The following is a 57,671-nucleotide window of genomic DNA, read 5'->3' on the forward strand; positions in this document are numbered from 1 at the left end:
GACCTCGATGCCGGCACTCGATGCCGCAACACACTTCTGTCCGCGATGCGCGCTCCGGCGGAACGTGCGAATGCCCTGCTGAAGACCCGCTGGAAAGCTTTACAACGAATCAGTCTGTGTCCGTGGAGGATCGGCGCGATAACCGCTGCCGCCCTCGTGCTTCTTCACCTACAAGCCCCCGCCTGGTGAGAAAACCTCACTCTCCGTGGATGAGGGCATGGCGGAAGGCGCCGGTCAGGGGGCGGAGCGACGAGCGAACCCTACGGTCGGCCCGGCCGCCGCAGCCACACCTCACGCTGGTCGCGGATGTCGATTCCTCCAGAGGTTCCCGGCGAGGGTTCGGCCGGAATCGTCCCCTGCCGGGCTCCGCTGCGGGCATACTGTGCGGTTCCCGCCACCACGGTCAGGACCCGGCAACGCACCCGCCCCTTGAAAACGATCGTTAACGCGGATACATTTGTCATACGGTCGGACCAAACCCGACGACTCCGTCCCGCGACCCCGTTCTCGCGGCGACGGCGAGCAACCAGTGCAGGAAGGGACCACCAGGTCGATGACTGATTTCACCGCATTCACGGACGTGACGTACGAGGTCGACAACGGACTCGCCTGGATCACGATCAACCGGCCGGACCGATACAACGCCTTCCGCGCCCGCACGGTCGACGAGCTCGTCAAGGCCTTCAAGGCAGCGTGGGGCAGCCCGGAGGTCGGCGCCGTCGCCCTCACCGGTGCCGGCGAGAAGGCCTTCTGCTCGGGCGGCGACCAGAAGCAGCGCATGGAGACCGGTGACTACGGACCCTCCGACAGCGGCCTGTTCGAGGTCGAGGCCCTCCACCGTGTCATCCGGGACACCCCCAAGCCCGTCATCGCCGCCGTCAACGGTGTCGCCGTGGGTGGCGGACACGTGCTGCACCTGCTGTGCGACATGTCCATTGCCGCCGAGCACGCCATCTTCGGACAGAACGGCCCCCGCGTCGGATCCTTCGACGCCGGCCTGGGCACCGGCTACCTCGCCCGCGCCATCGGTGAGAAGCGGGCACGGGAAATCTGGTTCATGTGCCGCCGCTACAGCGCCCAGCAGGCCCTGGAGTGGGGTCTCGTGAACAAGGTCGTACCCGCCGACCAGCTCCGCGCCGAGGTCCGGGCATGGGCCGACGAGATCCTGCAGCTCTCCCCCACCTCGCTCAAGGTGCTCAAGCAGTCGCTCAACGCCGACACCGAGCACTTCATCGCCCAGGGCAACATGGCCTACTCCACGCTCAAGCTGTTCGGTGAGTCCGCCGAGGCACTCGAGGGCATCAGCGCGTTCAACGAGAAGCGCCAGCCCGACTTCTCCAAGTTCCGCGGCGCCTGACCGCCCCAGCTCCCCGGGCGGCGGGACCCCACCGTCCCGCCGCCCGGTGACCTGCCCACCAGTTCACGCCGCCCTCCCCGTCGTCCACAGAGAGCAGTTGTCGACATGCGCTTCAGCCGAGAACAACACGAGTTCGCACTCGCGGTCCGCGAGTTCTGCGACGCCGAGTGCAAGACCCTGCAACAACGCGACGTGCTCACCGCTGGCGGCACCGTAGCCAACAGCCAGGTCATCCTCGACAAGTTCGCAGCACTCGGCTGGCTCGCGGTCTCGTTGCCCGAGCAATACGGCGGTGGCGGCGCCGGGATGGTCGAGGAGTGCATCTTCCTCGAGGAGACCTCGCGCGGCCTCGCCCCCATCACCGGCTACTCGACCGGCCTGACCGCCGCCCAGACGTATCTGCGCTACGGCACCGACGAACAGAAGCGCACGATCGTGTCGAACATGGCCGCAGGCAAGCTCGAGGCGATCGCCCTGAGCGAGCCCGGAGCAGGATCCGACCTCGGCAGCGTCCGCATCAAGGCCGAGCTCGTCGACGACCACTACGTGATCAACGGCCAGAAGACATGGATCTCCGCGGCCCACGTCGCCGAGCACGTCCTGTTGCTCGCCCGCACCGATTCCTCCGGTTCCAAGCACGAGGGTCTGACCCTGTTCATGGTGCCCACCGACACCCCCGGCCTCGAGATCCACGGCATCGCCACCATGGAGGCCCGAACCTGCAACGACCTCTACTTCACCGACGTGGCCGTCCCGGTCACGGCCGTGGTCGGCACTCCGAACCAGGCGTGGCGCCACCTCATGCGCGGCCTGAGCGTCGAGCGTCTCATCATCGCCACCATGTCGCTCGGTGCGGCCGAACGCGCACTCGACGACGTCATCGCGTTCGTCACCGAACGCGAGCAGTTCGGACGCAAGATCGGCAGCTTCCAAGCGATCCGCCACCGCATCGCCGACCTCGCCACCGAGATCGCCTTCGCGAAGTCCTTCGTCTACGAGGTCGCCGAACGCATCGACGCCGGCGAGGAGGACAATCTCAACCGCGAGGGCTCGATGGCCAAGCTCAAGTGCACCGAGATCGCAAAGAAGACAACCCTCGAGGCCATGCAGATGATGGGCGGCTACGGATACACCCGCGAATACGGCATGGAAGAACAGGTCCGCCGCGCCCTGGCCCCGACCATCTACGGCGGCACCAACGAGATCCAACGCGAAATCATCAGCAAGAGCCTGGGACTGTGATCCCCATTCTCCGACCGATAGGACCCCCGACATGACCACCTCCCCGTTCACGTCCGAGGCCCTCGCCGGCAAGCGAATCCTCATCACCGGCGGCGGAACCGGCCTCGGTCGCGGCGTCGCCCGCCACCTGGTCGACCACGGCGCCGACGTCCACCTCTGGGGCCGCCGACCCGCTGTCCTCGAAGAAGCCGCCACAGAGGCATCCGTCTCACGCCCCGGCTCGGTCCACTGGCAGACCGTCGACGTCCGCAACGCCGAGATGGTGTCCGCCGCGATGGACGAGATCTGGACCCTGCACGGACCTCTCACGGGCGTGATCAACAACGCCGCCGCCAACTTCATCGCCCCCACCGAATCGCTCAGCCCCCGGGCCTTCGAGGCCGTCACCTCCACCGTGATGAACGGGTCGTTCAACACCACCCATGCCGCCGGCCGCCGCTGGATCGAAGGCGGCACCAAGGGCGTGGTGCTGTCCACGCTGACCACGTGGGTGTGGAGCGGTTCGGCGTTCGTCGTCCCCTCCGCGATGGCCAAGGCCGCCGTGCACTCGATGACCATGTCCCTCGCCGTCGAATGGGCCCGCTACGGAATCCGCCTCAACGCCCTGGCCCCGGGACCGATCCCCACCGACTATGCCTGGGAGATGCTCAATCCCACCGACAAGAGCGCGGTCGGCGCCACCCAGGCCGACCAGGTCCCGATGGGGCGGATGGGCACCATCGAGGAGCTCGCCAACCTGACGATCTTCCTGCTGTCGGACGCATGCGACTACCTCACCGGGCAGACCATCGCCATGGATGGCGGCCAGATGCTCGCCGGGCCCGGCACTTTCGCCGGCCTGACCTCCATGACCGACGCGGACTGGGCCGCCGCCCGGGAGAAGAGCAAGGCCGCCAGCGAAGCCGCGAAGGCCCAGCGCGGCGTCTGAGCCCCATCCCGACAGCCCTGGCGCGCGTTCGCGCACCGGGCTTCACCGCACGTCCGTCAGGAGAGCCATGACCAGCGACACCCCGACCGCGCTTCGATTCTTCTCCACCGGCGCCGAAAAGCTGTTCCGAGTCTCCGATGTGACCGGCAACGACTCTCACGGGTTTTCCGAAATGGTCACGGGGCCATGGCTTGCCGACGATCACGGACGACCGTGCCGAGGAACTCTCGGTGTCGTGATGGACGACGTGATGGGACATCTCGTCAGTGGGATGACGCCCGAGGGATTCTGGGCGGTGAGCACGGAAATCCACCTCGACTTCGTAGCGGATCCACCGGTCGACGGATCGGTTCTGCGCGCCGAGAGTTGGATGTTGGGTCGAGGCGCGCGGACCGGGCTGGCTGGTGGTCGGATCGTCGATGCGCAGGGCCGTCTCATCGCCTGCGGGTCCACCCGCCTCCAGACCGTGCCGCTCACCGACCCGCCGGGCGCACCCGCGGTTTCCTCCGAGGATCTGAACTCACGACTCCGAGCAGACTCGATCATCGAACTGCTGGGAGCCGAGCACACGCGCGGGGCCGGTGGCCTCGAATTCGGTCCGTCCCCGGTGCTGGCCAATCCGATGGGTAACATTCACGGTGGTGTACTTCTGTGCGCCTCGGAGATCACCGGTTCTGCGGCGCTCTCCGCCGATGCGGGCTTCCGCGCCACCTCGATCCACATCTCGTATCTGCGACCGTGCCCGTCGGACCAACCCGTCACGTTCGCGCCGAAGATCGTGCACCGGGGTCGCAGCCTCGGAATCGTCGAGGTCACCTGTCGCAACACCGCAGGAAAGACATGCACCACCGCCACCGTCACCTGCAGCGCCGTCCACTGACCCTGGGTTCCGACACAAGATCGTGGTCGATCGCTTTCTTCGGCCGTTCGCACATACCCCACATCCAGGCGAAGATCATGACGCTTCCTGCAACAAGACAACACACCATCGCGTTGTCGGCCGCCGACACCGACTGGCAGAGACACAGCCGCTGCCGCGATGCGGACCCCTCGCTGTTCTTCGGACCCGAGAACGAAGCCGGTCACGAACGCGCGCTGCGTGAAACCGAGGCGAAGCGCGTCTGTGAGGAATGCCCCGTGCTTCTCCGATGCCGCAAGCATGCACTGGCGCACTTCGAGCAGCACGGCATCTGGGGCGGCCTGACCGAGAACGAGCGCACACGACACCGGCGACCGCTGTGGAGAGTCCTATAGCCCTCGGACAGGGCCGGCCGGATCGAGCCGATCCCGGTGGAATCCACCGGTTCGCCCTCGAATCGGCACCGGTGACGGTAGCGGACCCGATCGTCACCGCACCGCGGGATGTGCAGTATCGTGCGAATGGTACGACCGAAAGGATCATTGTGGATGCCGTCGTGATGCAGGAGTTCGGAGGACCCGATGTCTTGAGGTGGCAATCGGTCCCCGATCCGAAAGCCGACCCCGGTTGGGTCACCGTCGAATTGAGGGCAGCGGCACTCAATTGGCACGACGTCCTGGTACGACAGGGCAAGTATTCGTCACCACTGCCCCACATTCTCGGAGCGGACGGCGCAGGAATCCGCACCGACACCGGCGAGGAGGTTCTCGTGCTCCCGTCGCTGTGGTGGGGTGATCGCGAAGCCGCCCCGGGCGCGCGGTGGGAGATCCTCGGCGATCACCAGCGTGGTACCTACGCCGAACTGGTCCGAGTCCCGAAGGACTGCGTCGCACCCAAGCCCCGCGGCCTCACCTGGGAGCAGGCCGCGGCACTTCCCCTCGTCGGACTCACCACCTACCGCGCCCTGTTCACGCGCGGCCGCCTCCGCGCCGGCGAAAACCTCCTGGTCCTCGGCGCAGGCGGCGGCGTCGCGACCATGTCCGTGATGCTTGCGGCCGCCGTCGGCGCCCGGGTCACGGTAACCTCGTCGTCGACGTCCAAGATCGAGCAGGCTCGAGAGCTCGGCGCGGCGAACGGCGTGTTGTACACCGATCCTCATTGGCCGGACGCCGCTCGCCGACTCTCACCCCACGGCCAGGGCTTCGATCTCGTCCTGGATTCCGTCGGGACATGGGAACAGTCCGTCACGGCATTGCGGCCGGGCGGTCGACTGGTCGTGCTGGGAGCGTCACGCAGCGAACGCACCACCCTCGATGTCCGCCCGTTCTACTTCGGACAGTACGAACTGATCGGGACCACGATGGGCAGCCCCCACGACTTCGCGGGTCTTCTACGGCTGTTGGACGCCGAAACCGTTCCCCCCCTGCCGATCAGTGCTGTGTTTCCTCTCGCCGAAGCGGCCGCCGCACACAAGTACCTCGAACAGGGAAGCGGGTTCGGGAAGATCGTGCTCTCACACAGCTGAGAGCCGTTCGTCCGCCGGCCGTCGACACGCGTCCGGCTATCATCGATCCGGCAGGTCGGCTATCGATGCGAGAGACGCGGTTCGGCGGCGACGAGAGGATGCACAGTGGCGAGTGAGCACTCGACGCCCGCCGACGACAGTCGCGACGTGATCGACTGGATGCGCGCCGAGTGGACGGAACGACGGGATTCGGCCGATCTGGAATTCGCCACCACCATGGCCCTGTTTCGCACGCATCAGTGGATCGTCCGCGCCATGGACGGGGAGCTACGCTCACTTCGATTGTCGCGCAATGCCTATCTCATCCTGACGTCGCTGCAGCTGTCCGAGGAGCGAACCCGCACACTGGGAAAGCTGAGCAAGTACCTGATGGTCCATCCGACCACGGTGTCGATGGCGGTCGACCAGCTCGTGAAGGCCGGTTTCGTCGAACGCCATGCCCATCCGACGGATCGCCGGACCGTCCTCGCCACTCTCACCCCGGCGGGCCTGGACGTGGTCGAGGAAGCGAACGATCGTCTCGCCGGAGCCCGGTTCGGTCTCGCGTCGGTCGACACACAGACTCTCGAAACCTTGATCGCACATCTGCAACTCGTCCGCCGCGCCGTCGGCGACATCGAGACCGGCCACTGACCGGCTGAGCTTTTCGCGGTCGCAGCAGTCGAATACCGCACTCCCGCGCATCCCACACCTCTTGCCAGAAATGCTTTGTCGACCTACTATTCAAATCTAGAATTCTTTCCGGCGGGGCACGGGTCGACCCCGGGTTCCATTGCGCGTCAGCGCTTCCCTCGCCGCGATCACCCCAGTCGAGTCCCCGCACAGGAGCACACTCCCATGGTTTCCTTCGCATTCACCGACGAGCACGAAGAGTTCCGAAAAACGTTGACAGCGTTCAGCGACCGCGTTCTCCTGCCCGGCTACCGCGACCGCGCAGCGTCGACGGAGTTCCCCTTCGACATCCTGCAGAAACTCGGCGACATCGGCCTGCTGGGCATCGGACTACCCGAGCAATACGGCGGAACCGGCACCGAAGATCCCATTCTGCTCGGAATCGCCACCGAGACTCTCGCGTACGGCGACGTGAACATGGCGTCGGCTCCCGTACAGATCGGTCTGGTCGCCTCCCAACTGGCGCTGTGCCGGGACGAGGTCCAGGACCACTACCTTCCGCCGCTGATTCGCGGTGAACAAACCATCGCCATCGCCTTGACCGAGCCGGGCTCGGGATCCGACGCGAGCGCCCTTCGCACCACCGCCACCGCCGTGGAGGGTGGATGGCGCCTGAACGGGGAGAAGACCGCGATCTCATGGGCGATGAACGCCACCGCCGCACTCGTCTACGCCCGCGAACCCGGATCGGAGCGGGCACGAGGCGTCAGCTGCTTCGTCGTCCCGCTCGACGCGGACGGAGTCACCGTCAGCCACATGCCCGGCATGGGTTGCCTCCCGCTGGGCTGGGGAAGCATCCACCTCTCCGATGTCTTCGTTCCCGAATCACATCTCGTCGGGGAACTCGGCAAAGGCTTCCACTCGGTGATGGAACACTTCGACTTCAGCCGTGCCGCCCTGGGGCTGATGTGCCTCGGAGCCGCGAAGCAGAGCCTCGAGGAGGCCGCCGAATACGCCCAGCAGCGGGAAACCTTCGGACAACCACTGTCCGAGCACCAAGGCCTCGCATTCCAATTCGCCGAGCACGCCACTTATCTCGAGGGTGCCCGCTGGATCTGCTATCGGGCGCTGTGGCTCAGGGAAACCGCTCAACCACACACCGCCCTCGCGTCGATGAGCAAGTGGTGGCCACCTGTCGTGGCCAAGAACGCGATCGAGTTCGCGATGCGGGTACACGGAAATCTCGGCTACTCGACCGAATCACCTCTGCAGCAGAGATACCGCGACGTCACCGCCTATCTCGTCGCCGATGGCACCGCCGAGATCCAGAAGCGCATCATCGCCAAGGACATCTTCGCCCGCGGCACGGTATCCCTCTGACCCGACCCTCGAACGGAATACACGAATGAACACACATGGCACTGCAGCACCGAAGGAACTGAAGGACAGCAGCGCACTGGTGGTGGGAGGAACGGCCGGAATCGGCCTGGCGACCGCGGTAGGCCTCGCTCAGGCCGGCGTACCGCGCATCATGATCGTCGGCCGCGGATCGGAACGCGGATCTGCTGCCCGAGAGCGCATTTCGTCTGCCAACTCGTCGTGCGAGGTCACATTCCTGTCCGCCGACGCGACCACCGTCGAGGGCGCCACACACATCGCGGCCGAAGCCGAACGGATCCTCGACGGTGTCGACATCCTGGTCTCGACGACGGCCGCAGACACCCGGCCGGAACTCTTCGCGAACATCCCCACCGACGACATCGCACGCATCTTCAACCAACTCGCACTGCCGTGCATGTACCTCGCGAGCGAGATCGTCCCGCACATGACAGCACGGAAGACCGGGGTGATCATCAACGTCGCCTCGGATGCCGCGAAGACCGCCACCCCCGGCGAAGCGGTCATCGGAGCGGCCAAGGCGGCGATCGTCATGTTCAGCCGGACCCTGGCCATCGAAGCCAAGCGCAACGGGATCCGAGTCAATGTTCTGACCCCGTCGCTCGTCGCCGGCACCGGTTCGACCGAGCGAATCACATCCGACGGATTCAGCGCCAAACTGTTTGCCAAGGCCGCCCAGCAAGCCCACCTCGGCGTCCCCGAATCCGAAGACCTGGCCGCACTCGCAGTCTTCCTCGCCTCCCCCGCCGCACGACGGCTCACCGGACAGGCGATCAGCGTCAACGGAGGAATTTCCGCAGCCTGAGAACTACCCCCGGGGGACACACCCATCCAGACGCCTCATCCCATCGAGGCAATTCCTTCACCCTCGAGGCTGAAATCGCTTCCGAACAGTTCATTTCCCCCATTCCGCTCGAGAACATGGTTCGACCAACAACTTCCGTCCACTTCCGCCCACGAACAGGGCACCCTAAAGCAAGGATCCGCACATGGACGTCGTGGAGCACACACGGGCAATCCTTCCCGAGGACCGCTACAGCGCGAACACGCTGCACGCGTTCCGATCGAACGGTTACTGGCGTGACGAGAGCCTGACCGAACACGTCGACCGATGGACGGAGACAGACCCGGATTTCGTCGCCGTCACCGACGGCTACAGCACGCTCACCCGCGGCGAACTTCGCGCACAGGCATATCGGCTGGCGGCGTCACTGAGGAAACTCGGCGTCGCCCCCGGCGACCGGGTTCAGGTGCAGCTGCCGAACTGGAACGAATTCGTCGTCATCTATGTGGCCGCAGCCCGGATCGGCGCTGTTGTGGTGCCCACGATGCCGGTCTACCGGCACGACGAGGTGCGCTACGTCCTCCAGCACTCCGGAGCCAAGGTCTCCTTCGTCACGGAAGAGTTTCGCAAGTTCCGCTATGCCGACATGCTGGCGGAGATCCGTGGCGAGCTGCCCGGGCTCGAGCACGTCGTCGTCGTACGTGGATCTGCACGTGCCGATGAGCTCGCATTCGAATCACTGATCGCCGGAAACCATGTGCCCGGCCCCGACGAACTCGGATCGCCGCCGCCGGCGGATGCCGCTCACGCGATCATCTACACCTCGGGCACGGAATCACGCCCGAAGGGCTGCCAGCACACGTTCAACACCCTGTCCTTCACCGTCTACGGTCTCGGTCGCGAGGTGATGGGCCTGGGCCCCGACGATATCGTCTTCATGCCCTCCCCGGTCACGCATGCAACCGGACTCGCCGTGGGCGTGGCGACACCGTTGATCCTCGGGAGCGGAATTCACCTACTCGACGTGTGGGAACCCCACGAGGGACTTCGACGCATCGCCGAGTACAGGACAACGGTCAGCATGGCCGCGACACCGTTCCTCCAGATGGCACTCGGGGCGATCGAAGCAGGCGCGGCTCACGACCTGAGCTCGATGCGACTCTGGGTGAGCGCAGGCGCCCCGATCCCGGAAACCCTACTGCGGGATTGGAAGACAGCGCTCCCCAACTGCACCCTCCTTCCGGTATACGGCAGTAGCGAGGGACTGTTGGTGACCGCCGTGCGTGTCGACGACCCCGTCGAGAAAGTGCTCTCCTCCGACGGGCGGGCCTTCGAGGGTGTCGATCTCGAAATCCGCGACGACGCGGGTACCGTGCTGCCGGCCGGCGAGGAAGGCCAGATCTTCTACGGTGGACCGGGTATCTTCCTCGGATACTGGCGCGATCCCGAACGCACCGCCGCGTCGATCGACCACCGAGGGTTCCTCGCGTCCGGTGATCTCGGCCGCGTCGACGCGGAGGGCTTTCTGCGGGTCACGGGGCGCATCAAGGACCTCATCATCCGGGGAGGCATGAACATTTCCGCGCGGGAGGTGGAGGAGCACCTCTTGGCACATCCGCGGATCGTCGCAGCAGCGGCGGTGGCGATGCCGGACGCCCGACTCGGCGAGAAGGTGTGCGCCTTCGTTGTCGTCGACGGCGATGCACCGACCCTGGAGGAGGTGGCCGACTTCCTCCGAAACGAACGTAAGGCCATGATGCAGAAGATCCCGGAGAAGCTGGTAGTCGTGGATCAACTCCCCACCACCGCGACCGGAAAGATCCAGAAATTCCTCCTCCGCAAGCAGGCAGCCGAATTGGCTGCCGACGCCTGATCGGCTGCCGCCGCCCGCGGAGGCACATGCCGACAGAGACCGGTCGGCTGCCTACCGCGGGTACCGGTAGATGGCTTCGGACCGATTCGCCGCGCCCAGTTTTCGAAGAATCTTCTTGACGTGTGTCTTCACCGTGAAGATGCTGATCACCAGTTCCTCGGCGATTTCGGCGTTGGACGCACCCCGAACAACCAATGCGAAGACCTCGCGTTCACGAGCAGTCAGGCAGTCGATCGCCGGCGCATCCGGGACCTCGTGGGTGTTTCCGGTCGGCAGGGCGGCCCACCGGGTGGAGTTCTCGTCGACGAAATGCACATCGACATACCCGAGACGCTCGACGTCCCTCGCCTCCTGCTGCAATCGTTGGATTATCAGAGCCTTCTGTTCGCTGAGACGATCAGCGAGCATCACCCGTTCGAACAGCGTTCCGGAAGTCCGCGCGAATGCGTCGATCACCTCTCTGTCCACTGCGTCCAATGGCTCACCGGCGAGACGACTTCCGTGCACGAGCCCGATCACCCCGGCCGACACGGTGATCGGAGCCACCACATACGCGCTCGATGCGAGCATCTGCACAGCCTCGCCGGTCGGCCCGATGTCGGTGTCCGATCCGACGAGCACCGCTGCCCCTGTCTCGCATGCCCGGTCCTCGGCGGAGCCGGAAGTGAGGGGCAGGGCGTGCGGCGAGAAAACTGTCTGCTCTGCCCTTTCCTCGCTGTACAGGTCCAGCACCGTCCACGTTCCGTTGTGCACTTCGGACAACAGTATTCGGTCGAGGTGGGCAATGTGTGCCAGCTCCCGGCAGATGAGCTTGCGGAGACCGGCGACCGACTCGGCTCCGCGCAGACGGCGTATCGCTCCGGCAAACTCGTCGGGCGAGAATTCATGTGCCGGTTCGGCATACTGCGTGCGGATTCGCCGCCGCAATTCCTGGAGATCAGCAATGAGACGACCGAGTGACCGCCGCCGCTCGGGGCCGAGTTCTGTAAGCGCAGCAAACGCAGATTCGGTGGCTGCATCGAGCAACGCTACACAGGTGCCGGGAAAATCCGGCCGAGCCTTGTAGGGCCGCAGATCGATACCGTAGTCGTTCCCCAGCCGGTCGAGGAGGTCGATCACAGCCTGTGGCAATCCGCGTTCGGCCACCGCCCGGGAGGTTGTCTGCCCCTGCGATTTCTGTCTCATCGCTGTCGTCGAGCCTGGCTCGAGTAGAGGGCAGCCGCGGCAGCGCGCGTCGGTACGTGCAATTTCTTGAGTACTGCCTTCACGTGCGACTTCACGGTTCCCTCGGAAATGACCAGCGCTTGGGCGATCTGGCTGTTCGTAGCTCCTGTCGCGAGATACGAGAGGATCTCGCGTTCCCGAAAGGTCAGCACCGAGTTCGGTTCGACCATCTGGCGGTCGCCGGACTTGCCAACGGCGCCGTCCGCCGTTACCTCGGCACGACGGGAGAGAATCGCGTCGGCCTTCGAGATCCGATCGAGCATGTCCTGAGTTTCGTCGAACGACTTCTCGATCCGTGCACGTTGCAGTTGGAGCCGTTGCTTCAGAACGGCCTGCTCGTAGATGATCGCCAGAACGGTTGCGAAGGTGTCCAATCGATCTCGATCACTCGGGTCGAGCGCATCGCTCGACCCGGGACGATCGGCATGGAGCAGCCCGATGACTTTTCCCCCGGACATCACCGGTGCAGCGACGTATGCCGACGTCCGGGATGCACTGACCAACTCCCTGTGGGTGCGCCGATCGTCGGCAGGGGCGGCAACCAGCGCCGGAACCCGGCGGCGTACCAGCTCGGTTTCCAGGGGCGCCTCCGCCAGCGACAGTTCGGTGGAGGCGATGTAATCGGAGAAGTCGAGTGGGGAGCCGTCGAGTTCAGGCCGTAGATAGAGGCGACGCGGCTGCCAGCGGGAGCCCGACACGGCGGAGATCAACGAGCGCGTGAACGCCAACTTGGTGCAGACGATGCTCGGTGCCGACTCGATGATCTCGCGCGGCGGAAGCTCCCGGAGTTGGACGGCGACGTCGTGGACCGCGCCCAGCTCGGCAACCCGACGGACGGCCTCTTCCTTGGCGAACTGCTCTTCCAGGTGTTCGATGTCGACGAGGATTCGACATGCGTCCTCGATGTCCGCTCCGGCTATCCGTCCCTCGGTCAGCGCATCGGCGAGCCTGCGCCGCGCCGTGGCCAACGACACCGCCAGGGCAGAAGGGCGCGGGTCGCAGGGTTGGTCGCCCAGCAGTTTACCTGCCGTGCCGAGGCAGTCGGTGGCTCGCTGGAGGAGATGCGTCGAAGTCGTCCGGCTCACCGTCACCCTGCACCCTCGACCTTTCTCGTCCATGCCGCCGACTCCTTCTTGTGACTGAAGTCACTCAGAAGTATAGCCAGCTCGGAGCGCACCGTCCAATGGTATGACCGATACAAGGGTGGGCGCCGCGGCAGTGTCCCACGAGTGGAGGAATCGACAGCCCGGAGACCGGGTGCTCTGGCCCCGCCCGCACGGTGTTCTCTACCGTCCGGGCGGCAAGCAGACATGCCTCACAGAGATGATGCGAACCGTCGCCGGAGTCCGATGCCGCGCCGGTCGGCGACCCCGGGTCGAAGACCCTTTCCGCGCCGACAGCCGGACCTCGCCACCTCGCTCACGCCACACGAACCCCTATTCCAATCGGACAGAGCATTTTGGACTGTCCTTTACATTGGCCAGTCCATATGGTGACATGTGTGACGGGGACCACTTCCCGCGGGGCCCGCTGGTGGCATCGCCGCCAACCATCGAAAGCAATCGACAGGAGCTTCCATGAGCACAGTCGGCACGACTGGGTTGCAGGCGCCCACACGGCACCTGAACCGCTGGTGGTATGTCGCCACCGGCTTTCTCACACTGCTGTTCGGCACCAGCACGGTCAACGTCCTGTTCAACATCCTCGGCAAGCCCATGACCGAGGAGTTCGGCTGGGACCGCAGCATCATCGCCAACGGTCTCTCCGTCGAGACGGTGATGGTCGGTGTCAGCATCGTCATCCTGGGCTTCCTCATCGACCGCTACGGCCCCAAAGTGCCTTCGGTGCCGATGGCCCTGACTTTCGGAATCGGCCTCATGTTGATGGCCGCGCTGCCGAACAACGAAATGCTCTTCTTCGCGCTCTGCATCGTGATCGGCGCCGGCGCCGGCGCGGTAAACCCGGTAGCGCACTCCACCGTGGTGAGCGCTTGGTTCCAGGACCGTCGCGGCATGGCGCTGGGCATCCTCATGGCCGGTCTCGGTGCCTGCGGGGTATTGATGCCGTACCTCGCCAACTGGGTGCTGGGCATGGGCGGCTGGCGGGTGGCCTTCCTCGTCATCGGCGCGGTGTGCACGATCATTCCGGCTTCGGTCTATGCATTCGTCACCCGGATGCCGGCCGAACACGACGCCGAACGCGAGGCTGCACGTCTGCAAGGCCGGGTTGCCGGAGAATCTCTCCTCACCGTGGCCCGGAAATACCGACAGTTCTGGTTGCTCTCCGTCGCCATCTTCCTGGTGTCCTCGGCCACCTTCGGCCTGATGTCGCAGGTGGTACCGATGACCACCGACAAGGGCATCAGCCAGACCACCGCCGTGTCCGTCCTGTCCGTTCTCAGCCTGTCCTCGATGTTCGCTCGCCTGCTCGTCGGCTACCTGCTCGACCGGTTCTACGCGCCCCTGCTCGGCTCGATCATCTTCGCGCTGTGCGCGATCGGCGTCTTCCTCATGATCACCTCGTCGGAGGTAGGACTGCTTGTCATGGGCTCTGCACTGATCGGCCTGGGGCTGGGATCCGAGGGCGACCTCGCCGCCTACATGGTGAGCCGGTACTTCCCCAAGCATTCGTACGGTCGGGTGCTGGGATTCATCTACTTCCTCTACGCCCAAGGCGCAGCCTTCGGAATCTTCCTGCTCGGACAGATATACAGCGCCACGGGATCCTACCGCGCCGGGGCACTCCCGATCATCGTGCTGGTCGGCATCGGCATCGCCTGCCTGCTGATGATGGGCTCCTACCGCTTTACCCTGAACCACAAAGAGGTCGATGCTGCCGAAGCGGCCCGGGAGACCACAACGTCGCCGGTTTCGCACTGATGCCTCATCGACCAGAAGGAGCACCAATGACCGACGGATTCCACGACGCCCTGGTAACGCGGGCCACCTCGGACATGCCGGAGAAGTTCTTCGACCGGTTCATGTTCAACCTCCATCCGGACGACGGCGCCGCGCCCTCGGTAATCCTCGGCGCCGGGGTCTATCCGCCGCGGAACGTCGTGGACGGCTTCGTCGTGCTGACCACTGCAACCGAGCAGCGCAACCTCCGCGTCTCCACCGAACACGACGCAACCGACAAAGCTTCCGTCGGGCCTCTGCGATGGGAAACCGTCGAGGACAACACCACGTGGCGAATCCGACTCGACGAGAACAAAACCGGACTCGAACTCGACCTTCTCTGGCACGCCCGGGCGCCCTACTGGCTCGGATCCGTGGACGTGACGAACACCGACGGAAACCTCACCTCGTTCGACCATCTCTTCCAGCCCGGTCGCTACCAGGGCACGCTCACGCTGGACGGCACCACAACCGATGTCACCGGTTGGTACGGGCTGCGGGACCGTTCTCGCGGAGTACGTACCATGTCCGGAGGCCAGGGCCTGCACATCTGGTATCAGGCCCAGTTCCCTGACCGCACATTCGGATTCCTCCTCGTCGAGGACCGGCACGGCGGACGGATCCTGCTGGAAGGCGCCGTCATGCACGACGACGGGCGACTCGACGACATCACGGACGTCCGGCACAGCCTGGCATTCACGACAGGTAACGACCTTCTCCACGGCACAGTGGAGATCGTGACCGCCACCGGCGCGACCTACCGTGTCGATGCCGACGCCTCGGCAGGCGGTGGATACATGGCGGGTGGCGGTTACGGCGGACACCACGGACAGGTTCGTGGTCGCGACTCCGAAGAGTTCGATGTCTATCCCCTCGACGGGACGGTGGGTCCGACGACTCTCGACTCCGCCCTGACGGACCGATGCTGCACGTTCGAGTGGAACGGACAGACCGGATACGGCATTTTCGAGTTCGCCCTGTCGCGTTCGGCGTCCTACGCCTACCGCCCTTCCTCGGTGTGACGGACCGGGCCCTGTGCTGTCCCTGCGCCGATCGGTCGGTGCAGGGACAGCACAGGGCCGCAACGTGTTCCGGAACGACGTCACATCAGCACCGTGAGATCGGCAGGACCGGTCGCCGGCCGTATCCCTGTCGGCAGGTAAGCGAAACCCGACGAATTTCACGGTACAGCGGACACGGGATGAGCCGGTCCCCTCTGCCCCGGGGAGACCGCGTCGGCGCCGCGTCTCTCGTAGGGAACGAAGTCGGTCCCATACTTTTCTCGCATGATGATGATCTTCTGGATCTGTGCCGTACCGTCGGCGATCTCGACGGACATCACGTCACGCAGGCGTTGCTCGAACGGAAGTTCCGTCGAGTAGCCGTAGTTGCCGTGCAGGAGGAGGCATTCCTTGACCGCTGCGCTCGCCACGAGCGGGCCGTACCACTTCGCCATCGCCGCATCGCTGGTGTGCGGCAGGCCGAGGGTGCGCTTCTCGAGCGCCGCGTAGCAGATCAACCGGGCCGCCTCGACCTTGGTGAGGTGTTCGGCAATGGGAAACGACACCCCCTCGAACTTCGCCAATGGCTCACCGAACGCCGTGCGCCGGCGCACGTACTCGGCTGTCTCGTCGAGGGACGCCCGGGCCGCGCCGAGTCCGGTCAGCGCGAGCAGCGGCCGCGTGAAGTCGAACCCGTTCAGCACGCGGGAGAAGGCACGCCCTTCGAGACCGATCAGGTTCTCCGGCGGCACCTCCACACCATCCAGATGCAGCACCCCGCGACCGAGGATGCCCCATCCTGTATCCGGAACCGCCGATGTGGCAATGCCGCGTGCGTCGAGCGGCACCAGGAACGTCGACACGCCGACGTCCTTGCCGTCCCGGATCGTCCGTGCGGCAAGGATGATCGCTTCCGCCTCGGCAAGCATGGTCACCGATGTCTTCTCGCCGGAAATGATGTATCCGTTTGCGGTAGCTCGCGCGACGGTCTTGATATTGGCGGCGTCGGATCCGGTCTCGGGTTCCGTCAAGCCGAATGCGACGTAGGTTTCGCCCGCAACGAGGCGCGGCAGCCACCTCTCGACGACGACATCGGATGCGTGGTGCCGGATCAGCGTGCTCATCAGCATGACAGGAATCGTCATGTTGGCGACGTTGAAGTCCGCGTAGGCGAGTTCCTCGACGGCGACGCCGGCCGCAGCGAAGTCCTCCCGCTCGAGGGGGTTGTACTCCTCTCCTGCGAGAAGGCCGTAGATCCCCAGATCGGCGATCTCACGATGCAGATCCCACGGGAACGTGGAGGACTTCGCGCGCTGGAGATACCCGGGCGCCAGGCGTTTCGTTGCGTAGGCCCGCACCGCATCACGGATTCCGTGTGAATCGGCGTTCAGCAGCTGTGTCAACGGGTCACCCCTTTGTCGGTTACCGGTTCGGTCATCCGCTGCGATGGAGGCGTCGTCACGAGACCAGATCCGCCGAGGACTGCTCGGCCGGGGCGCTGTCGTTCATCGGTGCCGCGGTCAGCGTTCCGTCGGCGATCTGTTCTTGCACGCGGAACTTCTGGATCTTGCCGGACGGGGTCATGGGAAGGGACCGGGTGAAGTACCACAGAGCGGGTGTCTTGTGGGCGGCGAGTCGCTCGCGGAGCCAGGATTTCAGCTCCGCCGCGGTGGGGAACGAGTCCGGGTCCTTCATCCGCACCACGGCGCCGATCTGTTCGCCCCATTTCTCGTCCGGCACACCGATGACCGCGACCTCCGCGACGGCGGGGTGCCGGTAGAGGAGTTCCTCGATCTCCCGGGGATAGATGTTGAGACCGCCCCGGATGATCATCTCCTTGAGGCGACCGGTGATCTTGAGGAAGCCCCGGCTGTCCATCACACCCAGATCGCCCATGCGCAGCCATCCGTCCGCATCGACGGTCGCGGCGGTTTCGTCGGGCATGTCCGAGTATCCGAGCATCACCTGGTAGCCGCGGCAGCACACCTCGCCCTGCTCACCGACAGGAACGATTTCGCCGGAGACCGGGTCGACGATCTTGACCTCGAGTTCCGGCAGCGGCTGCCCCACCGTCGTTGCCTGGTCCACGACGGTGTCCGTGATCCGCGTCTGGCTGATCACCCCGTGCATCTCGCTCTGGCCGAACAAGATGGTGAAGTGACAGTCCAGGTCGCGGGTGACTCGGTCGACAAGCGCCTCGGGTACTGCCGCGGCGCCGGACATGACGGTGTGGATGCTCGACAGGTCGCGGGTGTGCCGGTCCGGATGGTCGAGCAGGGCGATGAGCATCGTGGGCACCATCAACGAGTGCGTGCCGCGATAGGTCTCGATCATCTCGAGCATCAAGGCCGGCTCGAAGGCCGGCAGGATCACGTAGGTTCCGTGGGCGGCGAACGTGCCGAGTTCTGTGACGCCACCACCTCCGATGTGGTACATCGGCATGGCGTTGACGCAGATCAGCGGGTCTGTCCGGCCGGCCCGTTCGAACACGAACGCGGCTTCGTTGGCAAGGCCTTTGTGGTGCAGCAGTGCGCCTTTCGGGAATCCGGTGGTGCCCGAGGTGTACTGCAGTTGCACCGCGTCCGTGGGCAAGACAGCCGGGAACTGCGTGGTCGGATCGCCGGTGCGCACGAATTCGGCCCATTCGCTGCCCGATACCACTGTGTGCAGTCCGGGCAGGGTCGGCCGGACCTCGTCCAGAATCGCGGACAGGTCCGCGCCGCGGTAGGACTCGCGGTAGAAGAGACCGGCAGCCTTGGATTGCCGCAGGATGTACTCGAGCTCGTGGGCCCGGTATGCCGGGTTGATGCCGACCAGCACCATGCCCGCCATCGCGATCGCCTGGTGCAGGATCACCCAGTCGGCACTGTTGGGCGCCCACACCGCGATCCGATCGCCGGGGCGGAAGTGTGTGAGCAATGCGCGGGCGGTCGCTTCGGTGTCGGCGAGCAACTGGCGGTAGGTCCATTCCCGCCGGTCCGCCGGGTCGGCAACGCCGTCGACGAGCGCGACGCGGTCGGGGACGGTCGCGACCCCTTCCCGAAGAAGTTCACTGAACGTGATGTCTCGAATGCCCGTGCTTGTGGAGGCCGGCCAATAGGACATCTCTAGCGACATGATGTGCTCCTGCTTTCGGCTGGGGGGATGGAAGAAGGGAAGACTGCAGGGACCGCCCGGGGTCCTCGACCGGACACCTTGGAGTGTAATCGCGGTCACACCAAATATAGTACCAATCAGGGGACTTCCGCTACAATTGTGTCAAACATTTTGATCGGCGAAATCTCCGTTTTCATCCCGAAACACTTGAAGCCGGCCGAGGTTCACACCTCGACCGGCTTCTCGCTGCAACCACTATCCCGCGGAAATCCCCCCGTTCGGACTGACCACCTGCCCCGTGATCCGCCGCGCCTGCGCACTACAGAGAAACAGCACGAGGTCGGCAACATCACCCGGCTCCGCCACCCCCAACGACGCGAGTCGGCTCGCCTTCTCGAACAGTTTCGCGCTGAACGGCTCGGACATGACGCGATCGAAACCGCCGGTGTCGCGAATGAGAGACGGTGTCACGGCATTGACCCGGATTCCGTCCCGTTTGGCTTCCATCGCAAGTGTTTTGGTGAACATGACGATTGCTGCCATGGCCGCACCGATCACGCTCTCACCGGGCGTCGGGTGCTTTGCCGCGTCGGAGGCGATGTTCACGATCACCCCGCCGCGCTGCTGTCGCATCGCCGGCAGGACAGCCCGGCACATGTTGAGGGGGCCGAGAGCCTGGTTGACCAGGACTCCCGGGATATCCTCGGGATCCATTTCGTGGAACAGCCGCGGGTTGAACGAACCCGTCGTGCTGTTGACGACGATGTCGGCAGCACCGAGTGAATCCGTGAGTTCCGCCGCCACCCGCACCGCCTCCCCGGGAACGTTCACGTCGGCCGCGGCGAACAGACACCACACACCGGGCGCGAGCGTTCGAATGTGCTGTGCTGCTTTCTCTCCGCGTTCGACATTGCGTCCGATCAGACCGATCCGCTGAGCGCCCGCGCGCACGAATCGGCGGGCCACCTCGAGCCCGACGCCACTTGTTCCCCCGACGATGTAGATCGTCGACTCGGCCGGAACCGGTACCCGGAAATCACTCGGTTCGTTCATTGTCAATCGTTCCTATGCAGATCGAGCATCACCGGTCCCCCGGCGTGCACATGATTACCGTCCAGGACACCGTCGCAACTCGCACAGTGCCGCCGACCGCCTCGACTGCTCGATGCCATCTTCGTCTCCGTCGCGGCATCGCGCGCGGTCGGAGCTGCATCGCGCGCGGTCGGAGCCGTTCGAGTGCCGCGGTATTCGTCGCGTGCGAGCAGCCCCGCGCCGTAGGCACCGGCGATCTGCGGCTGGTCGAGCACCTCGATCGGGTGTCTCAATGCCTCCGATACAGAACGGACCGCAGCCGGGTTCTTGGCGACACCGCCGGTCATCACCGCCGGTGTCGCCCTACCGACCTGAGCGACCAGCCCGAGGGTGCGCGCTGCGACCGCACGGTGCACGGAAGCGGCGATGTCGGCCTTGTCCTGCCCTTGTGCGAGCAGAGAAATCACTTCGGTTTCGGCGAACGTGGCACACATACTGCTGACCTCGAGGCCGTCGGCACCGGTGAGCGCAAGCTCGCCCACCGCGTCGATGTCGACCTCGAGCGCGCGGGCCAGCACATCGAAGAATCGGCCCGTTCCGCTCGCACAGCGGTCGTTCATGGCGAATCGTTCCACCAGTCCGTCGTCGTCGACGATGATCGCCTTGCTGTCCTGGCCGCCGATGTCGATGACGAGCCGAACCCCCGGACGCAGTGCCGCTGCGCCGCGTGCATGACAGGTGATCTCGGTGAAGGTGCGGTCGGCGCCCGGCACCAATCGGCGGCCGTACCCGGTGCTCACCGTCCGCCGGATGGCCTCGCGTGGCACTCCCGCCGCGATCGAGGCACCCTCGATCGCACGGGCGACAGCTTCGCGGCTCACAGCGCCCATCTGCACGACATCCGTCCCGCACAACGCCCCGTCCTGATCGACGACGGCAGCCTTCGCGGTCGTCGATCCCAGATCGACGCCCATGACGAACCATTTGTCGGTAGTCATCACACTCGTCTCTTCCCGGTACGGCGTCGCGCTAGACCGCGGATCTCATCCGCTGCGCATCGATCGCTTCGAGCATCGCTTCGAGGCGACTGTCGAACAACTCGTCGTTGTAGAACGAGGCGTCGGCAACGTCGCCCTCGAAGAAGAACGACTTGACTCCGCGCTCGGTCTCGGCAGCCCGGGCGAGCATGGATTGGGGGTTGGTCATCGCCCGGCAGGTTCGGGTGGAGTGGAAGGCGATGCCGTCGATCGCGTATTCGTCGAGACGACGCAGCAACAGTTCCCGCAGGTTCTTCAGCCCGTGGTTCAGCGGGCAGAGCAGGTAGTGCTGTGCCATACCGAGCAGCGGGTTGTCGACATCGATGAGCTGCGGTTCCTGCCAGAAGGATTCGTGGGTGTATCGGCCGGCCACCACGGCTACGTCGTACTCGGCGAACTTCCTGGTCAGGAATCCGAGCTTGTTCCAGTTCATGATCCCGTCGAAGTAGACCCGGTAACGCTCGTTCTCCACGGCGCTGACACCATCGGTGATCCGCTGTTCGATCTCGGCCTTCACCCCGGCGAAGTAGTCCACGAGATCCTGATTGCCGGGCAGGAAGTTGATCGGCGCGATGCTCGCCACCCAGTCCCAGTAGGTCGCCGGGGTGGGTGCCTTTCGGCACAGTTCCATGCCTTCGAGGCGCAACTCCGAAGCTCGCTTGATGTACGACATGCTTTCGCTGAGCGCATCCCAGTCGAACGGCCGGCCGGTCTGGTACTCCAGGAAGTCGATCAGTTCCCGGAGCTGGCCCTCGACGTACTTGCCGACCTCGATCCACTCCTCGCCCCGCATGTATCCCGCGTCGGGCTTGTTGCCCCACAACATCGGAATCGAGACGTTGAACAGGGGCAGTGCGCGATCGAACACTCGATACGTCATGGCGTCCCACTGTTGTCCGGTGCTGCAGCCGGCATACCCGTTGACGAAGAAGTCCGGGGCCGGCAACTTGCCGGCGAGCTCCTGCTGGTCGGTCAGGCCCACGACGCCGGTCTCGCTCCGATTGTTGTTCTGGTGCGTCAGGACGGCGCACCCGAGGTGGGTGCGGGCGTACGAGCACAGCTCGTTGATGTAGCCGTACTCGGCCCCGGCGGCCTGGGCCGGACCCTCGAGGTGCTGGGCGGCCAGTCGTGCGGCAAACGCCTCACCATGGCACCATTCGAGGCCGGCCGCCTGGAAGAGCGGGTTCAACGCGGCGCCGTTGTACCAGACGACGTGCTTTCCGCGCTCCTTCGCGGTGAAAATGTTCTCCCAGTAGTCCGCGACCAGCTTGCCGCCGGCGCGGGTACTGGACAGGCGATTCGCCTTGTCCTTGCGCGGTTGTGCAACAGTCATCGTGATCTCCCTCAGTGGTCGAGCGGGTTTCAGGACAGCGCCGGCACGTGCTGCCGACGGATTCGCTCGACAAAGGTCTCGACCCTGGTCCGGAGCGTTTCCACAGGATTGCCCTCATGCTCGGTCTCGATGAGGAGCACGGGGATTCTGTTGGTCTCCAGTGCTTTCCGCAGTTCCGGGTAGTAGAGCATGTGCGGTTCGCAGAACTTCGCCATCATCACGATCACGCCGTTCGCCTTGCTGCGGGCGAGTTCGTCGATCAGATATCGGTCCCAGTCGACCTGAGTGGTCACTCGGGTTGGGCACGGGGCGTTGAGGTTTCGCTGCAGATACCAGTTCGACAGCGCCTCGAACGGATCACCGTTCTCGGGCACATCGGTGGAGATGTAGCGATATCCGGTGTACAGGTCGTCGTCGACCACGATCACCCCGGTCTCCTCGATCACGTCCAGGAGTTCGGGCCGCGGGGCGTGGCAGAAGTGGCCGGACAGGTAGAGCCTGACCGCGTCGGGCTGCCCGTCGTCGGCCGGGTCGATCCCGTCGAGAAGGCGTTCGAGGACGGCGGTGTGTTCGGCGATGTCCATCACCATGCTCGACTTCACCAGCACCTGCATTTCGCTCGCGGTGATGCGGAGCCGACCGGAGCGACGCAGTTCGTAGAACTCGCGCAGCAGCCGCCGATTGGCGTTGAACGCCCGGATGCTGGCGCTCAAGGCGTCGGCCGTGATCGAAACTCCAAGGGCAGCTTCGATCTCGGCCGCTAGTTCGCCGATTCGCCCCGCCACCCGAGGTCTGGTCCATGCATCGTCCATGGCGCTGGTGAGCTGGGCGAAGTGCACCGGTTTCTCGGGTCGCGCCCATCGGATCACGTCGACCGCGCCGAGCAGCTGCACGCAGTGGTCCGCCGCCACGATGGCGTCGAAGACGTCGAGCCGACCGAGCGCCGCCTGATCGGCGACACTGCGGGTGTATCCGCAGTAGAACTCGGCGAGCAGGTTGCGTCCCTCGGTGATCGGGGTGCGGCTTTCCTGGATGAGCACCGGAAGGGCGCCGGCGGCGTGCACGAGTTCGGATGGAAAGTTCATCGGGAAGGAGCCGATCACGCCGCCTTCGTGGGTCGCCTTCCATGTCTGCGCGTAGTCGACGGGATCGTCGGCCGCGGCACGCAGAGTCGCCATCGGTTCTGGACTGAGTCTGTTCACGTTTCGCCCTCGGATTCGTCGATGGATGCCGGAAGCGACAAGTCGGTGTACTGCTGCGGCATCGAGCTAGATAATACTTAATTTGATAGTTAGTATCCAGAGTTGTCAAACATTGGGTCGTTCGGAGGTAGAAGATGACGCGTGTACTCGACGGACTGCGGGTGGTCGAACTGGCCGGGATCGGCCCGTCGCCCCATACCGCAATGTTGCTGGCCGATCTCGGGGCAGACGTCGTTCGGATCGAACGCCCCGGCGGGGTCAACCAACTCGTACCCGTGGAACAGGACGCCGGCTTGCGCAACCGCCGATCGGTGCACGCCGATCTGAAAGATCCCGACGATCTGCAGCGCGTGCTCAGGCTCGTCGACAACGCCGATATACTCATCGAGGGCTATCGCCCCGGCGCGGCGGAGCGCCTCGGCATCGGCCCCGAAGCGTGCCGAGCACGCAATCCCCGACTCGTCTACGCCCGGATCACCGGATGGGGACAGAACGGCCCCCTGGCCGCCTACGCCGGGCACGACATCAACTACCTCGCCCTCACCGGGGCGTTGAACGCGATCGGACGCAAAGGCGAACGCCCACTGGCACCACTCAACCTGGTCGCAGACCTGGGAGGCGGATCGATGCTCGCGATCACCGGCATCCTCGGCGCCCTCTATGCCCGGGAGCGGTCCGGGCAGGGTGACGTCGTCGATGTCGCGATGGTCGACGGCGTCAGCACACTGATGACGATGTACTGGACGCTGACCGAGAACGGACTGTGGTCCGCCGACCGAGGCACCAACGTCGTCGACAGCGGCGCCCCGTTCTACGACACCTACGAATGCGCCGACGGGCGGTACGTCGCAGTCGGCGCGGTCGAACCGGCCTTCTACGCACAACTACTCACGGGCCTCGGACTCGATCAGGCCGACCTTCCGGACCAATACGATCGCAGCGCCTGGCCCATGCTGCGCGCCCGGTTCGCCGAGATCTTCCGGGCACACGATCGCGACCGATGGGTGGACCATTTCGCCCCCCTCGACGCATGCCTCACGCCGGTGCTCGCCCTGGAGGAGGTCGCCACGCACCCGCACATCGCCGCGCGCGGAACAATCGTCGAATCGTTCGGACAACGTCAGCCCGCGGCATCGCCGCGCTTCTCGAACGCGGCGCCGGCAACGTACGCGGCACCCCGCGCACCCGGCGCCGACACCGCCGCGGTACTACGCGACTGGGGCGTCGTCGAGGGCGCGCACTGATGCGCGGCAGCCCGCTGGCCCTGCACCGTCGGCAGTGCGGGGCGTGTGGCGTGGCTCCGACCGCCTGCGCGACGATGTACCTATGACTGATCCCGACATCGGGTCCGTATCCGACAAGGACTCACCCCCCGCCCGCAGCGCCCGATCCGTGCTTGTGACGGTGCTCGGCGAGTTGGTCGAACCGTGCGGTCGGCCGGTCCGTACCGCGGCGCTGCTCTACGTCCTGAGGGGTCTCGGATTCGGTGAGCCCGCGGCACGGCAGGCGCTGGCCCGCACAGGCTCGTCCGGGTTGATTGCCGCGCAGCGGGTCGGTCGGGAAACCTTGTGGCACCTGACCGAGAAAGCGCACCGCCTGTTCGCCGAAGGCGACATGCGCGTGTTCCCCCCCGAAGTCGACGTCACCCAATGGGACGGACGCTGGCTGGTCATCAACGTCCCGGTTCCCGAATCACACCGCTCGAGCCGGAAGAAACTGTATGCGGCATTGCGGTGGGCCGGCTTCGGAAACCCGACCCCCGGCGTCTGGGTGACCCCCCACATCGATCGTGCCGCCGAGGCCGCCAGGACGATCGAGTCTCTCGGATTGACCGACAACACGGTCACGTTCGTCGGCCCCATCGGCCAGCCGGGTATCACCGAAGCCGAACTCGTCCGGCGGTCCTGGGATCTCGGCGAGGCCGAGAAGGTCTACGACGAGTTGCTCACCCGCTTCGACGTGCGCGAATTCAGCTCCGCCGACGAGTTGCTGATCACCCACCTGCAGCTGGCCGATTCCCTCCGCCGGATGCCCTACCTCGATCCCCGGCTGCCCGAGGTGCTGCTGCCGGACTGGGCCGGATTGCAAGCGGCGAAGCGACTACGCGATCTGCGTACCGAGTGGACCCCGGCAGCACACGCTCGTTGGCGCGAAATCGCGGGCATCGAGTAGCGACCACCGGGCCGGTGCCCGTCCCGACCCGATCAGACGCCGGCCGCGGTCAGGCCCGCCGCCCGGTGAGCGGCGTCGAGGAAGGCCCGCACCAGGGCGCCGTCGCGGTAGTACTGATCCCCCACGCCGGCGACGGCCCGGCGCCGCCCGTACTCGTACAGCACCGCCAGCTTCCACAGAGCCAAGGCGGTATACCAGTCGAGGTTCGACAGATCGGCGCCGGTGGCAGCCGCATACCGCTGGGCGAGTTCGTCGCGGGTCGGGTAGCCCTCTTCGAGGACGGCGACACCGAGGTCCTCGGTCGGCGTGCGGTCCTGTCCTTCGACGGGATACGACGCGAGGAAGTACCCGAGATCGAACAGCGGGTCACCGATCGTCGCGAGCTCCCAATCCAGCACCGCCGCAATACGTCCCGGCGGCGCGGCAGCGAGGATTACGTTGCCGATGCGGTAGTCGTTGTGAATGATCGCCGCACCGGACTCGGCCGGAACGTGGGCGGCGAGCCACGCGTCGATCTCCGCGAACTCCGGCGGCGGCGTCCCGTCCTCGGCCGCCACCAGTCGGCCCATGCGACGCAGGTGACGCTCGTTGAATCCGTCGGGCCGGCCGAGGTCACCGAGACCGGCAGCCTGCCAGTCGACCGCGTGCAGAGCGGCGAGGGTGTCGATCAGCGCCTCACCGATCCGGCGACGATCGGCCGGTGCGCTCAGTGCTGCCGGGGTCTCTGTGGTGACCACCGGACCGGCCACGTAGTCCATCACGTAGAACGGGACGTCGAGCACGTCGCCGGTCTGACCGACAGCCAGCACGGCCGCCACCGGTACGCCGCTGCCGGCGAGTGCACCGACGAGCCGAGCCTCCCGCAGCATGTCGTGGGCCCCCGGCGGGACGGGGGGCGGCGGCGGCCGGCGAACGATTACCCGGCGTACCCCATCGGACACCAAGTACGTCAGATTGGAATGCCCGTCACCGATACGGTCCGCTGTCAGCGGCCCGTCGGTGATACCGCGCTCACGCAGGAATCGTTCCAACGCGCCGAGGGTTTCGGGAGTCCATTCCCAGGTCATATGCTCGCCTCCATCAGATCGTGCCACCCGGCGCATGCCGACCGGTCCCGGGCACTGAATGCAGTCGGTCGTTCGCCGACGTCTATGCCCCGGTGAAGCGCGGAGCTCGCTTCTCCTTGAATGCGGCCAACGCTTCGGGCATGTCCTCACCACGGGTGAGCAGCGCCTGCCCCCGGTTCTCCAACTCGAGCGCCGCCGCGTACGAGGTCACTTCCTGGTTCCGCTGCAGCGCGCGCTTCGATATCCGAATCCCGCCGGGGGAATTCGTCGCGATCGTCTCGGCCAATGCAATGGCCTCGTCGAAGAGGTTCTCGCTCGGCACCACCCGGTTGGCAAGCCCGATCCGGACCGCCTCCTCCGCGCCGACGAAGCGTGCCGTGTACGCGATCTCCGCTGCCCGGCCCGGCCCGACGAGACGGGTCAGTTGCCAGGAGGTGCCGAGTTCCCCAACGGACAACCCGACCTTCACGAAGGCCGCGTTGAACTTCGCAGTCGGGGCGACCAGCCGGATGTCGGCAGCCAGGGCGAGCGACATACCGCCGCCGGAGGCAGCACCGTGGATCGCGGCGATCACCGGGAACGGCAGATGCCGCAGCGCGGCCAGGCCCCCGGTCGCGGTCTCCTGGAACTTCAGGAATTCCCGCACCCCCATTTCGGTGATCACACCGATCTCGTCCAGGTCGAACCCGGCGCAGAAAGCCCGATCCCCCGCACCGCGCAGGATCAGCGCCCGCGCGTCGGTGTCGCGCAATGCGTATGCAGCGGTGTTGAACTCTTCGAACATCTTCACGACCATCGAGTTCATCCGGTCGGGCCGGTTGATCGTGAGAACGGCGATCTTGCCCTCGAGGACCTCGAGGGTGAGAGTCTCGAGCCGGGGCGGCTCGTAGTTGCTCAGCACTGACGTATTCTCCCGCGTCTCCATCTGCGTCACCTCGATCACCGACCCGTGAACTTCGGGCTGCGCTTGTCCTTGAACGCGGCCAGCGCTTCGGGCATGTCCTCACCACGGGTGAGCAGCGCCTGACCCCGGTTCTCCAGTTCGAGCGCCGCGGCGTAGGACGACACCTCCATGTTCGCGTGCAGTGCGCGCTTCGACAGCTGCACGCCGGCAGGCGAATTCGCGCAGATCAAGCGTGCCATCGACAGCGCCTCGTCGAGCAGCGACTCGGCGGGCACCACCGCATTCAGCAGCCCGAGCGACTCCGCCTCCACAGCTTCGATGAAGCGGCCCGTGTACGCGAACTCCGCGGCCCGCGCCGGACCGATCAACCGAGTCAGGTGCCAGGAAGCGCCCAGGTCCCCGGCCGAAAGACCGATTCGCACGAACGCCGCGTTGAATCGCGCGGCCGGCGAACCGATCCGGATGTCGGCAGCCAGGGACAGCGACAGTCCTCCCCCGGCCGCCGCGCCGTTGACCGCCGCGATCACCGGCACACGGATGCCGCGAATCGCCGAGAGCGCTCGCGCCGCCATTTCCTGCTGATCGAGCATCCCCATCGGCGTCAACGACGACAGCCCTTCGGCGTCGTCGAGATCGAACCCGCCACAGAACGCCTTACCGGCCCCGGTAAGAATGACCACACGCAGGCCGTCTTCGCGATCGAGTTGCAGCGCAACCTTTTCGAGTTCGACGAACATCGTGTTCGTCATCGAGTTCATTCGTTCGGGACGGTTCAACGTCACAACGGCGATCCCGGGTTCGGGTCGTTCGAGCGTGAACGTTTCCCATGTCGTCGGTTCGGTCACGTGTTCGCTCCTTCTTCGGTCCGGCGGTCCAGGTGGTCGCCGTGAGTAGGTGTGATCGGGCTGTCCTCGGCGGGGGCTTGTCGTACCGCACCGGAACGCAGCCAACGGTCGGTGCGGCCGGGGTCGATTCCCCAGTCGCTCAGGATCTCGAGGGTGTGCTCCCCCGGCGTCGGCGGACGGCGGTCCACCGCCGCCGCCGAGCGGCTGAACCGGGGCGCAGGGGCCGGCTGCACGAGTCCGTCGACCTCGACGAAGGTTCCGCGTGCGACGTGGTGGGGATGCGACGGCGCCTCGTCGATGTCGAGCACAGGCGCAATGCACGGTGTGTGTCCTTCGGCCGCCTCCAGCCACTCCGCGAGAGCACGGCCCCGCACGGCGTCGGCGAACACCTTCTTCATCTGCGGCCATTGCGCGCGGTCGTTCTGATCCGGCAGGTCACCGGGCAGACCCAGCAGGGCTACGAGGTCGGCATAGAAGTGCGGTTCGAGCGCGCCGACCGAGAGCCATTTGCCGTCGGCGGTCTCGTAGGCGTCGTAGAACGGTGCGCCGCTGTCGACGAGGTTCGTCCCGCGTTCACCGTTCCACGACCCGCTCTGCGAAAAGCCGAAGAACGGCGTCGCGAGCAGGGCGGCGCCCTCCACCATCGAGGCATCGATCACCTGTCCACTGCCCGAGCGTTGCCTCTCGAAGAGAGCGGACAACACGCCCAAGGCGAGAAGCATTCCGCCGCCGCCGAAGTCGCCGATCAGGCTGAGCGGCGGAGTCGGTGGCTGGCCGTGGCGTCCGATCAGCGACAGGGCGCCGCTGAGTGCCACGTAATTGATGTCGTGACCCACGTGCTGCGCCAGTGGGCCGTCCTGTCCGAAGCCCGTCATGCGACCGTAGATCAGCCGCGGATTGCGCTCGGCGCACTCGTCCGGTCCGATCCCGAGCCGCTCGGTGACGCCGGGGCGGAAACCTTCGATCAGCACGTCGGCATCCGTCACGAGCGACAGCACCGCCTCCACCCCATCCGGGTGCTTGAGATCGACGGCAAGCGACCGGCGTCCCCGGTGCAGCAGTTCCGTGCGGAAATCCGCGTTCGGCCCGACCAGCCCCGCTCCGGTCGCACGGTCGACCCGCACCACATCGGCACCGAGATCGGCCAGCAGCATGGCGCAGAACGGACCCGGGCCGATCGAGCCGATCTCGACCACCTTCAAACCCGCCAACGGGCCTGTGAACGAGCGTTTCGTGCCGTCCTGCGCCACTGCTGCACCTTCCCCACTTTGGTCCGATGATAATACCTTCGATTGGTCCACGCGAGACTGTCCGAACCGCTCGGACACGCTCCCGATCAGTCACGGACCATCGTCGTCGCCTCCCCCGACCGGTCGGCAGCGCGCAGACCCCGAGGACGAGCCTGCGCACTCACCACCAGCACGACGGACAACAGGACCACCACGCCTCCGACGACCAGCGCAGGAGTGACCGGCTCGGACAGCACGACCGCCCCGAGAGCGACAGCCACCACCGGATTCACATAGGTGTGGGTGGCCACCAGCGGAAGCGGTGCATGAACCAGCAGCCACGCATACGCGGTGAATCCGACGATCGACCCGAAGACCACGAGATAGCCGAACGCTCCCCAGGCCCGCAGACCCACGTCACCCGAGAACCGCTCGCCGGTGACGACCGAAGCCAGCAGCATCGCCACCCCGGCCGCCACGAGCTGGTACATCGCACTGACATACACGTCCCGCGGGAGCGGGATCCTCGGCTGGACCCAGGACCCGAACGACCACGAAAGACTCGACAGCACGATGACCCCCATACCGACCAGCGGGAGGTTCGAACCCGTGCTGCCGGCCGACAGGAGCAATACGGCCAGGCCGACCAGCCCCACCCCGACTCCGGCCAGCTCGAGCGGGCGCGGGCGTTCTCCGGACAGGGCCCGGTAGATGCAGATCCACACGGGCACCATCGCGACGAGAAGCGCGGTCACGCCGGAGGGCACACCGTGCAACTGGCCGACCGACGTCAACCCGTTTCCACACGCGAGCAACAGGACTCCGAGGAACGCGGCCCCGCAGGCCTCACGCCGGGTGACGAGCAGCCGCTTCCACCCGCCACGCACGGCGAGGAACACGGCCATCAGCAGGGCCGCAAGCAGGAAACGCGCACCCATCGAGCCGAGCGGCGGCGCCTCTTCGATCACGAGACGGATCGCGAGATAGACCGATCCCCAGATCAGGTAGACCAGAGACAGGGCGAGCGCGATCGAACCGCGCCCGGCGGGCCCGGACGACACGGCGCTCAGGCGAAGCGCGGGGTGCGCTTCTCGAGGAACGCGGTGATGCCCTCCTTCGCCTCCCCGCTCTCGAAGAGTTCCTGCTCCTGAGCAACCTCGAAGCGGAAACCCTCCTCGAGTGGAGTGTCGAAGGCGGCGTCGACGGTGCGGATGACGGCACGCTGCGCGGGCAACGACATCGTGCAGAGCTCGGCCGCGAGGGCGAGCGCCGCATCCGTCGCGCCGCCGGCCTCGACGAGCCGATCGATCAATCCGATCGCATGGGCCTCGTCCGCGGGAACCTGCCGAGCGGTCAGCATGATGTCGAGTGCCCGGCCACGTCCCACGAGCCGCGGAAGACGTTGGGTGCCACCGGCTCCCGGGATGAGGCCCAGCTTGACCTCGGGAAGCCCGAACTTCGCATCCGCACCCCCGACCCGCAGGGTGCAGGCCATCGCGAGTTCGAGACCGCCCCCGAGCGCGAGACCGTCCACCGCGGCGATCGTGATCCGGTCGGCGGACGCGAGCCGGTCGAGCGCCCCGCGGAGTCGATCACCGTAGGCGGTGAACGATTCCGCGTCCACGGCCGACATGTGCTTGATGTCCGCCCCTGCGGCGAAGAAACCGGGGATATCCGACCGGACGACAATAACTTTCACCGAACCGTCGGCATCGGCGGCGTCCAGTGCCGCGTTCAGGCCATCGATGATCGGCAGGCCGAGGGCGTTCGCGGGCCTGCGCTGGAGCGTGATCGTCATGACGCCGGCGTCGACGTCACTCCATGTCACTGCGGGCGTAGCGGTTTCCGACATGCACACCATCCTGTTCGGTCCAACAATGATGCAACAATACTAATTATTGGACCGAAATGGAAGGTCATGGTCGGCGTGGGAACTTTTCGAACTCCGGCCGGCGCTTCGCCTTGTACGCCTCCCGCCCCTCCTTGGCCTCGTCCGTCGAGTAGAACAGCAGATTCGCATCGTGCGCGAGCTGCTGAATCCCGGCCATCCCGTCCTCCGCCGCATTGAAACTCGCCTTCATCAGGCGCAGCGCGAAGGGGGAAAGCTCGAGCATCTCGCGGCACCACTGGACGGTTTCGCGCTCGAGGTCGGCCAACGGCACCACCGTGTTGACCAACCCCATCTCCAGAGCCTGCCGAGCGTCGTACTGCCGGCACAGGAACCAGATCTCCTTGGCCTTCTTCACCCCGACCAACTCCGCGAGCAGACCCGCACCGTACCCGCCGTCGAACGACCCGACCTTGGGACCGACCTGACCGAAGCGGGCATTGTCCGCGGCAATCGTCAGATCGCACACCAGATGCAGGATGTGCCCGCCACCGATGGCATAGCCGGCGACCATGGCCACCACCGGCTTCGGCAGTCGGCGGATCTGGATCTGCAGGTCGGTGACATGGAACCGACCGACACTGCCCGCCTTGCCGGGCTCGGTGAGGTAGCCGGTGTCGCCGCGCACCCGCTGGTCACCTCCCGAGCAGAACGCATCGGGCCCCTCTCCGGTCAGCACGATGGCACCGATCGAGGAATCCTCACGAGCATCGACCAACGCGTCGGAGATCTCCATCAACGTCTGGGGGCGGAACGCGTTGCGCACCTCGGGACGGCAGATCGTGATCTTGGCGATCCCGTCGCCGCTGTGTTCGTACCGAATATCCTCGTACTCTCCGATCGGCGTCCACTTCACGAAATCCGTTGTATCGCAATTGTTCGTCATGTCTCGATCATAGGCTCTTCCGAGAACGATCGTTAACAGACCGCAACGCACGACAGCGCGGCCGGAGAGGTTTCCGGACCGCGCTGTCGGGGTGGGAATCGACCGATGACGATCAGGCCATCGTCAGGCCACCACTGACGGACAAGGTCTGGCCGGTGACGAATTCCGCCTCGTCGGAGGCGAAGAACGCCACGGCAGCGCCGATGTCGGTGGCCTTGCCGAGCCGCTTCATCGGCACCGCGCGGGTCATGCCGGCGATCACCTTGTCGGCTTCCTGGCCGGAATTGTCGGCGAACTTGCGCAGCGCCGGGGTATCCGTCGGGCCGGGGCACACCGTATTGGCGGTGACGCCCTTCGTGGCGACCTCACGAGCGAGGGTCTTGGTGAACGCGATGATGCCACCCTTGGCACCCGAGTACACCGCTTCGAGCGAGGATCCGACGCGTCCGGCGTCCGAACCGATATTGATGACGCGCCCCCAGCCCCGCTCGACCATGCCCGGCAGGGTCGCCTGGATGACCCGCAGCTGACCCTTGAAGTTGATCTCGAGGATCCGGTCCCAGAACGCCTCGTCCGTCTTCAGGAACGGCATGAAATCGTCCCACCCGGCATTGTTGACGACGATCTCGACCGGACCGAACTGCTCGGCGACCTGCTTGACCGCCGCCTGCACGGACTCGGTGTCCGTCACGTCGACCGGGACGGCGATCGCCTGGCCACCGGCGTCGCGAATGGCGGCCGCGGTCTCCTCGGCGGCCTCGAGGTTGAGGTCGGCGACCGCGACGCGGAAGCCGGCTGCGCCCAGCGCATCGGAGATTCCCTTGCCGATACCCTGTGCACCGCCGGTCACGAATGCCACTCGATTGCTCATGTTCTTCTCCGTCTTTGTTGTGTACGTGATGGTTTCGGATATGACCGAAGCTTCAGTTCGTGGTCGCGGCCCATTCGATGGGGCCGGCGACGATCGAATGGCTCGTGAGCTTGCGGCCCAGAACGAGTTGGGCTTCGCGAGCTGCCTCGATGATGCGTCGCAGATCGAGCCCTGTCTCGACATCCATCTCGTGGAACATACTCACCAGGTCCTCGGTGGCGATGTTGCCGGTCGAACCCACCGGAACGGGGCAACCGCCCAGTTCCCCGAAGCTCGACTCGAAACTCGCGCATCCCGCCTCGAGCGCGGCGAATGCGTTCGCGAGACCCTGGCCGCGGGTGTTGTGGAAGTGCGCGGTGACCTCGACCCCGGGCAGGCGTTCGCTGGCCGCGGCGAAGAACTCCGAAGCATAGGCCGGATTGCACATGCCGGTGGTGTCGCCGAAACCGACCTCCGTGGCACCGGCTTCGGCGAATCGCTCCGCCAGGTCCAGCACCCGCTTCAGCTCCACCTTGCCCTCGAAGGGGCATCCGAACGACGTCGCAATGACCGCGGCGCAGTGCAGCCCCTCGGCGACGATCCGGCGAGCCATGATGTCGTTGTCCGCCATGGTTTCGTCGACGGTACGGTTGACGTTCTTCTTGTTGTGGGTTTCGGACGCGCTGACGAAGATCGCGACCTCGTGGAAGGTGTCGCGCACCTTCAGCGCGTTGTCCAGTCCCTTAGTGTTCGGCACGAGGACCATCAGCTTCACATCGTCGGGCACGTCGATGCGGCGGAGCACCTCCACCCCGTCCGACAGCTGCGGGATGACGTCGGGCCGCACGAAACTGGCGACCTCGATCCGCTTCAGGCCGGCGCGACCGAGGGCGTTGATCAGCCGCACCTTGTCGTCGGTCGGGATGGTCTCCGGCTCGTTCTGGAAGCCGTCGCGCGGACCGACTTCTCGGATCTGTACCCGTTGGGGACGCGTCATGGCGTTCACTCCTCGTTTCCGCTCGCTCCACTGCGAAGCAAGTCGTGCTCGGTCAATGCGATGTCCAGTTGCTCGCGATGCTCCGGGGCTGCGACCGCGATCATTCGCCGGGCCCGTTCCGCAAGGGAACATCCCCGCAGTTCGGCCACGCCGTGCTCGGTGACGACGTAGTCCACGTCGGCACGCGCCGTGGTGACGGACCCGAACTCGAGGGCCGGCTTGATCGACGAACGGCCGCGCGCGGTGGACCGAAGTGCGATGACCGAGCGCCCCCCGGTCAGAGACGCAGCCCGGGAGAAGTCCACCTGTCCGCCGACCGCGCCGACGTAAGCGGCTCCGGCCCGCTCCGCTCCCACCTGCCCGGTGAGGTCGACCTCGATCGCGGAGTTTATCGACACGAGCGAGGTCAACTGCGAGAGCACCTGCGGCGCATGGGTATAGCTGACGGGACGGAAATCCACCGGCAGGTATGGCAGGCGTTCGTACAAGGTGGCCGTGCCGAGCGCCGCCCCGGTGATATGGCGGCCGATGTCGATCTGTTTGCGCGCCCCGGTGAGCACGCCCTTGTCGATCAACCGCAGCACCGCATCGGAGATCATGCCGGAGTGCAGGCCGAGGTCCCGATGTCCTTCCAGGGCCGCCAGCACCGCCGAAGGCAATGTGCCCACACCGATCTGGATGGTGTCGCCGTCCTCGACGAGGCCTGCGACGTGCCGGGCGATCGCCGTCTCGACGGCCTCGGGCTCACGGTCGGGCGCTTCGAGCAGCGGCCGGTCGGTTTCGACGACCGCCGCGAACCGCGACAGGGGGATCGCGGGTGCACCCTGGGTCCTGGGCATGCGCTGATTGATCTCGGCGATCAGGATGGGGGTGTGCTCGAGTGCGTCGGCGATGTAGTCGACGCCGACGCCGAGCGAGCAGTTGCCGTCGGCGTCGGGAGGGGCGACCTGCACGAACCCGACGTCGCATGGCAGGCGGTGCTCGGCGAACAGTCGGGGCAGTGCCCCGAAGTGACAGGGCACGACCTCGAGCCGGTCCCGTCGGCTGAGCCGGCGGAGTTCCCCGAGCCCGCCGTAGGAGACGACGGACAACTCGTCCGGGGTCCGATCGGCGAGTCGGCGGTCCCAGGTCAGGCCCACGAACGCCCGGACCGCGCCGATCGACGGGAGCTGGTCGAGCAGAGCGTGGACGAGCGGGGTGGGTTCCGCACTCGTTTGGCTCCACCAGATTCCGTCGCCGGCCCGGACATGGGGCGTGAGGTCGATCATCAGTCGATCCGCTGGATCAGTGTGGCGGTCCCGAGTCCGCCACCACAGCACATGGTGACCAGCCCGATTTCGGCGTCGCGGCGTTCGAGTTCGGCGACGACCGTCGCGATGAGCCGGGCGCCGGTGGCACCGACCGGGTGTCCGAGCGCGATCGCACCACCGTTGACGTTGACCCGGTCCATGTCGGGCTTGAGTTCGCGTTCCCAGGCCAGGACAACGGAACTGAACGCTTCGTTGATCTCGAACAGATCGATGTCGTCGATCGTCATCCCGTTGCGGTCGAGCAACTTCCGGGTCGCCGGTATCGGGCCGGTGAGCATGATGATCGGGTCGACTCCGACCGTGGTCTGGTCGAGGATCCGGGCGCGGGCGCGCAGACCGTGGGTCTCGACCGCGTCCCGGGAGGCGAGCAGGACACCGGCTGCGCCGTCCGAGATCGGCGAGGAACTGCCGGCGGTGATCCGGCCGTTCTCCCGAAACGCGGTCTTCAGGCCGGCCAGGGTGTCCAGGCTCGTGCCGGGCCGGACGGTCTGGTCGGTCCTGCGGACTTCGCCGTCGAGTTCGAGGGGGATCATCTCTTCGTCGAACCGCCCGGCCTCGATGGCCTCGGTAGCCAGGCGGTGGGATCGGACGGCGAATTCGTCCATCTCCTGCCGGGTGATGCTCCACCGGTCGGCAATGAGCTCGGCGCTCTCGCCCTGGTGCACGAAGTCGTACTTCTCGCGCAGCTCGGCCGGCCACGGGTCGCCGTAGAGTTCGGAGATTTTGGCTGGGGAGTTGATCGGCACGTGGCCCATGTGCTCGACACCGCCAGCGATGACCAGGTCGTGCGTGCCGGAGCCGACGAGGGCGGCACCCATCTCGACCGCGGTCTGTGCGGAGCCGCAGCGGCGGTCGAGGACGACGGCCGGTACCTCGGGTGGGTACCCGGCCTGCAGCCATGCGTTGCGCCCGATGTTGCGGGACTGTTCACCGAAGGGTGCGGTGCAACCGACGACGAGGTCCTCCACCGCTGCCGGCGCCAGGCCGCTGCGGCGGATCAGATCCGTGTAGACCGCGCCGAGCATCTCGTTCGGATGTGTATCCCGGAACCACCCGCGTTCGGGGTGGGATCGGCCCATCGGGGTGCGAGCCGCTTCGGCGATGATCACCTCGCGCGCGGAGCGCCGGAAGGGGTTGGTCGTTTCGGTCATCAGATCACCGTTCCACCGTCGACGGGCAGCACCTGGCCCGTGATGTACGAGGCGCCGTCGGAGGCGAAGAATACGAAGCTGGCCGAGATCTCGTTCGGCTCGGCCCAGCGCCTCAGAGCGACACGCTCGAGGGTCTTGGCCGCGAGCTTGTCGTTGCTGCGGATGTTCTCGGTCATCGGCGTGGCTGCAAGGGGCGCAATGGCATTGACGGTGACCTGCTTGCGGGCGAGCTCGCGGGCCAGTGACTTGGTCAGACCGATGATGCCCGCCTTGGCTGCCCCGTAGTTGGCCTGGCCGATGGTGCCTTGCAGGCCGGCGGCGGAGGTGACGTTGATGATGCGCCCGGTGCCGTCCTCCGGCAGGTAGGGCAGGACGGCCTTGCTGCACACGTAGCTGCCGACGAGGTGGATGTCGACGATGCGGCGGAAGTCGTCTTCCTCGAGATTCGGGAACATTGCGGGTGCGATGGCCCCGGCGTTGTTGACGAGGATGTGGACGGTGCCGCCACCGAGTGCGGCGGCCTGTTCTGCCGCCGCGGCGGCCTGGGCGGCGTCGCGGACGTCGAGTACGGCGGCCTTGGCGGTACCGCCGGCGGCGGTGATCTCCGCGGCCACGGCGGCGGCTGCGTCCTCGTTGACATCGGTGACGAGGACCGCAGCGCCGGCGGCGGCGTACGCGTGCGCCACGGAGGCACCGATGCCGCTGCCCGCGCCGGTCACGAGGGCGGATCTTCCGGTGAGTTCGAACATCAGTAGCTCCTGGGAAGGCCGAGCACGTGCTCGCCGAGGTAGTTGAGAACCATTTCCTGGCTCAGCGGTGCAATGCGGGTCAGGCGCGCCTCACGGAAGTAGCGCGCGACGTGGTATTCCTCCGAGTAGCCCATGCCGCCGTGGGTCTGCAGTGCGCGGTCGGCGGCCTGGAATCCGGCGTCGGCGCACAGATACTTGGCCATGTTGGCCTCGCGGGCACAGGGGCGGCCGTTGTCGTAGAGCCAGGTCGCCTTGCGCAGGACGAGTTCGGCGGCGTCTAGGTGAGCGAGGGAGTCCGCGAGGGGGAACTGGATGCCCTGGTTCATGCCGATCGGTCGGCCGAATACCTCACGGTCGGTGGCGTATTGGGTGGCGCGGCGCAGGGCCGCGCGGCCGATGCCGAGCGCCTCGGAGGCGACGAGCATCCGTTCCGGGTTGAGTCCGTCGAGGATGTACTTGAAGCCTTTGCCCTCTTCGCCGACCCGATCCTCGACAGGGATCTCGAGTCCGTCGATGAACAGCTCGTTGGAGGTGACGGCGTTGCGGCCCATCTTCTTGATGGGCCGGATCTCGACCTTCGAGCGGTCCAGGTCGGTGAGGAAGAGCGTGAGGCCGTCGGTCTTCTTCTGCACGTCCTCGAACTTGGTGGTGCGGGTGAGCAGGAGGATCTTCTCCGACTCCATTGCCTTCGAGATCCACACCTTGCGGCCGTTGACGATGTACTTGTCGCCATCACGCCGCGCGAACGTGGTGATCTTGGTGGTGTCCAGGCCCGCGCCGGGCTCGGTGACCCCGAAGCACACATGCAGGTCGCCGTTGACGATGCGCGGCAGGGTGCGCTGCTTGAGTTCTTCGGAGCCGTGCACGATCACCGGGTGCATGCCGAAGATCGACAGGTGCATCGAGCTCGCGCCGTTCATCCCGGCGCCCGAGGCGGCGACCTCCTGCAGCAGGATCGAGGCCTCGGTGATGCCCAGCCCGTGTCCGCCGTACTCCTCGGGGGTGGTGATGCCCAGCCAGCCGCCCTTGGCGAAAGCGTCGTAGAACTCGGTGGGGAATTCGTGCGCGGCATCCTTTTCCACCCAATACTGCTCGTCGAACTTGCCGGCGAGTTCTCGTACCGCATCTCGGATCGTTGCCTGATCCTCGGTCAGATCGAAGTCCACAACACAATCCCGTCGTCGTCGCTAACGTTTGGACTTAAGTTACTAAAGGACAGACCATTTAGTCAACGGTGGTCATCCAGCCGCCGGCAGAAGAGGCAACTCCCGGGCAATACGCTCGTTCCACACCTCCGGGCTGCCGAACAGCTTCTCGTCGAGCTTGGCGCGCTTGTAGAACAGCTGCAGGTCGTGCTCCCACGTGTAGCCGATGGCACCGTGCATCACGAGTGCGCTGTCGGCGGCCTGGACGGCACTGCGGGTCACCTGCGCCTTCGCGATCGCCGCATGCGTTGCACACTCCTCGAGACCCAGATCCACGGACGCCGCGGCATAGTAGGCGATGGACCGAGCCGCCTCCACCGATACGAGAATCGTTGCGGCAGCGTGCTTCACTGCCTGGAAGGAACCGATCGGCACACCGAACTGGTGGCGCGTTCGGCTGTAGTCCACGGCCAATTGCAGCATCCGCTCCGTCGCGCCGAGCGCGTCCGCGGAGGCGAGCACGGCCGCGCGCAATCCCGCATCCGCCAGCGCGGCTGGCGCGTCGATGTCGAGGCGTTGCGCGACGACGTTCTCGAGCCGCACGTCCGCCGCACCCCGGGACGGATCGAGGAAGCGCCGCGGTGTGACCGTGAGGCCCGGGTCGCCGACCCGGACGAGGTAGAGGGCCACACCCTCGCCGCCCTCGGCGGGGACGACGAGCCGGGTGGCGCGTTCGGCGCCGAGCACGGCAGGCACGCGTCCGGTCAGCGCCCCTCGCTCGTCGACGCGCACGGCGTCGCGCAGCCCGAGGGGGAGACTGGAATCGACTGCCAGAGCTGCGAATTCGCCACCGGCGAGTACCGCCTCGGCGACATCGGGCGGTAACAGAGGGGCCGCGAGCACCGACGCGGTCCACGCGCTGGCCGGTGCGGCATGCCGTCCCAGCGCCTCGGCGGTCAGCGCGAGTTCGAGCAGACCGCCGCCCTGGCCGCCCACCTCTTCCGGCAGGCCGGCCGAAAACCATCCCTCGTCCACGAACCTGCGCTCGAACTCGGCGGGGTCGCCCGATTCACCCCACTTCCGGACGTTCGCGGGTGCCGCGAACCGCTCGAGCCAGCCGCCGAGGGTTTCGGTGAACATTTCTTGCTCTTCTGACAGCTCCCAACGCATGGAACTGGTCCTCTCGATGAGTCGGGGAATAGCCTGCAAGATGAATGCAGTAAGAATCCGATGGTATATTAGGTCTGACCGTTAGACCAGAGAAGGTGGGGGAGACATGACACCAGGCGCACCGAGCACGCCCCGCAACGGGCGTTCCTCCATCCAACTGACTCCGATGGAGGTCCCCAAAGCCTCGGACGTCCTCGCCAACGAGCTGCGCGAACGCATCCTCAGCGGGGAATACGCCGAAGGCACCCCCCTCCCCCCGGAACGCGAACTCGTCGTCCAGACGAAGATGAGCCGAACCACGGTCCGCGAGGCCCTGCGCATCCTCGAGGTACAGGGCCTGGTACGAATCAAAGCGGGACGCGCCGGCGGCGCCTTCGTCCAGCGACCCGGCGAACAGTCGATGGCCGACACCGTGGCCCTGCTCATCCGAGGACGCCAGATCCGCCTGAGCGCACTGCTCGAAACACGCGAGGCGATCGAACCGTTCTGCGCACAACTGGCCGCCCGCCATCGGACCGACGAAGATCTCGCCCGACTCGACGCCGCCAACGATGCCATCGCGGCCGCCGGCGACAAACTCGACGCATTCCTCCAGGCCAACGTCGACTGGCACATCGCCGTCGCCAGCGCGAGCCACAATGAGCTGATGTCGGGACTGATGATCTCGCTCTCCCGCGCCATCTACGCGGCCACCGAGAACGAAGGCTTCATCGACCAGAAGGTCCGCGATATCACCGTCCGGGCACACCGGTCGGTCACGAAGGCCATCCGCGACAAGGACGCCGACGCAGCACACCGGCGGATGGGCCGACACGTCCACTCCTACGCCGAATCCATCCGGGAGTTCGAAGAGCGCACCGACATTCCACTGGACCAGGAGCCCTGAGCGACGCGCATATCCGGGCTCGCGGAAGCCCCTCGCCGAACAGACACGATGGCCGCCCATACCGATTCGGTACGGGCGGCCATCGCATTACCTACCCCCGTCCGGCACCCGGCTCGACACCGGTCACCACGGCACGGATCTCCTCCACCGCCTCAGGGTTCTCGGCACCGGACAGGTCACCGGGATCAGTACCCAACGCTGCCGCCCGCACCGCGCGGCGCAAAATCTTCGCCGACCGCGTCTTCGGCAGACGCGACACTCGATGAACCGCGCTGGGAGCAAACGGCTTACCCAACTCTGCGGCCACACGGGACACCAGCTCCCCCGAGATGTCCACCCCGTCCGCATCCGCGCGGGGCACCCAGAACGCCCAGACCGTTTCCCCCTTCTTCGGGTCCGGAACACCGACCGCAGCGGCCTCCGACACTGCCGGGTGCGCGGTCAGAACCGCCTCGACCTCCGCGGGGGCCAGGCGCTTGCCGGCCACGTTCATGACGTCGTCGGACCGGCCCCGGATGTACCACTGTCCGTCGCTGTCGACCAGCGCATAGTCTCCGTGCCGCCACATACCGGGGAACGTCGACCAGTACGCGTCGAGGTACCGCTCCTCGTCCTTCCACACCCCCCGGGTCATCGACGGCCACGGCTGCCGGCACACCAACTCACCCTGTTCCCCGCGCAGCGACCGTCCCGCGTCGTCGACGACGTCCACATCCATACCCAGCGACGGACCACCCAGCGAGCAACTCCGGATCGGTTGCACCGGATACGGTGCGAGGAACGATCCGCCCACCTCGGTACCGCCGGAGAAATTGATGATCGGGACACGGCCGCCGAACACCTCACGCGCGAGCCACTCGTACGAGTCCGGATCCCACGGCTCCCCGGTCGAGCCGATCGTGTGCACCGAGGACAAGTCGTACCGCGCGGCAGCATCACCGGCCTGCCCACGCAGCGTCCGGATGAGGGTCGGAGAAACTCCCAGCATCGTCACCCGATGCCGTTCGGTCAACTGCCACAACCGGTCCCGGTCCGGAACGTCCGGCGAGCCCTCGTACAGCAGCAGCGTCCCACCGTTGGCATGCGTGCCCACGATCGACAACGGACCCATGATCCAGCCCATATCGGTGATCCAGCAGAACACCCCGCCCGGTTTCAGATCGAACGAGTACGCCACCTCGCTCGCCGTCTTCACCAGGAACCCGGCGTGGGTATGGACCGCACCCTTGGGCTTGCCCGTCGTACCGGACGTGTAGGCCAGCGCGAACGGCTCGGAGGCGTCCATCCCCTCGATCGGGACTGTGCCACCGCTCGCGAGCAACCCGGCCCACGAAATCTCGTGTTCACCCGATCCCGTTCCGGTACCGAGGTTGTCGACCACGACCACCGACTGCACCGTGGGGCAGGTCTTCAGAGCCTCGTCGAGGGCCGGCTTCATCGCGATCGACTTGCCTCGGCGTACGGTGCCGTCCGCGACGACCACCACTTTCGCATCGGCGTCCTGAATGCGGGACGCGATCGCGCTGGGAGCAAACCCCGAGAAGAGCGGCACGAGAACCGCACCGAGCCGGGCGACTGCGTACACCGACACGACCGCCTCGGGAATCATCGGCAGAAACAAGGCGACAGCATCGCCCCGGCCCACCCCCAACTCTCGCAGTCCGGCGGCCGCACGCTCCACCTCCGCGTCCAACTCGCGATACGTCGACGTGCGGACAGTTCCGTCCTCCGCCTCGTGCACGACGGCGAGCCGATCGGCCGCCCCCGGATCGGCGACCCAGCGCTGCAGGCACGCATCGACGACGTTCGTCCGTCCGCCGACGAACCAGTCGGGATGCTCGATGCCGCGGGAGGTATCGAGCACCTCGCGGTACGGCACCTGGAACGGCAGCCCGAGATCACGGACCACCGCATCCCAGTACCACCGCACGTCGGCGACGGACCGGGTACGCAACTCGTCGAGACCGCCGAGACCGTGCGCGCGAGCGAGCCGCGTTACGTTGGCGTTGTCGACATAGTCGGCAGTGGGGATCCACGTGTAGTCGGACATTGTCAGCTCCTCGGCATCTCGAGCATGCGCTCGGCGACGATGTTGCGCTGGATGAAGGTGGAACCACCCGCGATGGCAGTGCCGCGCGCCTGATACGCCAGCCGGAGCCAACGTGACGTACGCTGCTGCTCGTCGTCGAGCGCGAACTGGCCGCCGGCGGGCTCGAGGGACAGCCGGAAGTCCGCCAATTCTTCGACGAGCGGGCAGAAGTACAGCTTGCCGATCGACGTCACCGGGCCCGGTGGTCCGTCGTTCGCCGCCAACGTGATCACACGCTGGCCGATGAGATAGTGCACGAGCGCACGGCCGTAGAGGTCCGCGACCTTCTGCCGGATCACCGGATCGGCACCGAGCGGGCGCCCCGACTCGTCGGTCATCCCGGCGATGTCGCCGACGATATCGTCGACGGCCCGTTTGGTGTTGACCCGACCCGTGGCGATCGCCACTCGCTCGTAGGCGAGCGTGCCCATGGCCACCTTCCACCCGCCGTCGACATCGCCGACGACGAGATCGTCGGGGATGAACACGTCGTCGAGGAAGACCTCATTGAATTCGGCCTCACCGAGCATGTGGGCGAGCGGGCGAACCGTGATTCCCTCGCTGTCCATGGGAACCAGGAAGAAGGTGATGCCTTTGTGGCGTGGTCCCCCGCCCGTGCGCGCGAGCAGGATGGCATGCGCTGCGATGTGCGCTCGGCTGGTCCAGATCTTCTGTCCGTTGATCTTCCATCCGCCGTCGACCTTCGTGGCCTTGGTGCGCAGTGACGCGAGGTCGGACCCGGCTTCCGGTTCGGAGAACAACTGGCACCAGATTTCTTCTCCGGTGAGGATCGGGCGGAGGAACCGCTCCTTCTGAGCCGGTGTGCCGAAGTCGATGATGGTGGGACCGGCGAAGTCCTCACCGATCGTGTTGAGTCGCTCCGGCGCCCCCACACGATCCATCTCCTCGGTGAAGATGGCTTTGCGGATCGGGTCGGCGGCCTGCCCTCCGTATTCCTTCGGCCAGGACATGCCTCCGTAGCCGGCGTCGAAGAGCAACCGTTGCCATTGCTGCCAGAACGGGACCTTGTCGACCAGATCGACCGGCTCGGGCCAGGGCAGCGTTGCGACAGCAGCCTCGGCCCATTCTCGGACTTCTGCGCGGAACCGGGCTTCGTCCGGGGAATCAGCGAGTTCCATGGAACCCCTCCTCACATATTTAGGCCGAATGATACTATAGGTCAGTCCAAAAAGGAGGCCCGATGACAGAACCGCTCAGCGTCGGAGAGCTGGACCGAGTCGACTACGACATCGAACGCGGCAAGATCCGCGAGTTCGTCCGCGCGACGTTCACCACCGATCCCGCCCACACGGACCGGGATGCCGCCCAGGCAGCCGGATTCGCCGATGTGCCCGCGACCCTCACCCACACGGTCGTCGCCGGCCATCAGCGCGACCAGCGCAAGTTCGTCGACACACTCGGCCTGGCACTCGAACGAGTGGTTGTGGGCTCGGTCAAGTGGACATATCTGCGACCCCTGATTGCCGGCGACCACGTCGTCGGCACGCGGCGCATCGTCGACGACGTGCAGCGCGAAGGCAAGCGCGGCGGATCGATGCGCATCGTGACGCTGGAGACCGAATACGTCGACACCGACGGCGATCCGGTGGTGCGACTGGAGGAAGTGCTGATCGAGCGAGGAGAACAACGATGAGAGCACCCGTGAAGGCCCACATCGGCACAGTCGCCGACACGCGCGTGATCGGCCCGATCACCCAGACGGACATCGTGCGATTCGCCGGTGCCGGAGGCGATTTCAATCCTCTGCACCACGATCCAGAGTTCGTTGCAACATCCGGGTTCCCGGGCGTCATCGCGATGGGTCAGATGCAGGCCGGGATCCTGGCCGGTTGGCTCTCCGACACATTCGGCGTCGAGCACGTCCGTTCCTTCGGCGTCCGCTTCGTCGCCCCGGTGTTCCTGGGCGACACCCTGACCGTCGGTGGGACGATCACGGCGATCACCGACACCGACGGGGAGACACGGGCCGATCTCGATCTCGTCGTCTCCGGAGCAAAGGGACCGGTTGTCACCGGTTCGGCAACGGTCGTCGTCACCGGGGCCTGACAGCCCGCCGATCGGGTTCCGAGGTCCCGTATTCGGGGACCGCCACTCACACTTCAGATTCCGACGACATTCTTCGCATCTGCACAACCGAGCGACCCCTCGACACATGGACGAGGGGCCGCTCATTCGTGGTCAGCGCGTGCTCTGTTCCAGGGAACCGGCAGCCAACTCTGCCGCGATACGCTTGCGGAGGATGTGTTTCTGGATCTTCCCGGTGGCGGTCATGGGCAACTCGGCGACCACCTCGACGCGTTCAGGGGTCTTCTGAATCGCAACTCCCCGATCGAGCAAGTAGTTGCGGAGATGGTCCAGCGTGGGAGGGTTCTGCTCCTCCTTGGGCACCACGTAGCAGCACACCTTCTCCCCGAGCCGCTCGTCCGGCATTCCCACCACGGCTAGAGCGAGGATGTCGGGGTGCTCGGCCAGCTTGTCCTCAACCTCGCGCACACTGATGTTCATGCCGCCGCGGATCACGATGTCCTTGGTCCGGCCGGTGACCCGGACGAACCCGTCGGCATCCATGACTCCGAGATCTCCGGATCTCGAAAATCCTTCGGGGGTAAAGAGTTCCGCTGTATCGTCGGGCCGGTTCAGGTACTCGATCATGTGCGAGGGCCCGCGATAGGCGATGTCGCCCTCGCTCCCCCGCGCCACCTCGAGGCCGTCCTCGCCGACAACCTTGACCTCTGCCCCCGGCAGCGCGGCGCCGTCGGAGGTGATCGCCCGGCTCGGGTCGTCCTCGATGGTGCAGGTCGTCGTGGTGAGATTCTCACTTCTCCCGTACAGCGACAGGACGGTGGTGGCGGGCAGGTCGGACTTCGCCTTCTCCACCACGGCCGCCGGGATCGGGGAGCCGGCGCACACCCAGACCCGGAGAGAGGAGAGATCGGCGTCCGGTTCCTGTTCGGCCGCAGCCAACAACGTCTGCAGGAACGTGGTGGCCGTGACCGCGGCCGTACATCCGAACTTCTCGATCTCGGCCAGCCCGCGTTTCGGGTCCCACTCCGCCATGATGTGGGTCGCCGCGCCGCTGAGCAGGGGGACGAGCACACTGGTGACGAGTCCGGTGGTATGGGTGATCGGGGACGGTCCGAATTGGACATCCGCTTCGGTGTGCCCGAAGGCCGTCTTCAGTGCACGTGCGCCCGAAGCGTAGGTATTGAAGGTGTGCAGGCAACCCTTGGGACGCGACGTGGTTCCGGACGTGTACACGATGACGAACGGGTCGTCGGGGTGGGCGCGGAAGTCGAGTTCGGTGTCGATGACATCCGGGTCCGCGTCCACGACCAGATTCTCGAGAATCTCGATGCCCCTCCCGGCCAACGTCTTACGGCTGTCGTCCGAAGCACGCACTGCGATGATCGTCTCGAGCGTCTGCGACGACCGCCGGATATCGTCGAACATCGACAGATAGTCGAAGCCCTTGAACTGTGCCGGCGCGATCGCCATCCGGATCGAGGCGTCGGCGACAACGTGTGACACCTCGTCCGTCCGATAGATCGGCATGATCGGCACCGTCACCACACCGATCCGAGCGAGGGCAGCTGCGACGACGACGAATTCCGCCCAGTTCGGCAGCTGAACGGCGACCCGGTCGCCGGCACGGAGCCCTTTTCGGTGCAGGCCGAGCGCCAGCCGCTGCGACCGGTCGTAGAGCTGCGCGAACGTCAGCTCCTGCGTGCCGTCGGTGACGAAGATCTTGTCGGGACTGCTCTCGGCGCGCGCCCGCAGAAGGTCGGTGAAGTTCTCGTCGGCCCATTGGCCACTGGCATAGAACTCCTCTACCTGCTGGGGGGTGTATCGGCCGAGATTCCGTTCGCGCGTCATGGAGGATTCCGTCCTTCTTGCTCTGCCACACGTTTACATAAAGATTAGAATGGTTAGACCGAAGTAGCAACCACTTTCGACGACATCTTCGAACACTCACTACACCCGCCGGACGAGCGGTAAACCAAGGGGCCCAGATGATTTCGCTGTCGGCGACACACCAACTCCCCGGATTCCGCCACCCCGGGCCAACCGGCAGAAATCTTCATCGCATCTTCCACACAGGCGACCGCTTCTCCCGAAAGGCCGTGACACCCTCGACGAGATCCTCCGTGGTGAACGCAAGAGCCAGTTGAGATTGCAGCGTCGCAAGCGCGTCCGGCAGCGACATGTCACGGGTGCTGTCGATGGCATCCTTACCCAGACGCATCAGCAGCGGTGACTTCTTTGCCAGTCGGCGTGCCCACGCCCGCACCTCCGCATCGAAGTCACCGTCCGGGAACACGCGATTCACCAGCCCCAGTTCGTGCGCTTCCGCGGCAGTGAGTTTCTCTCCGTACATCATCAACTCATTCGCCTTGAGCCGGCCGACGTTCCGGTAGATGAGCGCGGAGATCATGAACGGGAACACGCCGACATTGATCTCCGGGCACCCGAAGTGGGCCGACTCCTTGGCCAGCACGAAGTCGCAGGCAAGCGCGAGCCCGAACGCGCCCGCGAGCACGTCGCCACCGGCCGCGCAGATCACCGGCTTCCCGAGACCGCCGATGAGCCGGTACAACCGCGGGAAGCGGTCCAGGCCGGCATATTTGATGATCGTCGGGGTGTCGCTCGCAAACGCCTTCAGGTCCCCGCCCGCCGAGAAGATCTTCTCGTGCGACGAGGTCAGCACGACAACCCGAACGTCGCCGTCGTCCCGCGCGCGCTCGAGCGCGGCCAGAAGCTCGTCCAAGAGGTCGTCGGATAGGGCGTTGCGAGTTTCCGGACGGTCGAGAGTGAGGACCGCGACGTGCTCGTCGACGTCGTAACGCACAGAGGGGGCCATACCGGCGATCCTTTCAATTTTGGTCTTACCATTCGACCCTAGCGCCACAGAGGGAGGCGAGCAAGAGCCGATGAAGCGATTCCCGAAAGTGGGTGACGAAATTGGACTGACCATATACATTGGAGTCGGCCGCAAGACGACAGCAAAAGCCCAGGTGGCGCCGCTCTACACTGTGTGTGAGGCCACAAGGAAGCGGGCCGGTGCCGTCACCGTCCATGTGGCTGCCGTGGCACGAGGAGTAATGAGTGGTCAATTCGACGAGTTCGTTCGAGCTTGCCGACCAGGCGGTTGCGGAGTTGCAGGAACTACTCGGAAACGAGCCGGGCCTGATTCGCCCGGTGAGTGGCGAGCTTGATCCGGCAGCGATCCGCGCATGCGCACTCCGCAAGCTTCGGGAGGGCACCGACTCCCCAGAACAGGCAGTCCGGCTCGCCGAACTCGTGATGCGCCTCGACGCCGACCGGCAGAACGACATCTCGCGCCGCCTGCGCATGCACACCGAGCAGTTCGAGAAGCTCCAACGCGTCGTACGCAGCATCGATGCCGGATCCGACCGGATCGCGCAGACCGTGACGCAGGAACTGTGCACGAACCTCGGGTACGCCAAAGCCATGTTCTCCGTCGTCCGCGGTTCCACGTGGTCACCCATCGCGCTCGCTGTACACCCCGAGCTGACCGGGGACTTCCGCCCTCTCCTCGAGGCGATCGACGGTCGGGAGATCTCGCTGCGGGAAGCACCACGCGAAGCCGAACTGGTCCGTCGCCGCCGTCCGTATGCAGTGGATGCGGCCGACACCTACCGGCACACGTACCGTCCCCTGATCGACCTGTCGCGTCCGGCGGGGTACATCGCCGTTCCCGTCGTCGTCGACTCCCGTGCAGTGGCGATGATCCACGTCGACCGGCAAAGCGACGGGTTGTCCGACACCGATGTCCACATCGTCGGCGCGCTCGCGGCCGTGTGTGCCTCGTCGAAGGAACGCGCCGACCTGCGAAGGCAGATCTGCGCGCGCAACGAGCACATCGATACCGAGATCCGACGTCTCACCAAGGCACTGCAGCACCTCGAACAGGCACCGGTGACGATGCCCGAGCTCGATACCCGTGAACCGTCGAACCCCGAGGAACCGATCCCGGACGGTGGATCGCGGGCCACGGTCATTCCGCGCGCGCAATCGCTGACCGCCCGCGAGCACGAAGTGCTCACGCTCCTGGCGACCGGCGCGACGAACGCGGCAATCTCCCGGCGACTCTGCATTTCCGACGGCACCGTCAAGAGCCATGTCCAGCGGATTTTCAAGAAGCTCGGAGTATCCACGCGCGCCGAGGTGGCGGCCCTGTACGCCAACACCAAGACGGTGACCGATGGCTGACGTGCCGGAAGCGGATTCACAACCGGACACTGGGGACACCGAGCTCGATCGCGCCGTCTCGGGCATCCTCACCGAGTTGCGCACCGCCACCCCCGAGCGCGCGGCCGAACTCGGCCGGCGTCTCGCCGATCTCCTCGATCGCCGGAAGGCGCTCGTAGAGAGTCGAACCGACGACATCGAGGCAATCGCGTCAGGCATCGATGTCGCCGGCCACGCCTTGGGCGATGCCGCCTCGAGCACCGAACTCATGCAACGCGCGTGTGAGCGCGTCGCCGAACTCTGCTCTGCGCGAACGGTCGTGCTGTCTCGATTCGAGGAGGATCGGATCATTCCCGTGGTCTCCTTCACCACCGATCCAGATATCACGCCGTCACTGCCCCTCGGATTCGACCTCGCGCCGGGCTCTCCCGAAGAGCATGCGCTCGCGGCAAACACGGTCACGGTCGATGAACTCGTTCCCGAGTCGATGCGAAACACTCTGGGCAACAACGGTTTCTCCACAGTTCCGGTCGTGGTCGACGGGCGTGCGGCGGCCTTCGTGCACGTCGACACGATGTTGGATCCTCCACGGCGCCACGCCCTGAGCGTGTTCGCGGAAATGCTCGGCGGTCAGTTCGAGCGGGTCGGCCTCGAAGCGCGTCGCGAGCGCCAGAACCTCCTCCTCCGCGACAGCGCCCGGCGATGGAGCAGCAACACCGACTTCGACGCCCTGTCCCCACGCGGCGCGGCCAACAATGCACCGCCTCCCGCGGAGAACGACGTGGATCGGCGCCTGCTCGATCCGCTCACCGAGCGCGAAGCGGACGTCGTCCGGCTGATTCTCACCGGTGCGTCGAACGCCTCGATCGCGGCCGAGCTGGTCATCACCGTCGACACGGTCAAGTCGCATGTGAAACGCATTCTCCGAAAATTGGGCGCTACCAACCGCGCCGAGCTGATCGCGAAGTATCGGTCCACCCCGCGGTGACCCGGCGGCTCCGCCCCGTGACCCGGCCCCAGCCGGTGGGCCCGCCGAGTCGCGCCGCGTCGTCAGTCGCCCGAAGCCGGCACGGTCACCTTGACGGTGTCCACGTCGGGGGTCAGCACCAGCTGGCAAGCGAGGCGAGAGCACGGCTGGACACCATCGAGAAACTCGAGAAGGTCCTGTTCCTCTGGTGTCGGCTCACTGAACACCGCGGCGGAACCTTCGTCCACGTACACGTGGCAGGTTGCGCACGAGCAGCTGCCCCCGCATTCGGCGACGATGCCGGGAAGGTTGTTGCGTACCGATCCGTCCATCACAGTCTGGCCGGACGGGACGTCGACGGACGCCGTCGAACCATCCGGAAGCTGGTACACGACGTTGGGCATGGCAATCTCCTTCGGGTCGACCGGTGAACATCTGCGCGGTCGTCGCGGGTGCGGGGCGATGCACCCGGATGGGTACGGCCGCGTTCTCCATGACCGAAATTGTGTCGCCGGTCACTGGACGCGCACATCACCACATCGGCCGATTACCCCCCTCCCATGGGGTGAAAACTGCGCCGCCACCAGCAAGCGACAGCAGAGTGACCGGGGCCACATCCCCCGTTAGATAGACAACTTTCGTTCGCTGGTGTGATGCCCCTCACCCCCGCTGCTGACAGGCTGAACTCACATCGGCCGACGTGAGCGCCGCAGCGTTCGGCGCCACATCTCACAGCATCACGAAGGGGATTCGATGAGCACTACAGAGCAGGTCACAGAGCTGATCCCGGACGCCGTCGCCCGCCGGATCGTGTTGCCCGAAGGGCACCGGGACAACGACGAGTTGTTCGAGGCCTACCGTTGGTTGCGCGAGAACAATCCACTCGGCCGTGCTGTCGTCGAGGGGTACGACCCGCTGTGGCTGGTGAGCAAGCACGACGACATCATGGAGATCGAGCGTCAGCCCGACATCTTCACCAGCGCGGGTGGTGAGAACAAGGGGTCGGTCAACCCGATCTTGGCGAACCAGGCCGGCGACGAGTTCACCAAGAGCATCAACAACGGCAGTCTCCGCATCCTGGAGACGCTCACCTACCTCGATCCGCCCGAGCACACCGAGATCAAGGACATCGCCGTCGACTGGTTCCGGCCGACCAACCTCGCGAAGTGGGAAACCACCATCCGTGACCTGGCGAAGGCGTCCGTCGCCCGACTCCTCGAGACAGACGGCCGCATCGACTTCGTCAAGGACTTCGCCCTGTACTACCCCCTGCACGTCATCATGAGCCTGTTCGGGGTGCCCGAGGAGGACGAGCCCCGCATGATGGCCCTGACGCAGGAGTTCTTCGGGACGGCCGACCCCGACGCCATCCGCGAGGATGTCGAACCGCTCACCCCGGACGCCGCCGCCAAGCAGTGGGTGGCCACGATCCAGGACTTCTACGCCTACTTCGAACGACTGCTCCAGGATCGCCGCGCCAACCCCCGGGACGACCTCGCCACGATCATCTCCCTCGCCCGCGATAAGAACGGTGACTACTACCCGAACGAGGTGGCCTACGGCTGGTTCATCGCCATCGCGACCGCGGGCCACGACACCACCTCGAGCACTCTTGCGGGAGGCATTCTCGAACTCGGTCGCAACCCGGACCAACTCGCCAAGGTGAAGGCCGATCTGTCGCTCGCTCCGCACCTTGTGAACGAGTCGCTGCGTTGGGCCTCGCCGGTCAAGCATTTCATGCGTCAGGCGACGCAGGACTACACGCTGCGCGGCCGTGACATCAAGAAGGGCGACCGCTTCATGTTGCTGTACCAGTCGGGCAATCGCGACGCGGAGGTCATCCCCGACCCCGATCGCTTCGACATCACCCGCCGGCCCAACAAGCACATCGCCTTCGGCTACGGCCCGCACATGTGCATCGGCCAGCACCTGGCGAAGCTGGAGCTGCGGATCATGTTCGAGGAACTGCTCCCCCACATCGAGTCGCTCCAACTGGTGGACGACACCAAGATGATCCAGACCAATTTCGTCGGCGGCCTCAAGAACATGCCCGTCGAGATCGAGTTCGCCGGGTAGCACGATGCCCACGCCACACCCCTCACCCACCGTGGTGATCGTCGGGGCCGGGCATGCCGGTGGCACACTCGCCGGTCTGCTCCGCCAACAGAAGTTCGACGGCCGAATCATCCTGTGCGGAGAGGAAACACATCCGCCGTATCATCGCCCGCCTCTGTCGAAGAAGTACGCCGACGACGAGTTCGTGCAATGGCTCAAGCCGGAATCGTTCTACGTCGACAACGCCATCGACACCCGACTGGGTGACCAGGTCGTGCACATCGACCGGGACGCCCGCACTGCGACGACGGCGTCCGGTTCCATCCTCGAGTACACGACGCTCGTCCTCGCCACCGGCGCCGCACCACGGACGCTGACCATCCCCGGTAGTGATCTCGACGGTGTCCTGAGCCTGCGCACGCTCGCCGACGCCGCGCAATTGCGCAAGGCAGTCCACAGCGGATCCTCGCTGGCCATCGTCGGTGGCGGGTACGTCGGACTCGAGGTCGCGGCATCGGCCCGCGCCCGCGGGGGCGAGGTCACGGTCATCGAGCGGGAGGAACGGGTACTGGCCCGGGTCGCCAGCCCGGAACTGTCCGCCGCCCTCACCCGCTTCCACCGAGACCGCGGCACGCGCATCCTCACAGGTGCCGAGGTCCGGGAAATCACCGGGACAGCCGGTCGCGTCGGTGGAGTCACCCTCGCCGACGGCACCGACATCGCGTGTGACCTGGTACTGGTGGGAGTGGGAGCGATCCCCAATGACGCGCTGGCGCGGGAGGCAGGCATCGAGTGCCTCGCCGGGGTCGTGGTGGACGGTTCGGCCCGCACCAGCGATCCGCATGTCCTCGCCATCGGGGACGTGACCTATCGCCTGCACGACACCCTCGGCAAGATGGTGCGACTGGAAAGCATTCCCAGCGCGGTGGAACAGGCGAAACAGGCGGCCGCTGTCATCATGAGCGCACCCCGGCCACCACACGAGGTGCCGTGGTTCTGGTCCGATCAGTTCGACCTGAGGATGAAGATGGCCGGGATGGTCGATCCCGACACCCGGGCTGTTCTGCGCGGAGATCCGTCCGAGTCCTCCTTCGCCTTGTTCCACCTCGACAGCGACGGCGTCCCCGTCGCCGTCGAGACCGTAAACGCCGCAGCCGAATTCATGGCCGGCAAACGCTTTATCGGCGACCGCACCAAGCTCGACCCCACCGCACTCGCCGACCCCGCGACCTCGTTGCGGGACGCCGTTCTGTAGAGCATTTCGATCTCCGCCGGCCCACGGGTCGGCCCACAAGATATGGAGTACGTGACGATGGAAGCACTCGCAGCAGTCGCGAGAGAGCCGCACACCGAATTCACCCTCGAGCCGATCACCATCGAGGGACCCAGGGCCGGTGAGGTTCTCGTCGAGATCGAGGCCGTCGGCATCTGCCACACCGACCTCGCTGCACGCGACGGCGCCCTCCCGACCGCGCTGCCCGCCGTGCTCGGCCACGAAGGATGCGGCATCGTTCGAGAAGTCGGCCCCGGCGTCACCAAAGTGGCACCCGGCGACCGTGTCAGTATCACCTTCAACAGCTGTGGGACCTGCCCGTCGTGCACCACGGGTGCACCGTCCTACTGCCACCAATTCATGCACCTCGCCTACGACGGGGTGCGCGACGACGGAACCGGGCCGATCACCACCACCGACGGGGAAAAACTCACCGGCCTGTTCTTCGGCCAATCCTCCTTCGCCACCCACAGTCTCGCGTTCGAGCGCAACGTCGTGAAAGTTCCCGACGACGTCCCCGCGGAACTGCTCGCACCCCTCGGATGCGGCATCCAGACCGGCGCAGGGGCAGTGATGCGCTCCCTGAACTGCGGTCCCGGCTCCGCAGTACTCATCGCCGGCGCCGGCTCCGTCGGCCTGGCCGCCGTCATGGGCGCCGTCGTGCAGGGCTGCACCACCATCATCGCCGTCGAACCCCACCGGTCCCGGCGCGAACTCGCCCTCGAACTGGGCGCCACCCACGTCGTCGACCCGGCCGCCGGCCCACTCGTCGAGCAGGTCCGCGCCATCGTCCCCGCCGGTGTCGACTACGCGATCGACACCTCCGGCGTCCCGGCAGTAATCGAGTCGCTCGTCGGCGCCATGACCTTCCACGGCACGATCGGCCTCATCGGCGTGCCCGCCGACCCGGCAGCATCCGTGCCACTGAACATCATCAGCTCCCTCGCCATGGGACTCACGATCACCGGAATCATCGAGGGCGACAGTGTCCCCGACGAATTCATCCCCGAACTGGTGGAGCTCTACAAGGCGGGCAGGTTCCCGCTCGACAAGCTCGTCACCACCTTCCCCTTCGCGAAGATCAACGACGCAATCGAGGCCCAGCACCGGGGCGAGGTGCTCAAGCCCGTGCTCGTGCAGGACTGACCACTCCACCCGACACACTTTCCGAGAAGGACACCCCGATGACGATCGACTACACCGATCTCTACATCCGCGGCGGATGGGTACGGCCGTCCGGCGATTCGACGATTCCGGTCATCTCGCCGAGCACCGAACAGCGGATCGGCTCGGTGCCGGACGGTACCGAGTCCGACATCGACGATGCGGTCGAGGCCGCCCGCGCGGCCTTCACCGGCCCGGACGGCTGGGCGTCGTGGAGCGCCGCCCGGCGCGCCGAGGTCCTGGGCCGCTTCGCCGACGAACTCGAATCCCGCGCCGAGGACACCGCGACCCGGGTGAGCAGCCAGAACGGCATGCCCATCAGCCTCGCCCGACAATTCGAGGGTGGCTTCCCACCTCTCCTGCTGCGTTACTACGCCGAGATGACGGCCAAGCAGGAGGACGAGATCCGACCCGGCATGCTCGGCGGATCGACCCTCGTCACCCGCTCTCCCATCGGCGTCGTCGGCGCCATCGTGCCGTGGAACGTCCCCCAGGCCATCACGTTCCTCAAGATCGCTCCGGCGCTCGCCGCCGGCTGCACCGTCGTTCTCAAGCCGTCTCCGGAGACCGTGCTCGACGCCTTCCTGATGGCCGAAGCGGCGATCGCGGCGGGCCTTCCCGCGGGTGTGCTCAACATCGTCCCGGGCGGACGCGAACTCGGCGCCTACCTCGTCGCCCACCCGGGCATCGACAAGGTCTCGTTCACCGGCTCCACCGCCGCCGGCCGCACCATTGCCCGCACCTGCGGTGAACTGCTGCGCCCGGTCACCCTCGAACTCGGCGGCAAGTCCGCCGCGGTCGTCCTCGACGATGCCGACCTCGCAGCCAACATCGAATCCTTCTATGCCGCAACGCTTCTAAACAACGGCCAGATCTGCTGGCTCGGCACCCGGGTACTCGCGCCGCGTTCACGCTACGACGAGATCGTCGACACTATTACGGATCTCGCGAAGGGTGTGTCCGTCGGCGACCCGCTCTCGGAAGCGACACAGATGGGACCGCTGGTCTCGGCCCGTCAACGCGATCGCGTCGAAGGCTACATCGAGAAGGGTAAGTCGGACGGTGGGCGGATCACCACCGGCGGCAAGCGTCCTGCCGGGGCAGATCACGGCTGGTTCGTCGAACCCACGGTATTCGCCGACGTCGAGACGGGGCACACCATCGCGCAGGAGGAGATCTTCGGCCCGGTGCTGTCGGTCATCCCCTACACCGATGAAGCCGAGGCAATCGCCATCGCCAACCACTCGGACTACGGCCTCGGTGGTTCGGTCTGGACCGCCGACCCCGAACGCGGTGCACGCTTTGCCCGCAACATCGCCAGCGGAACGGTCGGCATCAACGGCTACGCCAACGATCCGACCGCCCCCTTCGGCGGCATCAAGAACAGCGGACTCGGGCGGGAACTCGGGCCCGAAGGACTGGCGGGCTACCAACAGCTCAAGAGCATTTACCTCGACGTGCGCTGACACGGTGGGCGGGGCTGCATATACAGGTAGCCCCGCCCACGGTGGTGAATTTCAGGAAAGGAGCACAGTGACGAAAGATGAAGTCGCGCTGCTCGACTTCGCCGTGCGGTGGGCACCCTACGGTGGCGGTGACGAGCACATCCTGCCCGAGTTCGGACTCCTACCCATCGACTTCTACCACCGCCTGCAGAGTCTCCTCGACGAACATCCGAGTATCGACGTCCAGGTCCGGCGCCGTCTGAAAGCTCTCTGCGCACACAAACTCGGCTATCCACCGGCCGGTCGCAGACGTCGTCACGCCCCAGCGGACTCGATCATGAGGTTCGAACCGCTGTGACAAGACGAGTGAACATCTCGCTCGCACTTCGCGCGTAGTCCTGACAGCGTGTGAAGGGCTCCGAACCACCCGGATACCGGCCCGGCGCAGCGCGTCCCGACACCCACCTATGCGCCCTGCCCCAATTTCATTCCTTCAGCAGATGGTCATCCAGAACGGTGGGTGCACCTTCGGAGTCGCCCGTGATCGGGCTTGACCGTTGCACTTCCCTGCGAGGCCCGGCCGGGTCGCCGCATCCCGCGGGATCTCGAGATCACGTATGCCACTGCTGTCGAATGGTTTTCAAATTCTGGGGACGATCCGGGAGCAGGGTCGACGTCGACATCTCGTCTCGCCCCCGACAGCTTCACACGATCGAGCGCGTGCCCGGTGCAGGCCACCCTCAACCGACAAAGATCAGGACACCGACGACCCCTCCCGTGACCAGCGATGCGCCGCCACAGATCAACCACGCCCGGGTTGCGAGCTTCCGCCACCGATCGCACCGACCAGCCGCGACCGATCCCCTCCGATCCTGATCGGACGCCCGGGACTCGGACATACGGCGGGCCTTCGCGTCCGCTCGTGCCGCCACGCCGAACGAAACGGGAACCACCAGCAAGAGCCACCACAACAGACCAACCATCGCGCCGATACCTGCTCCGGGCATTGCCTTCCTTCCACACCACACGACAGCCGCCACACAACCGTTCACCGGCCCCCCTCCCCGGCCACCCGCACCTCCGGCACGCCCACGCCCCTGCAGGGGTATCGCCGAACGCTTCCCGGTGTTGCATTCGCAAGCCACCGACACCACCACGGACCCCGCCTTGCCGCCTGGCCCGTACGCCCGGCACAGAAGCCCCACATCGCCGCAAACACCACTGGTCCGACGCACACGCCGTGGGAGCCTCCCGGGGTCAGCACAGTTCTCGGCCAGGAACGACGCATGCGCCGTTCTCCGCCGGTGGCTCGATCGAGTTCCGGCATGCGCTCGGGATCGGAGACGACCGGAAGTCACCGGGAGTCGAGTGGTTCGAAGACCGGGAATCTCTCCCCCGGTTGCGTGTCCCGGAAATACACCCTCACCGGCCGATCGGGCGGCACCGGAAGCTCACCGTCGATCCACGAATAGACCCACGGGCCCTCGTCGAGTTCGACGATGGCGATCACCGACGGGCACGGCGCGCCGCACACCGGGTCGGGTGCACGATCGGCGGTCCGGCACGACACGATCACTCCCGCCCCGGCCGAGTCGACAGCTTCGAGTTCGCCGTGGCCGCACGAGTGGCAGGAGACGCTCAGGGGCGGGAGCAGCACGGCGCAGTCCCGACATTTCCAGATGACGAGCTTCCCGCAGCGCGTGGTCACGCGCCCGCGGCCGAAGACGGCGGCGGTCACGGCGCGACCTCGACACCGAACCCACCCAGGACGGTGCGCGTCGCGGTGCCGAAGCATTCC

55 protein-coding genes are annotated in these 57,671 nt (G+C 66.0%); 26 read left to right on the top strand and 29 right to left on the bottom strand.

Features of this window, described 5'->3' with window-relative positions:
* The 11 genes from ACWDUD_RS21820 to ACWDUD_RS21870 all read left to right on the top strand — a co-directional run.
* Positions 1-189: transposase family protein (locus tag ACWDUD_RS21820; RefSeq protein ID WP_450110651.1), on the top strand; the 189-nt coding region annotated here is incomplete at its 5' end.
* 364 nt (positions 190-553) lie between these two features.
* Positions 554-1,357: an enoyl-CoA hydratase-related protein gene (locus ACWDUD_RS21825; RefSeq protein ID WP_248674072.1), complete on the top strand. Its 804-nt coding sequence runs from the start codon at positions 554-556 to the stop codon at positions 1,355-1,357.
* A gap of 105 nt (positions 1,358-1,462) precedes the next feature.
* Positions 1,463-2,599: an acyl-CoA dehydrogenase family protein gene (locus ACWDUD_RS21830; RefSeq protein WP_248674071.1), complete on the top strand. Its 1,137-nt coding sequence runs from the start codon at positions 1,463-1,465 to the stop codon at positions 2,597-2,599.
* 31 nt (positions 2,600-2,630) lie between these two features.
* Entirely contained in the window at positions 2,631-3,527 is an 897-nt protein-coding gene (locus ACWDUD_RS21835) for an SDR family oxidoreductase (protein ID WP_085470535.1), read from the top strand.
* 67 nt (positions 3,528-3,594) lie between these two features.
* Complete coding sequence (locus tag ACWDUD_RS21840; RefSeq protein ID WP_248674070.1) at positions 3,595-4,407, top strand: PaaI family thioesterase; 813 nt, start codon at positions 3,595-3,597, stop codon at positions 4,405-4,407.
* A gap of 77 nt (positions 4,408-4,484) precedes the next feature.
* Complete coding sequence (locus ACWDUD_RS21845) at positions 4,485-4,781, top strand: WhiB family transcriptional regulator (protein ID WP_197250732.1); 297 nt, start codon at positions 4,485-4,487, stop codon at positions 4,779-4,781.
* Positions 4,782-4,930: 149 nt separating this feature from the next.
* Positions 4,931-5,911: a quinone oxidoreductase family protein gene (locus tag ACWDUD_RS21850; RefSeq protein ID WP_450110652.1), complete on the top strand. Its 981-nt coding sequence runs from the start codon at positions 4,931-4,933 to the stop codon at positions 5,909-5,911.
* A 105-nt stretch (positions 5,912-6,016) separates the two neighbouring features.
* Positions 6,017-6,544, top strand: a complete 528-nt coding sequence (locus ACWDUD_RS21855) for a MarR family winged helix-turn-helix transcriptional regulator (RefSeq protein ID WP_420749416.1) — start codon at positions 6,017-6,019, stop codon at positions 6,542-6,544.
* Between the two features lie 204 nt (positions 6,545-6,748).
* Positions 6,749-7,903, top strand: a complete 1,155-nt coding sequence (locus ACWDUD_RS21860) for an acyl-CoA dehydrogenase family protein (RefSeq protein ID WP_248674067.1) — start codon at positions 6,749-6,751, stop codon at positions 7,901-7,903.
* A 25-nt stretch (positions 7,904-7,928) separates the two neighbouring features.
* Positions 7,929-8,726 carry an SDR family NAD(P)-dependent oxidoreductase gene (locus ACWDUD_RS21865; protein WP_197250729.1) on the top strand — a complete coding sequence of 266 codons (798 nt, stop codon included), beginning with the start codon at positions 7,929-7,931 and terminating at the stop codon, positions 8,724-8,726.
* A 184-nt stretch (positions 8,727-8,910) separates the two neighbouring features.
* Positions 8,911-10,578, top strand: a complete 1,668-nt coding sequence (locus ACWDUD_RS21870; RefSeq protein ID WP_450110653.1) for an AMP-binding protein — start codon at positions 8,911-8,913, stop codon at positions 10,576-10,578.
* Positions 10,579-10,629: 51 nt separating this feature from the next.
* Here ACWDUD_RS21870 and ACWDUD_RS21875 read toward each other — a convergent pair whose 3' ends face one another.
* Positions 10,630-11,724: a LuxR C-terminal-related transcriptional regulator gene (locus ACWDUD_RS21875; protein WP_450110654.1), complete on the bottom strand. Its 1,095-nt coding sequence runs from the start codon at positions 11,722-11,724 to the stop codon at positions 10,630-10,632.
* 35 nt (positions 11,725-11,759) lie between these two features.
* Positions 11,760-12,530, bottom strand: coding sequence for a LuxR C-terminal-related transcriptional regulator (locus ACWDUD_RS21880; RefSeq protein WP_450110655.1), 771 nt, complete (start codon positions 12,528-12,530; stop codon positions 11,760-11,762).
* A gap of 60 nt (positions 12,531-12,590) precedes the next feature.
* Here ACWDUD_RS21880 and ACWDUD_RS21885 point away from each other — a divergent pair, with 60 nt between their 5' ends.
* From ACWDUD_RS21885 to ACWDUD_RS21895, 3 genes are all read left to right on the top strand, one after another.
* Complete coding sequence (locus ACWDUD_RS21885) at positions 12,591-12,941, top strand: hypothetical protein (protein WP_450110656.1); 351 nt, start codon at positions 12,591-12,593, stop codon at positions 12,939-12,941.
* A 438-nt stretch (positions 12,942-13,379) separates the two neighbouring features.
* Positions 13,380-14,681, top strand: coding sequence for an MFS transporter (locus ACWDUD_RS21890; protein WP_450110657.1), 1,302 nt, complete (start codon positions 13,380-13,382; stop codon positions 14,679-14,681).
* Positions 14,682-14,707: 26 nt separating this feature from the next.
* Positions 14,708-15,721 (top strand): hypothetical protein, encoded by a 1,014-nt coding sequence (locus tag ACWDUD_RS21895; protein ID WP_450110658.1) that lies wholly within the window; start codon positions 14,708-14,710, stop codon positions 15,719-15,721.
* 158 nt (positions 15,722-15,879) lie between these two features.
* On the opposite strand, the gene ACWDUD_RS21900 is transcribed toward ACWDUD_RS21895, so the two are convergent.
* From ACWDUD_RS21900 to ACWDUD_RS21925, 6 genes are all read right to left on the bottom strand, one after another.
* Positions 15,880-17,103 (bottom strand): acyl-CoA dehydrogenase family protein, encoded by a 1,224-nt coding sequence (locus tag ACWDUD_RS21900; protein ID WP_248674064.1) that lies wholly within the window; start codon positions 17,101-17,103, stop codon positions 15,880-15,882.
* A gap of 55 nt (positions 17,104-17,158) precedes the next feature.
* Positions 17,159-18,817: an AMP-binding protein gene (locus tag ACWDUD_RS21905; protein WP_248674063.1), complete on the bottom strand. Its 1,659-nt coding sequence runs from the start codon at positions 18,815-18,817 to the stop codon at positions 17,159-17,161.
* A 234-nt stretch (positions 18,818-19,051) separates the two neighbouring features.
* On the bottom strand, positions 19,052-19,849 hold the full coding sequence (locus ACWDUD_RS21910) for an SDR family NAD(P)-dependent oxidoreductase (protein ID WP_248674062.1): 798 nt from the start codon (positions 19,847-19,849) through the stop codon (positions 19,052-19,054).
* Positions 19,850-19,851: 2 nt separating this feature from the next.
* Positions 19,852-20,826 (bottom strand): acyl-CoA dehydratase activase, encoded by a 975-nt coding sequence (locus ACWDUD_RS21915; protein ID WP_450110659.1) that lies wholly within the window; start codon positions 20,824-20,826, stop codon positions 19,852-19,854.
* A 31-nt stretch (positions 20,827-20,857) separates the two neighbouring features.
* Positions 20,858-22,198 carry a 2-hydroxyacyl-CoA dehydratase subunit D gene (locus ACWDUD_RS21920; protein ID WP_450110660.1) on the bottom strand — a complete coding sequence of 447 codons (1,341 nt, stop codon included), beginning with the start codon at positions 22,196-22,198 and terminating at the stop codon, positions 20,858-20,860.
* A gap of 29 nt (positions 22,199-22,227) precedes the next feature.
* Positions 22,228-23,376 carry a 2-hydroxyacyl-CoA dehydratase subunit D gene (locus tag ACWDUD_RS21925; RefSeq protein ID WP_450110661.1) on the bottom strand — a complete coding sequence of 383 codons (1,149 nt, stop codon included), beginning with the start codon at positions 23,374-23,376 and terminating at the stop codon, positions 22,228-22,230.
* A 158-nt stretch (positions 23,377-23,534) separates the two neighbouring features.
* On the opposite strand from ACWDUD_RS21925, the gene ACWDUD_RS21930 reads away from it, so the two are divergent.
* Entirely contained in the window at positions 23,535-24,644 is a 1,110-nt protein-coding gene (locus ACWDUD_RS21930) for a CaiB/BaiF CoA transferase family protein (RefSeq protein WP_450110662.1), read from the top strand.
* 82 nt (positions 24,645-24,726) lie between these two features.
* Positions 24,727-25,572 (top strand): PaaX family transcriptional regulator, encoded by an 846-nt coding sequence (locus tag ACWDUD_RS21935; protein WP_248674058.1) that lies wholly within the window; start codon positions 24,727-24,729, stop codon positions 25,570-25,572.
* Between the two features lie 32 nt (positions 25,573-25,604).
* On the opposite strand, the gene ACWDUD_RS21940 is transcribed toward ACWDUD_RS21935, so the two are convergent.
* The 14 genes from ACWDUD_RS21940 to ACWDUD_RS22005 all read right to left on the bottom strand — a co-directional run bounded on the left by ACWDUD_RS21940 (position 25,605) and on the right by ACWDUD_RS22005 (position 39,763).
* Positions 25,605-26,639 carry a phosphotransferase family protein gene (locus ACWDUD_RS21940; protein WP_450110663.1) on the bottom strand — a complete coding sequence of 345 codons (1,035 nt, stop codon included), beginning with the start codon at positions 26,637-26,639 and terminating at the stop codon, positions 25,605-25,607.
* Between the two features lie 82 nt (positions 26,640-26,721).
* Positions 26,722-27,564 (bottom strand): enoyl-CoA hydratase/isomerase family protein, encoded by an 843-nt coding sequence (locus ACWDUD_RS21945; RefSeq protein ID WP_450110664.1) that lies wholly within the window; start codon positions 27,562-27,564, stop codon positions 26,722-26,724.
* Positions 27,565-27,578: 14 nt separating this feature from the next.
* Positions 27,579-28,388: an enoyl-CoA hydratase/isomerase family protein gene (locus ACWDUD_RS21950; RefSeq protein ID WP_197250716.1), complete on the bottom strand. Its 810-nt coding sequence runs from the start codon at positions 28,386-28,388 to the stop codon at positions 27,579-27,581.
* Positions 28,385-29,638: a CaiB/BaiF CoA transferase family protein gene (locus ACWDUD_RS21955; RefSeq protein WP_450110665.1), complete on the bottom strand. Its 1,254-nt coding sequence runs from the start codon at positions 29,636-29,638 to the stop codon at positions 28,385-28,387. Before ACWDUD_RS21955 ends, ACWDUD_RS21950 begins: the two co-directional genes overlap by 4 nt.
* Before the next feature lie 86 nt (positions 29,639-29,724).
* Entirely contained in the window at positions 29,725-30,678 is a 954-nt protein-coding gene (locus tag ACWDUD_RS21960) for an EamA family transporter (protein ID WP_450110666.1), read from the bottom strand.
* Positions 30,679-30,683: 5 nt separating this feature from the next.
* Positions 30,684-31,469, bottom strand: coding sequence for an enoyl-CoA hydratase/isomerase family protein (locus ACWDUD_RS21965; protein ID WP_248674053.1), 786 nt, complete (start codon positions 31,467-31,469; stop codon positions 30,684-30,686).
* A 64-nt stretch (positions 31,470-31,533) separates the two neighbouring features.
* Complete coding sequence (gene menB / locus ACWDUD_RS21970; RefSeq protein WP_248674052.1) at positions 31,534-32,391, bottom strand: 1,4-dihydroxy-2-naphthoyl-CoA synthase; 858 nt, start codon at positions 32,389-32,391, stop codon at positions 31,534-31,536.
* A gap of 112 nt (positions 32,392-32,503) precedes the next feature.
* The gene (locus ACWDUD_RS21975) at positions 32,504-33,262 is read right to left on the bottom strand and encodes an SDR family NAD(P)-dependent oxidoreductase (RefSeq protein ID WP_197250712.1); all 759 of its coding nucleotides are present in this window, start codon (positions 33,260-33,262) and stop codon (positions 32,504-32,506) included.
* Positions 33,263-33,314: 52 nt separating this feature from the next.
* A complete protein-coding gene (locus tag ACWDUD_RS21980) occupies positions 33,315-34,238 on the bottom strand; it encodes a hydroxymethylglutaryl-CoA lyase (RefSeq protein ID WP_248674051.1) in 924 nt (307 codons plus the stop codon).
* A 5-nt stretch (positions 34,239-34,243) separates the two neighbouring features.
* Entirely contained in the window at positions 34,244-35,506 is a 1,263-nt protein-coding gene (locus ACWDUD_RS21985) for an acetyl-CoA hydrolase/transferase family protein (protein ID WP_197250710.1), read from the bottom strand.
* Positions 35,506-36,699, bottom strand: a complete 1,194-nt coding sequence (locus ACWDUD_RS21990; protein WP_248674049.1) for a thiolase family protein — start codon at positions 36,697-36,699, stop codon at positions 35,506-35,508. Before ACWDUD_RS21990 ends, ACWDUD_RS21985 begins: the two co-directional genes overlap by 1 nt.
* On the bottom strand, positions 36,699-37,448 hold the full coding sequence (locus ACWDUD_RS21995) for an SDR family NAD(P)-dependent oxidoreductase (RefSeq protein WP_248674048.1): 750 nt from the start codon (positions 37,446-37,448) through the stop codon (positions 36,699-36,701). The genes ACWDUD_RS21990 and ACWDUD_RS21995 overlap by 1 nt, the downstream gene beginning before the upstream one ends.
* Positions 37,448-38,614 (bottom strand): acyl-CoA dehydrogenase family protein, encoded by a 1,167-nt coding sequence (locus ACWDUD_RS22000; RefSeq protein WP_248674047.1) that lies wholly within the window; start codon positions 38,612-38,614, stop codon positions 37,448-37,450. The genes ACWDUD_RS21995 and ACWDUD_RS22000 overlap by 1 nt, the downstream gene beginning before the upstream one ends.
* A 72-nt stretch (positions 38,615-38,686) precedes the next feature.
* Positions 38,687-39,763, bottom strand: coding sequence for an acyl-CoA dehydrogenase family protein (locus ACWDUD_RS22005; RefSeq protein WP_450110667.1), 1,077 nt, complete (start codon positions 39,761-39,763; stop codon positions 38,687-38,689).
* Between the two features lie 166 nt (positions 39,764-39,929).
* Here ACWDUD_RS22005 and ACWDUD_RS22010 point away from each other — a divergent pair, with 166 nt between their 5' ends.
* A complete protein-coding gene (locus tag ACWDUD_RS22010; RefSeq protein ID WP_197250754.1) occupies positions 39,930-40,649 on the top strand; it encodes a FadR/GntR family transcriptional regulator in 720 nt (239 codons plus the stop codon).
* A 91-nt stretch (positions 40,650-40,740) separates the two neighbouring features.
* On the opposite strand, the gene ACWDUD_RS22015 is transcribed toward ACWDUD_RS22010, so the two are convergent.
* Entirely contained in the window at positions 40,741-42,699 is a 1,959-nt protein-coding gene (locus ACWDUD_RS22015) for an AMP-binding protein (protein WP_450110668.1), read from the bottom strand.
* 2 nt (positions 42,700-42,701) lie between these two features.
* Positions 42,702-43,877, bottom strand: a complete 1,176-nt coding sequence (locus tag ACWDUD_RS22020) for an acyl-CoA dehydrogenase family protein (RefSeq protein WP_197250705.1) — start codon at positions 43,875-43,877, stop codon at positions 42,702-42,704.
* A gap of 62 nt (positions 43,878-43,939) precedes the next feature.
* Between ACWDUD_RS22020 and ACWDUD_RS22025 the strand changes: the two genes are divergently transcribed.
* Both ACWDUD_RS22025 and ACWDUD_RS22030 read left to right on the top strand, forming a co-directional pair.
* Positions 43,940-44,392, top strand: a complete 453-nt coding sequence (locus tag ACWDUD_RS22025; protein WP_248674044.1) for an FAS1-like dehydratase domain-containing protein — start codon at positions 43,940-43,942, stop codon at positions 44,390-44,392.
* The gene (locus ACWDUD_RS22030) at positions 44,389-44,805 is read left to right on the top strand and encodes a MaoC family dehydratase (RefSeq protein ID WP_197250703.1); all 417 of its coding nucleotides are present in this window, start codon (positions 44,389-44,391) and stop codon (positions 44,803-44,805) included. Before ACWDUD_RS22025 ends, ACWDUD_RS22030 begins: the two co-directional genes overlap by 4 nt.
* A gap of 132 nt (positions 44,806-44,937) precedes the next feature.
* On the opposite strand, the gene ACWDUD_RS22035 is transcribed toward ACWDUD_RS22030, so the two are convergent.
* Both ACWDUD_RS22035 and ACWDUD_RS22040 read right to left on the bottom strand, forming a co-directional pair.
* Complete coding sequence (locus ACWDUD_RS22035; protein ID WP_248674043.1) at positions 44,938-46,632, bottom strand: AMP-binding protein; 1,695 nt, start codon at positions 46,630-46,632, stop codon at positions 44,938-44,940.
* A gap of 205 nt (positions 46,633-46,837) precedes the next feature.
* Entirely contained in the window at positions 46,838-47,617 is a 780-nt protein-coding gene (locus ACWDUD_RS22040; protein WP_248674042.1) for an enoyl-CoA hydratase/isomerase family protein, read from the bottom strand.
* A 245-nt stretch (positions 47,618-47,862) separates the two neighbouring features.
* Between ACWDUD_RS22040 and ACWDUD_RS22045 the strand changes: the two genes are divergently transcribed.
* Positions 47,863-48,990, top strand: a complete 1,128-nt coding sequence (locus tag ACWDUD_RS22045) for a LuxR C-terminal-related transcriptional regulator (RefSeq protein ID WP_248674041.1) — start codon at positions 47,863-47,865, stop codon at positions 48,988-48,990.
* On the top strand, positions 48,983-49,957 hold the full coding sequence (locus ACWDUD_RS22050; protein ID WP_248674040.1) for a helix-turn-helix transcriptional regulator: 975 nt from the start codon (positions 48,983-48,985) through the stop codon (positions 49,955-49,957). Before ACWDUD_RS22045 ends, ACWDUD_RS22050 begins: the two co-directional genes overlap by 8 nt.
* Positions 49,958-50,019: 62 nt before the next feature.
* Here the strand turns inward: ACWDUD_RS22050 and ACWDUD_RS22055 are convergent, their stop codons facing one another.
* On the bottom strand, positions 50,020-50,340 hold the full coding sequence (locus ACWDUD_RS22055) for a 2Fe-2S iron-sulfur cluster-binding protein (RefSeq protein WP_248674039.1): 321 nt from the start codon (positions 50,338-50,340) through the stop codon (positions 50,020-50,022).
* Between the two features lie 349 nt (positions 50,341-50,689).
* Between ACWDUD_RS22055 and ACWDUD_RS22060 the strand changes: the two genes are divergently transcribed.
* From ACWDUD_RS22060 to ACWDUD_RS22080, 5 genes are all read left to right on the top strand, one after another.
* On the top strand, positions 50,690-52,012 hold the full coding sequence (locus ACWDUD_RS22060; RefSeq protein WP_248674038.1) for a cytochrome P450: 1,323 nt from the start codon (positions 50,690-50,692) through the stop codon (positions 52,010-52,012).
* Positions 52,013-52,016: 4 nt separating this feature from the next.
* The gene (locus ACWDUD_RS22065; RefSeq protein WP_248674037.1) at positions 52,017-53,246 is read left to right on the top strand and encodes an NAD(P)/FAD-dependent oxidoreductase; all 1,230 of its coding nucleotides are present in this window, start codon (positions 52,017-52,019) and stop codon (positions 53,244-53,246) included.
* A gap of 57 nt (positions 53,247-53,303) precedes the next feature.
* Entirely contained in the window at positions 53,304-54,410 is a 1,107-nt protein-coding gene (locus ACWDUD_RS22070; RefSeq protein WP_197250696.1) for an NAD(P)-dependent alcohol dehydrogenase, read from the top strand.
* A gap of 38 nt (positions 54,411-54,448) precedes the next feature.
* Positions 54,449-55,894 (top strand): aldehyde dehydrogenase, encoded by a 1,446-nt coding sequence (locus tag ACWDUD_RS22075; protein WP_248674036.1) that lies wholly within the window; start codon positions 54,449-54,451, stop codon positions 55,892-55,894.
* Between the two features lie 67 nt (positions 55,895-55,961).
* The gene (locus ACWDUD_RS22080) at positions 55,962-56,231 is read left to right on the top strand and encodes a DUF3263 domain-containing protein (protein WP_197250695.1); all 270 of its coding nucleotides are present in this window, start codon (positions 55,962-55,964) and stop codon (positions 56,229-56,231) included.
* Positions 56,232-56,613: 382 nt separating this feature from the next.
* Here ACWDUD_RS22080 and ACWDUD_RS22085 read toward each other — a convergent pair whose 3' ends face one another.
* Together ACWDUD_RS22085 and ACWDUD_RS22090 are read right to left on the bottom strand one after the other, a co-directional pair.
* Positions 56,614-56,880: a hypothetical protein gene (locus ACWDUD_RS22085; protein ID WP_307846020.1), complete on the bottom strand. Its 267-nt coding sequence runs from the start codon at positions 56,878-56,880 to the stop codon at positions 56,614-56,616.
* Between the two features lie 347 nt (positions 56,881-57,227).
* Positions 57,228-57,611 (bottom strand): Zn-ribbon domain-containing OB-fold protein, encoded by a 384-nt coding sequence (locus ACWDUD_RS22090; RefSeq protein WP_307846015.1) that lies wholly within the window; start codon positions 57,609-57,611, stop codon positions 57,228-57,230.
* Positions 57,612-57,671 lie beyond the last annotated feature (60 nt).

The organism is Rhodococcus sp. NPDC003382 (assembly GCF_053589135.1).

Excerpts from the sequence above, each read along its gene's own strand:
- ACWDUD_RS21825 (WP_248674072.1), top strand. The coding sequence starts at position 554 with ATGACTGATTTCACCGCATTCACGGACGTGACGTACGAGGTCGACAAC.
- ACWDUD_RS21830 (WP_248674071.1), top strand. The coding sequence starts at position 1,463 with ATGCGCTTCAGCCGAGAACAACACGAGTTCGCACTCGCGGTCCGCGAG.
- ACWDUD_RS21835 (WP_085470535.1), top strand. The coding sequence starts at position 2,631 with ATGACCACCTCCCCGTTCACGTCCGAGGCCCTCGCCGGCAAGCGAATC.
- ACWDUD_RS21840 (WP_248674070.1), top strand. The coding sequence starts at position 3,595 with ATGACCAGCGACACCCCGACCGCGCTTCGATTCTTCTCCACCGGCGCC.
- ACWDUD_RS21845 (WP_197250732.1), top strand. The coding sequence starts at position 4,485 with ATGACGCTTCCTGCAACAAGACAACACACCATCGCGTTGTCGGCCGCC.
- ACWDUD_RS21860 (WP_248674067.1), top strand. The coding sequence starts at position 6,749 with ATGGTTTCCTTCGCATTCACCGACGAGCACGAAGAGTTCCGAAAAACG.
- ACWDUD_RS21865 (WP_197250729.1), top strand. The coding sequence starts at position 7,929 with ATGAACACACATGGCACTGCAGCACCGAAGGAACTGAAGGACAGCAGC.
- ACWDUD_RS21870 (WP_450110653.1), top strand. The coding sequence starts at position 8,911 with ATGGACGTCGTGGAGCACACACGGGCAATCCTTCCCGAGGACCGCTAC.
- ACWDUD_RS21890 (WP_450110657.1), top strand. The coding sequence starts at position 13,380 with ATGAGCACAGTCGGCACGACTGGGTTGCAGGCGCCCACACGGCACCTG.
- ACWDUD_RS21895 (WP_450110658.1), top strand. The coding sequence starts at position 14,708 with ATGACCGACGGATTCCACGACGCCCTGGTAACGCGGGCCACCTCGGAC.
- ACWDUD_RS21905 (WP_248674063.1), bottom strand. The coding sequence starts at position 18,817 with ATGTCGCTAGAGATGTCCTATTGGCCGGCCTCCACAAGCACGGGCATT.
- ACWDUD_RS21910 (WP_248674062.1), bottom strand. The coding sequence starts at position 19,849 with ATGAACGAACCGAGTGATTTCCGGGTACCGGTTCCGGCCGAGTCGACG.
- ACWDUD_RS21915 (WP_450110659.1), bottom strand. The coding sequence starts at position 20,826 with ATGACTACCGACAAATGGTTCGTCATGGGCGTCGATCTGGGATCGACG.
- ACWDUD_RS21920 (WP_450110660.1), bottom strand. The coding sequence starts at position 22,198 with ATGACTGTTGCACAACCGCGCAAGGACAAGGCGAATCGCCTGTCCAGT.
- ACWDUD_RS21925 (WP_450110661.1), bottom strand. The coding sequence starts at position 23,376 with ATGGCGACTCTGCGTGCCGCGGCCGACGATCCCGTCGACTACGCGCAG.
- ACWDUD_RS21930 (WP_450110662.1), top strand. The coding sequence starts at position 23,535 with ATGACGCGTGTACTCGACGGACTGCGGGTGGTCGAACTGGCCGGGATC.
- ACWDUD_RS21935 (WP_248674058.1), top strand. The coding sequence starts at position 24,727 with ATGACTGATCCCGACATCGGGTCCGTATCCGACAAGGACTCACCCCCC.
- ACWDUD_RS21940 (WP_450110663.1), bottom strand. The coding sequence starts at position 26,639 with ATGACCTGGGAATGGACTCCCGAAACCCTCGGCGCGTTGGAACGATTC.
- ACWDUD_RS21945 (WP_450110664.1), bottom strand. The coding sequence starts at position 27,564 with ATGGAGACGCGGGAGAATACGTCAGTGCTGAGCAACTACGAGCCGCCC.
- ACWDUD_RS21965 (WP_248674053.1), bottom strand. The coding sequence starts at position 31,469 with ATGTCGGAAACCGCTACGCCCGCAGTGACATGGAGTGACGTCGACGCC.
- menB (WP_248674052.1), bottom strand. The coding sequence starts at position 32,391 with ATGACGAACAATTGCGATACAACGGATTTCGTGAAGTGGACGCCGATC.
- ACWDUD_RS21975 (WP_197250712.1), bottom strand. The coding sequence starts at position 33,262 with ATGAGCAATCGAGTGGCATTCGTGACCGGCGGTGCACAGGGTATCGGC.
- ACWDUD_RS21980 (WP_248674051.1), bottom strand. The coding sequence starts at position 34,238 with ATGACGCGTCCCCAACGGGTACAGATCCGAGAAGTCGGTCCGCGCGAC.
- ACWDUD_RS21985 (WP_197250710.1), bottom strand. The coding sequence starts at position 35,506 with ATGATCGACCTCACGCCCCATGTCCGGGCCGGCGACGGAATCTGGTGG.
- ACWDUD_RS21990 (WP_248674049.1), bottom strand. The coding sequence starts at position 36,699 with ATGACCGAAACGACCAACCCCTTCCGGCGCTCCGCGCGCGAGGTGATC.
- ACWDUD_RS21995 (WP_248674048.1), bottom strand. The coding sequence starts at position 37,448 with ATGTTCGAACTCACCGGAAGATCCGCCCTCGTGACCGGCGCGGGCAGC.
- ACWDUD_RS22005 (WP_450110667.1), bottom strand. The coding sequence starts at position 39,763 with ATGCGTTGGGAGCTGTCAGAAGAGCAAGAAATGTTCACCGAAACCCTC.
- ACWDUD_RS22010 (WP_197250754.1), top strand. The coding sequence starts at position 39,930 with ATGGAGGTCCCCAAAGCCTCGGACGTCCTCGCCAACGAGCTGCGCGAA.
- ACWDUD_RS22015 (WP_450110668.1), bottom strand. The coding sequence starts at position 42,699 with ATGTCCGACTACACGTGGATCCCCACTGCCGACTATGTCGACAACGCC.
- ACWDUD_RS22020 (WP_197250705.1), bottom strand. The coding sequence starts at position 43,877 with ATGGAACTCGCTGATTCCCCGGACGAAGCCCGGTTCCGCGCAGAAGTC.
- ACWDUD_RS22025 (WP_248674044.1), top strand. The coding sequence starts at position 43,940 with ATGACAGAACCGCTCAGCGTCGGAGAGCTGGACCGAGTCGACTACGAC.
- ACWDUD_RS22030 (WP_197250703.1), top strand. The coding sequence starts at position 44,389 with ATGAGAGCACCCGTGAAGGCCCACATCGGCACAGTCGCCGACACGCGC.
- ACWDUD_RS22035 (WP_248674043.1), bottom strand. The coding sequence starts at position 46,632 with ATGACGCGCGAACGGAATCTCGGCCGATACACCCCCCAGCAGGTAGAG.
- ACWDUD_RS22040 (WP_248674042.1), bottom strand. The coding sequence starts at position 47,617 with ATGGCCCCCTCTGTGCGTTACGACGTCGACGAGCACGTCGCGGTCCTC.
- ACWDUD_RS22050 (WP_248674040.1), top strand. The coding sequence starts at position 48,983 with ATGGCTGACGTGCCGGAAGCGGATTCACAACCGGACACTGGGGACACC.
- ACWDUD_RS22055 (WP_248674039.1), bottom strand. The coding sequence starts at position 50,340 with ATGCCCAACGTCGTGTACCAGCTTCCGGATGGTTCGACGGCGTCCGTC.
- ACWDUD_RS22060 (WP_248674038.1), top strand. The coding sequence starts at position 50,690 with ATGAGCACTACAGAGCAGGTCACAGAGCTGATCCCGGACGCCGTCGCC.
- ACWDUD_RS22065 (WP_248674037.1), top strand. The coding sequence starts at position 52,017 with ATGCCCACGCCACACCCCTCACCCACCGTGGTGATCGTCGGGGCCGGG.
- ACWDUD_RS22070 (WP_197250696.1), top strand. The coding sequence starts at position 53,304 with ATGGAAGCACTCGCAGCAGTCGCGAGAGAGCCGCACACCGAATTCACC.
- ACWDUD_RS22075 (WP_248674036.1), top strand. The coding sequence starts at position 54,449 with ATGACGATCGACTACACCGATCTCTACATCCGCGGCGGATGGGTACGG.
- ACWDUD_RS22085 (WP_307846020.1), bottom strand. The coding sequence starts at position 56,880 with ATGCCCGGAGCAGGTATCGGCGCGATGGTTGGTCTGTTGTGGTGGCTC.